The 56561-nt window shown below is 64.0% G+C and carries 54 protein-coding genes (2 of these 54 cut by a window edge); 14 read left to right on the top strand and 40 right to left on the bottom strand.

Features of this window, described 5'->3' with window-relative positions:
* Both QNI87_RS07825 and QNI87_RS07820 read left to right on the top strand, forming a co-directional pair.
* On the top strand, positions 1-110 hold the end of the coding sequence (locus QNI87_RS07825) for a demethoxyubiquinone hydroxylase family protein (protein ID WP_300595619.1). 424 nt of this gene lie to the left of the window's left edge; the window shows 110 of its 534 coding nt (coding positions 425-534); the start codon falls outside the window, past its left edge; its stop codon occupies positions 108-110.
* Positions 111-243: 133 nt separating this feature from the next.
* The gene (locus QNI87_RS07820; RefSeq protein ID WP_300595618.1) at positions 244-924 is read left to right on the top strand and encodes a hypothetical protein; all 681 of its coding nucleotides are present in this window, start codon (positions 244-246) and stop codon (positions 922-924) included.
* A gap of 24 nt (positions 925-948) precedes the next feature.
* On the opposite strand, the gene QNI87_RS07815 is transcribed toward QNI87_RS07820, so the two are convergent.
* Positions 949-1962 (bottom strand): GDP-mannose 4,6-dehydratase, encoded by a 1014-nt coding sequence (locus tag QNI87_RS07815; RefSeq protein WP_300595617.1) that lies wholly within the window; start codon positions 1960-1962, stop codon positions 949-951.
* A 95-nt stretch (positions 1963-2057) separates the two neighbouring features.
* Between QNI87_RS07815 and QNI87_RS07810 the strand changes: the two genes are divergently transcribed.
* Positions 2058-2633 (top strand): hypothetical protein, encoded by a 576-nt coding sequence (locus tag QNI87_RS07810; RefSeq protein WP_300595616.1) that lies wholly within the window; start codon positions 2058-2060, stop codon positions 2631-2633.
* 7 nt (positions 2634-2640) lie between these two features.
* Here QNI87_RS07810 and QNI87_RS07805 read toward each other — a convergent pair whose 3' ends face one another.
* From QNI87_RS07805 to pseB, 31 genes are all read right to left on the bottom strand, one after another.
* Positions 2641-3921, bottom strand: coding sequence for a hypothetical protein (locus QNI87_RS07805; RefSeq protein WP_300595615.1), 1281 nt, complete (start codon positions 3919-3921; stop codon positions 2641-2643).
* A 27-nt stretch (positions 3922-3948) separates the two neighbouring features.
* Positions 3949-6198, bottom strand: coding sequence for a polysaccharide biosynthesis tyrosine autokinase (locus tag QNI87_RS07800; RefSeq protein ID WP_300595614.1), 2250 nt, complete (start codon positions 6196-6198; stop codon positions 3949-3951).
* Positions 6199-6217: 19 nt separating this feature from the next.
* Positions 6218-6961: a polysaccharide biosynthesis/export family protein gene (locus QNI87_RS07795; protein WP_300595613.1), complete on the bottom strand. Its 744-nt coding sequence runs from the start codon at positions 6959-6961 to the stop codon at positions 6218-6220.
* Between the two features lie 58 nt (positions 6962-7019).
* The gene (locus QNI87_RS07790) at positions 7020-8504 is read right to left on the bottom strand and encodes an O-antigen ligase family protein (RefSeq protein WP_300595612.1); all 1485 of its coding nucleotides are present in this window, start codon (positions 8502-8504) and stop codon (positions 7020-7022) included.
* Positions 8501-9631 (bottom strand): NAD-dependent epimerase/dehydratase family protein, encoded by a 1131-nt coding sequence (locus QNI87_RS07785; protein ID WP_300595611.1) that lies wholly within the window; start codon positions 9629-9631, stop codon positions 8501-8503. The genes QNI87_RS07790 and QNI87_RS07785 overlap by 4 nt, the downstream gene beginning before the upstream one ends.
* The gene (locus tag QNI87_RS07780) at positions 9628-10578 is read right to left on the bottom strand and encodes a hypothetical protein (protein ID WP_300595610.1); all 951 of its coding nucleotides are present in this window, start codon (positions 10576-10578) and stop codon (positions 9628-9630) included. Before QNI87_RS07780 ends, QNI87_RS07785 begins: the two co-directional genes overlap by 4 nt.
* Positions 10575-11660, bottom strand: a complete 1086-nt coding sequence (locus tag QNI87_RS07775) for a Gfo/Idh/MocA family oxidoreductase (RefSeq protein ID WP_300595609.1) — start codon at positions 11658-11660, stop codon at positions 10575-10577. Before QNI87_RS07775 ends, QNI87_RS07780 begins: the two co-directional genes overlap by 4 nt.
* Positions 11653-12447, bottom strand: a complete 795-nt coding sequence (locus QNI87_RS07770) for a WecB/TagA/CpsF family glycosyltransferase (protein WP_300595608.1) — start codon at positions 12445-12447, stop codon at positions 11653-11655. Before QNI87_RS07770 ends, QNI87_RS07775 begins: the two co-directional genes overlap by 8 nt.
* A complete protein-coding gene (locus QNI87_RS07765) occupies positions 12440-13171 on the bottom strand; it encodes an FkbM family methyltransferase (RefSeq protein ID WP_300595607.1) in 732 nt (243 codons plus the stop codon). Before QNI87_RS07765 ends, QNI87_RS07770 begins: the two co-directional genes overlap by 8 nt.
* A gap of 139 nt (positions 13172-13310) precedes the next feature.
* Positions 13311-14294 carry an NAD-dependent epimerase/dehydratase family protein gene (locus QNI87_RS07760; RefSeq protein WP_300595606.1) on the bottom strand — a complete coding sequence of 328 codons (984 nt, stop codon included), beginning with the start codon at positions 14292-14294 and terminating at the stop codon, positions 13311-13313.
* A 152-nt stretch (positions 14295-14446) separates the two neighbouring features.
* On the bottom strand, positions 14447-14917 hold the full coding sequence (locus QNI87_RS07755; RefSeq protein WP_300595605.1) for a DapH/DapD/GlmU-related protein: 471 nt from the start codon (positions 14915-14917) through the stop codon (positions 14447-14449).
* A complete protein-coding gene (locus tag QNI87_RS07750; RefSeq protein WP_300595604.1) occupies positions 14914-15879 on the bottom strand; it encodes a hypothetical protein in 966 nt (321 codons plus the stop codon). The genes QNI87_RS07755 and QNI87_RS07750 overlap by 4 nt, the downstream gene beginning before the upstream one ends.
* A 25-nt stretch (positions 15880-15904) precedes the next feature.
* Positions 15905-17206, bottom strand: a complete 1302-nt coding sequence (locus QNI87_RS07745; RefSeq protein ID WP_300595603.1) for an O-antigen ligase family protein — start codon at positions 17204-17206, stop codon at positions 15905-15907.
* Positions 17203-17799 carry an acyltransferase gene (locus tag QNI87_RS07740; protein WP_300595602.1) on the bottom strand — a complete coding sequence of 199 codons (597 nt, stop codon included), beginning with the start codon at positions 17797-17799 and terminating at the stop codon, positions 17203-17205. The genes QNI87_RS07745 and QNI87_RS07740 overlap by 4 nt, the downstream gene beginning before the upstream one ends.
* A 53-nt stretch (positions 17800-17852) precedes the next feature.
* On the bottom strand, positions 17853-19103 hold the full coding sequence (locus QNI87_RS07735) for a hypothetical protein (RefSeq protein ID WP_300595601.1): 1251 nt from the start codon (positions 19101-19103) through the stop codon (positions 17853-17855).
* Between the two features lie 24 nt (positions 19104-19127).
* Positions 19128-20000 (bottom strand): hypothetical protein, encoded by an 873-nt coding sequence (locus tag QNI87_RS07730; RefSeq protein ID WP_300595600.1) that lies wholly within the window; start codon positions 19998-20000, stop codon positions 19128-19130.
* Positions 20001-20008: 8 nt separating this feature from the next.
* Positions 20009-20575, bottom strand: coding sequence for a hypothetical protein (locus QNI87_RS07725; RefSeq protein ID WP_300595599.1), 567 nt, complete (start codon positions 20573-20575; stop codon positions 20009-20011).
* Positions 20576-20586: 11 nt separating this feature from the next.
* Positions 20587-21978, bottom strand: a complete 1392-nt coding sequence (locus QNI87_RS07720) for a hypothetical protein (RefSeq protein ID WP_300595598.1) — start codon at positions 21976-21978, stop codon at positions 20587-20589.
* Positions 21975-23087 carry a Gfo/Idh/MocA family oxidoreductase gene (locus QNI87_RS07715; RefSeq protein WP_300595597.1) on the bottom strand — a complete coding sequence of 371 codons (1113 nt, stop codon included), beginning with the start codon at positions 23085-23087 and terminating at the stop codon, positions 21975-21977. Before QNI87_RS07715 ends, QNI87_RS07720 begins: the two co-directional genes overlap by 4 nt.
* Entirely contained in the window at positions 23084-24094 is a 1011-nt protein-coding gene (locus QNI87_RS07710; RefSeq protein WP_300595596.1) for a zinc-binding alcohol dehydrogenase, read from the bottom strand. The genes QNI87_RS07715 and QNI87_RS07710 overlap by 4 nt, the downstream gene beginning before the upstream one ends.
* 107 nt (positions 24095-24201) lie before the next feature.
* A complete protein-coding gene (locus QNI87_RS07705) occupies positions 24202-25179 on the bottom strand; it encodes a hypothetical protein (protein ID WP_300595595.1) in 978 nt (325 codons plus the stop codon).
* The gene (locus tag QNI87_RS07700; protein ID WP_300595594.1) at positions 25154-26590 is read right to left on the bottom strand and encodes an MBOAT family O-acyltransferase; all 1437 of its coding nucleotides are present in this window, start codon (positions 26588-26590) and stop codon (positions 25154-25156) included. The genes QNI87_RS07705 and QNI87_RS07700 overlap by 26 nt, the downstream gene beginning before the upstream one ends.
* A gap of 68 nt (positions 26591-26658) precedes the next feature.
* The gene (locus tag QNI87_RS07695) at positions 26659-27537 is read right to left on the bottom strand and encodes a hypothetical protein (RefSeq protein ID WP_300595593.1); all 879 of its coding nucleotides are present in this window, start codon (positions 27535-27537) and stop codon (positions 26659-26661) included.
* Positions 27530-28066 (bottom strand): GNAT family N-acetyltransferase, encoded by a 537-nt coding sequence (locus tag QNI87_RS07690; RefSeq protein ID WP_300595592.1) that lies wholly within the window; start codon positions 28064-28066, stop codon positions 27530-27532. The genes QNI87_RS07695 and QNI87_RS07690 overlap by 8 nt, the downstream gene beginning before the upstream one ends.
* Positions 28063-29340, bottom strand: a complete 1278-nt coding sequence (locus tag QNI87_RS07685) for a DegT/DnrJ/EryC1/StrS family aminotransferase (RefSeq protein ID WP_300595591.1) — start codon at positions 29338-29340, stop codon at positions 28063-28065. Before QNI87_RS07685 ends, QNI87_RS07690 begins: the two co-directional genes overlap by 4 nt.
* The gene (locus QNI87_RS07680; protein WP_300595590.1) at positions 29337-30341 is read right to left on the bottom strand and encodes a Gfo/Idh/MocA family oxidoreductase; all 1005 of its coding nucleotides are present in this window, start codon (positions 30339-30341) and stop codon (positions 29337-29339) included. Before QNI87_RS07680 ends, QNI87_RS07685 begins: the two co-directional genes overlap by 4 nt.
* A 7-nt stretch (positions 30342-30348) precedes the next feature.
* Complete coding sequence (gene pseI / locus QNI87_RS07675) at positions 30349-31407, bottom strand: pseudaminic acid synthase (protein WP_300595589.1); 1059 nt, start codon at positions 31405-31407, stop codon at positions 30349-30351.
* A 13-nt stretch (positions 31408-31420) separates the two neighbouring features.
* On the bottom strand, positions 31421-32977 hold the full coding sequence (gene pseG, locus QNI87_RS07670; RefSeq protein ID WP_300595588.1) for a UDP-2,4-diacetamido-2,4,6-trideoxy-beta-L-altropyranose hydrolase: 1557 nt from the start codon (positions 32975-32977) through the stop codon (positions 31421-31423).
* A 7-nt stretch (positions 32978-32984) separates the two neighbouring features.
* A complete protein-coding gene (gene pseF / locus QNI87_RS07665; protein ID WP_300595587.1) occupies positions 32985-33692 on the bottom strand; it encodes a pseudaminic acid cytidylyltransferase in 708 nt (235 codons plus the stop codon).
* A complete protein-coding gene (gene pseC / locus QNI87_RS07660) occupies positions 33689-34852 on the bottom strand; it encodes a UDP-4-amino-4,6-dideoxy-N-acetyl-beta-L-altrosamine transaminase (RefSeq protein WP_300595586.1) in 1164 nt (387 codons plus the stop codon). The genes pseF and pseC overlap by 4 nt, the downstream gene beginning before the upstream one ends.
* A gap of 12 nt (positions 34853-34864) precedes the next feature.
* Positions 34865-35875 (bottom strand): UDP-N-acetylglucosamine 4,6-dehydratase (inverting), encoded by a 1011-nt coding sequence (gene pseB / locus QNI87_RS07655; protein WP_300595776.1) that lies wholly within the window; start codon positions 35873-35875, stop codon positions 34865-34867.
* Between the two features lie 332 nt (positions 35876-36207).
* On the opposite strand from pseB, the gene QNI87_RS07650 reads away from it, so the two are divergent.
* Positions 36208-37503 (top strand): sugar transferase, encoded by a 1296-nt coding sequence (locus QNI87_RS07650; protein ID WP_300595585.1) that lies wholly within the window; start codon positions 36208-36210, stop codon positions 37501-37503.
* Between the two features lie 126 nt (positions 37504-37629).
* Here QNI87_RS07650 and fabI read toward each other — a convergent pair whose 3' ends face one another.
* The 3 genes from fabI to QNI87_RS07635 form a co-directional block, all read right to left on the bottom strand.
* The gene (gene fabI / locus QNI87_RS07645) at positions 37630-38439 is read right to left on the bottom strand and encodes an enoyl-ACP reductase FabI (protein ID WP_300595584.1); all 810 of its coding nucleotides are present in this window, start codon (positions 38437-38439) and stop codon (positions 37630-37632) included.
* Entirely contained in the window at positions 38436-39524 is a 1089-nt protein-coding gene (locus tag QNI87_RS07640) for a YihY/virulence factor BrkB family protein (protein ID WP_300595583.1), read from the bottom strand. Before QNI87_RS07640 ends, fabI begins: the two co-directional genes overlap by 4 nt.
* 76 nt (positions 39525-39600) lie before the next feature.
* Positions 39601-40644, bottom strand: a complete 1044-nt coding sequence (locus tag QNI87_RS07635; protein WP_300595582.1) for a J domain-containing protein — start codon at positions 40642-40644, stop codon at positions 39601-39603.
* 571 nt (positions 40645-41215) lie between these two features.
* Between QNI87_RS07635 and pdxH the strand changes: the two genes are divergently transcribed.
* Together pdxH and QNI87_RS07625 are read left to right on the top strand one after the other, a co-directional pair.
* Complete coding sequence (pdxH, locus tag QNI87_RS07630) at positions 41216-41887, top strand: pyridoxamine 5'-phosphate oxidase (RefSeq protein ID WP_300595581.1); 672 nt, start codon at positions 41216-41218, stop codon at positions 41885-41887.
* Positions 41888-41899: 12 nt separating this feature from the next.
* On the top strand, positions 41900-42697 hold the full coding sequence (locus QNI87_RS07625) for a PhzF family phenazine biosynthesis protein (protein WP_300595580.1): 798 nt from the start codon (positions 41900-41902) through the stop codon (positions 42695-42697).
* 37 nt (positions 42698-42734) lie between these two features.
* Here the strand turns inward: QNI87_RS07625 and QNI87_RS07620 are convergent, their stop codons facing one another.
* A complete protein-coding gene (locus QNI87_RS07620) occupies positions 42735-43883 on the bottom strand; it encodes a serine hydrolase (protein ID WP_300595579.1) in 1149 nt (382 codons plus the stop codon).
* A 35-nt stretch (positions 43884-43918) separates the two neighbouring features.
* Between QNI87_RS07620 and QNI87_RS07615 the strand changes: the two genes are divergently transcribed.
* A complete protein-coding gene (locus tag QNI87_RS07615) occupies positions 43919-44260 on the top strand; it encodes a hypothetical protein (RefSeq protein WP_300595578.1) in 342 nt (113 codons plus the stop codon).
* 16 nt (positions 44261-44276) lie between these two features.
* On the opposite strand, the gene mnmA is transcribed toward QNI87_RS07615, so the two are convergent.
* Positions 44277-45446 carry a tRNA 2-thiouridine(34) synthase MnmA gene (mnmA, locus tag QNI87_RS07610; protein WP_300595775.1) on the bottom strand — a complete coding sequence of 390 codons (1170 nt, stop codon included), beginning with the start codon at positions 45444-45446 and terminating at the stop codon, positions 44277-44279.
* 204 nt (positions 45447-45650) lie between these two features.
* Here mnmA and QNI87_RS07605 point away from each other — a divergent pair, with 204 nt between their 5' ends.
* The 7 genes from QNI87_RS07605 (at position 45651) to QNI87_RS07575 (ending at position 53985) form a co-directional block, all read left to right on the top strand.
* Positions 45651-46043 (top strand): hypothetical protein, encoded by a 393-nt coding sequence (locus QNI87_RS07605; protein WP_300595577.1) that lies wholly within the window; start codon positions 45651-45653, stop codon positions 46041-46043.
* Positions 46040-46339, top strand: coding sequence for a DUF1153 domain-containing protein (locus QNI87_RS07600; protein WP_300595576.1), 300 nt, complete (start codon positions 46040-46042; stop codon positions 46337-46339). The genes QNI87_RS07605 and QNI87_RS07600 overlap by 4 nt, the downstream gene beginning before the upstream one ends.
* A 186-nt stretch (positions 46340-46525) precedes the next feature.
* Positions 46526-46765 carry a GlsB/YeaQ/YmgE family stress response membrane protein gene (locus QNI87_RS07595; RefSeq protein ID WP_300595774.1) on the top strand — a complete coding sequence of 80 codons (240 nt, stop codon included), beginning with the start codon at positions 46526-46528 and terminating at the stop codon, positions 46763-46765.
* A 311-nt stretch (positions 46766-47076) separates the two neighbouring features.
* Positions 47077-48273 carry an efflux RND transporter periplasmic adaptor subunit gene (locus QNI87_RS07590; RefSeq protein WP_300595575.1) on the top strand — a complete coding sequence of 399 codons (1197 nt, stop codon included), beginning with the start codon at positions 47077-47079 and terminating at the stop codon, positions 48271-48273.
* Positions 48274-48384: 111 nt separating this feature from the next.
* Entirely contained in the window at positions 48385-52002 is a 3618-nt protein-coding gene (locus QNI87_RS07585; RefSeq protein ID WP_300595574.1) for an efflux RND transporter permease subunit, read from the top strand.
* 179 nt (positions 52003-52181) lie between these two features.
* A complete protein-coding gene (locus QNI87_RS07580; protein ID WP_300595773.1) occupies positions 52182-53411 on the top strand; it encodes a DUF445 domain-containing protein in 1230 nt (409 codons plus the stop codon).
* Between the two features lie 88 nt (positions 53412-53499).
* Positions 53500-53985, top strand: a complete 486-nt coding sequence (locus tag QNI87_RS07575) for a hypothetical protein (protein WP_300595573.1) — start codon at positions 53500-53502, stop codon at positions 53983-53985.
* Between the two features lies 1 nt (position 53986).
* Here the strand turns inward: QNI87_RS07575 and QNI87_RS07570 are convergent, their stop codons facing one another.
* The 3 genes from QNI87_RS07570 to QNI87_RS07560 form a co-directional block, all read right to left on the bottom strand.
* Positions 53987-54868 carry an energy transducer TonB gene (locus QNI87_RS07570; RefSeq protein WP_300595572.1) on the bottom strand — a complete coding sequence of 294 codons (882 nt, stop codon included), beginning with the start codon at positions 54866-54868 and terminating at the stop codon, positions 53987-53989.
* 110 nt (positions 54869-54978) lie between these two features.
* Positions 54979-55914: an electron transfer flavoprotein subunit alpha/FixB family protein gene (locus QNI87_RS07565; RefSeq protein ID WP_300595571.1), complete on the bottom strand. Its 936-nt coding sequence runs from the start codon at positions 55912-55914 to the stop codon at positions 54979-54981.
* 31 nt (positions 55915-55945) lie between these two features.
* Positions 55946-56561, bottom strand: the 3' portion of a protein-coding gene (locus QNI87_RS07560; RefSeq protein WP_300595570.1) for an electron transfer flavoprotein subunit beta/FixA family protein. It continues 131 nt past the right edge of the window; 616 of the gene's 747 nt are visible here — the last part of the coding sequence; its start codon lies beyond the right edge, outside the window — the gene reads right to left on this strand; the stop codon is at positions 55946-55948.

Raw genomic sequence — 56561 nt, 5'->3', positions numbered from 1 at the left:
GCGAAGCCGCGCTCGCCAACGATGCGGAAAAGGCGCCCGCCTATCCGCTGCTATCCGGGGCCATTCGGCTGGGGTGCAAGGTCGCGATCAAGGTCAGCGAACGCATCTGAGCGGTCGAGATCGACGCTTCGGCACATCGGCTCTTCACAGGCGGTTCAGTGAGGTTCATGTAAGGGCTCACACGCAGAAAGAGGCCGCGCGAGACCCCGTGAAGCGCGCGGAGAGGATCGGATACACGCACGCATGGCTTATTCCACAACGACAGCCGCCTTCGCCGCCGCTCTGGCCAGTGGCCTGCTCCTGGCCGCCGCGCCCGTCAGCGCGCAGGACAAGGCCGGAGACAAGGTCAACATGGTCATCGCCTACAGCGAGGACGAATGCCCTGACGCCGAGGAAGGCGAGATCGTCGTGTGCGAGATCCTCGTGGAGGCGGAGCGGTATCGCATTCCCAGCAACCTGAGGACCAGCGACAACCCGGCCAATGTCTCCCGCTCGCGTCAGGTCGAGAAGTTTCGCTATTCCGGCGCTTTCGGGACGTTGTCGTGCAGCCCGGCGGGTCTTGGCGGCGCTCTTGGATGCACGCAGCAGATGATCGATGCCGCCTACGCCGACAAGGAAGAGGGCTCGCGGGTGCAGTTCGCCCGCTTGATCGAGCAGGCCCGCCAGGAACGCCTTTCGACGATCGATGTCGAGGCGGCGGCGGAACAGGAACGCGTGGAGCAGATCGAGCGCGAATATCTTGAACGGCTGGAAGACGAACGCTCCGCCCCGCTTCCGGGGGAAGAGGAAACGGTGGATGGAGAGCCCGCTTCCGACGCGCCGCCCGCAAAGGATCAAGCCGAGGCGCCCGATGAGGCGCCCGAAGAGCCGCCCGTGGTTGGTCCGACCCTTGAAGCGGACGAAGAGGGCGGGCCGGACTTGTAGGTTTGTCCGGCCTGATCGGGCCGCCTAGATCTGGTAGTAATCCCGGTACCACGCGACAAAGCGCCGCACCCCCTCGCGCACGTCGGTTTGCGGCGCGTACCCGGTCAGCTCGCGAATAAGCGTCGCGTCCGCCCATGTCGCCGGGACATCGCCCTTTTGCATGGGCAGGAAGTTTTTCACCGCCTCGCGCCCGCATTCCTCCTCGATGGCTGTGATGAAATCCATCAGACGCACCTTGTCGGAATTGCCGATATTGACAACGCGCCAGGGGGCAACGGGGGACAGGCTGTCGTATTCGGGTATTTCCTCGCGCGTTTCGGGCCGCACGGGAGGTTTGTCGATCAGCAGGCGCAACCCGCGGACGAGATCGCTCACATAGGTGAAATCGCGATACATATCGCCGTGATTGTAAACGTCGATCGGGGTGCCTTCGAGGACGCCGCGCGTAAACTTGAACAACGCCATGTCCGGTCGTCCCCATGGTCCGTAGACGGTGAAGAAGCGGAACATCGTTGTCGGCAGGTTCCACAAATGCGCGTAGGAGTGCGCCATCGCCTCGTTCGCCTTCTTCGTCGCCGCGTAGAAAGTCAGCGGTGTGTCGCACTTCTCGCGCTCGTCGAAGGGCATGTCCTCATTCGCGCCGTACACCGAGCTGGTCGACGCCATCAGCAGGTGATCCACTTCAAGCTCGCGCGCGCACTCCATCACGTTGAACGCGCCCACCAGATTGGCGTCGAGATAGGCGCGTGGATTTTCAAGGCTGTAGCGCACGCCGGCCTGGGCCGCCAGGTGAACGATCACATCGGGTTTCTCGCCCATGACGAAGTCGCGCAGCGCGTCCTCGTCTTCGAGCATTCCTTCGCGCGCGATGAAAGCCTCGTTCTGCGCAAGCATCTGATGCCGGCGCTGTTTTAGGCGCACGTCGTAATAGTCGGTCATGCCGTCATAGCCCGCCACCGCAAACCCTTCGGCAAGCAGCAGTTGCGCAAGGTGGTAACCGATGAAACCGGCGCTTCCGGTGATGAGGACTTTGCGCATGCGGGAAACCTTCGGGTGAAAGGGGTCTGACGAATCAGGCGGACACTCAAGAATGACGCTTATGAAAGCAACCGTTGGCTAACAGGTTAAGGGGGATGGAACGCGCGCATCCGGGTCTGGACAAAGCGCGCCGCCTACCGCACAGCCGGGCCATGGGCGCTGTGCTTCCTTCTGCTGCGAAACCGGGCGCGCTGATCGTTGCTGCGATCGGCGCGGCGGCGCTCTTGTTGCTCTCCGGTTGCTCGCGCAATACGGAGGCTGACGGGATGAACGCAGCGGTTGCTGGGCAAGCGAGCGACTCGGTCGACCCGCCGGGCGCGGCTCTTCCCCTGTCGATCGGCGGGCGGGTTGAAGCGGACGCGGATGGTGGCTTTGACGCGGCAATCAATTGCGCGGCCGCGCTGAACATCACCGCGCGGCGGCTGGCCAGTGTGACCGACAATCCGTTGAGCGAGGAGATCGCCCTTATCGTCAAGGCGCAGCGCTATTTCACCGCCGAAGCCAGCGAGGCGGCCGCCGCCGATGACAGCCTGGTTGGGTCGGTCGAGGCCGTGATCGCGTCTCGCCGTGAGGCCAAAAGCGCAGAGATCACGCAGCAGGCTCAATTGGCGATCGCGTGTTTGCGGCGTTTTGGCGACAGCGTCGATCCGCTGACCGGCGAGCCGATCTAAGCCGCGACTACCGGGTCGAAGGCTGCGCTTCGAGCGTCGCTGAGGCGAGGATGACCTTTACATAGCCCGTCCCGACCAGAGTATTGGTCGAGACAAGCAGCGACTGGATCGGACAATCGTCCGGGACGGCAAAATCGGCCTCCAGCATCATGGTCTGCCGCAATTCCACATCCTCTCTCACCAGCGGCAGGTTGGTGCCCGCTCCAGCGCAGCTGAGAACCCAGCGCGCTGTGTCGCTCCGACTGAAATTCTCAGAGCGCATCGCGGAGGAGAGGCGATAGCGGCCCGGCTCAAGCGCGAGGAATTTGCGCGCTACCGGCCCCTTGTACCCGGCTTCCACGTCAGCCTCGATCTCAACCGCCCCTGCGCCCTCAGCGCTTGCAAGAATATAGGTTTCGATCCCGTCGATCTTGAAGGGCTGCCAAGCAATCGGGGCGCGTTGCCAATTGGTCGAAGCGTCGGTCAGGCGCAGGCTGGTCAGGATCGAGCGATCGACAGCTTTGATGCGACGAAAATGATCGGCGGCTTGGGTGTAGTCTTCGTTGGCGAACAGGCGGGCGAGCAATTCGGTGTCGAGCGATGAAAAGGCGTTGCCCTCCGGCCAGCCTTCGTTGAGGCGAGCGAGTTCGGCGAGCGACACCGGGGTCTCGGTCTTCGAGACCGCGAAGCGCAGAAAGCTCTCCAGCCAGGGCGGGTTGGCCTTGAGATATGGTTGGAACCGCTCGCGAATGAGCGCGCTGTCCATCGCGTCGGTGAGCACCGGATAGAGCAGCGCGCGGCTCGATTCCTCGATACGCAGCGCCGTGTCGTAGTGGCGCAGCGTGCGGCTGACGTCGTTCTGTTCGACCGCGTTTTCGATCAGCCAGAGCTGCGTCGCCACATCGCGGCGCTCCATCCGGTCCGACAAGCGCATTTGCCGGCGCATGGCTTCGAGATCCGAATTGGTCGCGCTGCTCAGGCCGTAGAGGCGGAAGGCGGGGCCGTTGATCGGCAGCCGTCGGACCGAGCGCTGCACCACGCTCAGCACTGCTTGGTTGCTGCGCGCCGCTGGATCTCCTGCCGCGCGTTTGAGCTGGGCGCTGCGAATGAGGGCGACCGGATCGTTCCGGTCGATGGCCAGCGCGAGATCGGGCGCGCGCGCGTGCAGCACGTTGACCGCCGTGTTCGCAAGCGCCACGACCGCGCCGAGGACGGCGACCAGCGCGAACACCAGCGATCGCCGCGAGGGCCGGAACGACCAGCCCGCTGCCTTGTCGCTGTGCGATCGCTTGAGGCGTTTGCGCGCCATTACATCAAACTTCCCGCCTCGCCCGGATCAGCCGGCAGCCGAGCCGGCGCGATCCTCGGAGCCATAGCCATAACCGTATCCATAGCCATAGCCATAGCCTTCAAGCCCCTGGCCCTCGAACTTGGTGAAGATTGCGCCGACCAGCGGGGCCCGGCTTGCCCGCAAGCGGTCGAGCGATGCGTTAATTCCGCGCGCCGCGACCCCGCGCGCTTCGATGACAAACACGACGCCGTCCACCGCGTTGGCGATGAGCGGCGCGTCCGCAAGCCCCAAAAGCGGTGGAGCGTCCACGACGACATGGTCGAAATGGGCCGAAAGAGCGCCCAGCACATCGCGCGGCCCATCGCCGCTCAGCAGTTCGGCGGCGCTAGGCGGGGTGCGCCCGGCGGACATCAACGAGAGGTTCGGATAGGCGGTTTCGTGCACCAGCTCGAGCGGGTTGCGATGGCCGGACAGCGCGCTTGAGAAGCCTTCGGTGTTCTCCATTTCAAGGAAAGTGTGCGCCGAAGGGCTGCGCATGTCGGCGTCCACCATAAGAACCCGTCGACCTGTGCGCGCAAGAACCGACGCGATGGCAAGGCCCGAGGTCGACTTGCCCTCGGCTGGCCGCGTGCTGGTGACCATCAGCGTGCGCGGGATACCGCTGCTCGTCGCCAGCGCGAGGTTGGAGCGAACGGTGAGATAAGCCTCGGCAATGTCCGACTTGGGATCCCGCATTTCCTCCAGCACCTCATCGTCGCTGTCGGTGATCGGGATGACACCGAGAAGCGGAAGGCCGGTGAGCTGCGAGACCTGGGCCGGGTCGCGGATCCCCTCTTCGAACTGCTCAAGCGCGAAAACCACCGCGCCAGCCAGCGCGAGCCCGCCGAACAGGGCCACGATCAGGTTGAGCGGAAGATTGGGCGAAGACGGCCCGCCAGGAACCTGCGCGGGGTCAACCAGCGAGATGTTGTTGGCGGCCACGCCCGCCACGCCGATCTCCTTATAGCGCTGCAACAGCCCGTCATAGAGTTCTCGGTTGGTGTCCACCTCGTTCTGGTAGATGTTGTACTGGATCCGGTCGCGTTCCTGGAGGTTCAGATTCGCCGTCAGCGCGGCGACCTTGTTGCGCAGATCCTGCTCTCGCGCGAGCGCAGCGCGATAGTCGGTCTCGGTGCTCACCTGCACGCGGCTTTCCTCTCGCTCGATCGCCTTGGTGAGCTCTTCGATTTGCACTTCCAGCGCGCGGGCGGCGGGGTAGCCCGGCTCGAACTGCACCATCAGCCGGGCGTATTCCGCCTGACGCGCCGAGCGTTCGCGGCGCAGCGAGTTGATGGTGGAATTGGACACAAGATCAGCGTTGATATCGGCCGCCGCGTTCGCCCGCGCCTGAAGCTCTACGCGTTCCTTCGTCGCCAGCAGCAGAGCCTCGTTCATCGCCTGGAGATCCAACTGCGCCAGCGTCTGCGCGCCCGTGGTGCGCCCATCGCTTTGCCGGCTCTCAAGGACGACAATGCCCTTTTCATTGGCGTAGTTTACCAACTGGGTCTGCGATTCTTCCACGCGCTGGCGCAGCTCGGCGAGGCGTCGCTCAAGCAGCTGGCGAGCGTCGGCGGTGGAGTCGAACCGGCGGTCGGTGCTGTCCGCCATGAACTGCTCTGCCCATTCGGTCGCGATGTTGGCCGATAGGGTCGGGTTGGCGCTGGTGTAGGTGATGTCCACCAGTGCCGAACGGGGGATGGGCGATATGCCGATATGGCCGAGCAGCAGGCCCACAGCAACCTTGCGCCGGGTCTCCAGCGTGTCGCGATCCGTGGGGGCGTTGGGGTCGCCAAGCCACGGCGTGCTGGCCGGATCGATGCCATGGGCCTCGAAGAACGCGAAATTGTTGGCAAGCCGCCGCTGGCGGGCCACGCGTTCCGCCACGCTGCGCGCGCGCAGCAGCTCGTACTGGGTATCGTAGAATTCCTGGTCGAAGGTGCGGTCGGACTTCTCCAGTCCTTCAACGTTGGTGATCTGTTGTTCCTGACGGCTGATCTCGATCCGCGCGGACGCGGTGTATTGCGGCGTCATCAACAGCGTCACCGCAAGGCCGCCAAGCACGGACAGCGCCAGGATCGCGAGAATGACCCATTTGCGCCGGTCAAGGATCCCCAGATACTCGCGCACCAGCGGGGTTTCCTGGCCTCCATACAGTCCCGACGGACGATGTCCCGGGACACTCATCGCCGGGTTGTCGCTGGCGAAGATCCTGTCGTCTTCGGGCTTGCCGGGGGGGACAGGTGGGGTGAAGTTCATGTCAGATCGAGCCTTCGCCTTATTGCGTGAGGACGAGGGTTAGCGGGGTTACGAGGATCGTTGCGACGCCAACAACGTCATCGAACAGTCGCCGCGCCTTGGAATCGCCCACCACGATGGTGTCGTTGGGATAGATCCGCGGGTCGTTATAGGCTCCGCGGCTGATGGCCTCGAGATTGTAGAGGGTCGCAAGCTTCTCTCCGCCAACGGTTCGGAAAACCACCACCTCTTTCGAGTTGCCGTATTCCGCCAGCCCGCGCGCGGTCGCCACCGCTTTCAAGAGGGTGCCTTCGCCCACGATCGGGAAGACGCCCGGCTGCCGGACCTGACCGTACACCGTGAAGGTCGAATTCTCACTCGATTCAAGATTGGTCGTGACATACGGCTCGCGCACGAACTCGCCCTTGAGCTTCTCCTGAAGCATGGCCGAGATCTGTGAGGTGGTCATTCCGGCGACCTGCATGTTGCCGACCAGAGGAAACGCGATTTCGCCGCTGGCGTCGACCCGCACCTTGCGCTGGCTGAGTTCCGCGACACCGAAGACATCGACGATGAGTATGTCGAACGGTCGCACGCCCACGAAATCGGCGGTTGCGTAAAGATCCGCCGCTGTCGGCGGGGGAAGGTCGCCCTGGCGCACTTCGAGACCCGGCGCGCCTCCGATTTGGGATGTGCTGGCGCAGGCGCTGAGCGTAAGAGCGCTTAGCGCAGCCCCGGCGAGAAAGAGCGCTTTTGGTGCGCGCGTGTGTGCTTTTGTTCTCATTTTTGCCCTTCCTGTTGTGTCTGGCCGAATCCGGCCGCGCTCTTGTGCTCGTCCTTTTTCACCGTGTCGCGCCCTCCGGCCCTCCGTCGGGTCTTGCAAAGCCCCGGTTTACCTCGCTGTCCGGCGCCTGGCCTGGCGCTTTTTCCGCAAACCGGGAAACCGCTGCGGGTGAGGCCATCCACACCGCGCACAAGGCGGCGAGGCTGGCCAGCGCCGGCGTGCGCATCGGATAATCGACAAGGCTCCATGCGCCAAGGATAAACAAGATGATAGCGCCCGCCAGCCCCAGCTGCGTCTCAACGCGTCCAAGATGGCTGTTTTGCACCAGCGCGAGCGCCCGCGCGGCCCAGGCGAAGACGGCGATGACCATCAGCGCAATCGCCGGAATACCGCCCTCCATCGCCCATTCCAGCCAATCGTTATGCGCGTGGTTCCAATAGGATTGTCCCAGCATTTCGTCGGGTTCGTGGACCTTGAAGATCTCAATGAACGACCCGATGCCCGAACCCATGGGCAGATAGTCCGGCGCAAACCGGATGATCGTGCGCCATACGATGAAGCGGTATTCTTCAACCTCGCCCGAACCAGCGCTCAATAGACGCTCAAACCCGGTTGTTTGTGTGATCAACAGGGCAAAGAGCACCAGGGTCGTCAATCCGAAAGCGCCAAAGGCGTAAGGCATCCACGCCTGGTTCTTGGTCGTGCGCCGCCGCGCAATCGTGTGGCTTGGACGCGAGCGCCAGACCAGATAGCTGGCCGCGAGCCCCAACACGGTGAGCGCCATCCCGGCGCGCGATCCTGTCGTCAGGGCGATCATCACCGCGAACGCGGCGAGCGCCACGCAACCCGTGATCCAGATCGTTGCGCGCGGTCCCTTGGCGCGCGAGGCGATCAGGGCAAACAAGGGCAGACTGGCGACCAGGAAAGCGGCCAGATGGTTGCGGTTGGCGAACAGGCCGTTGGGCACTTCCACCCTAGGCAGGCCGTAGAAAAAGGTCCACGGCGCGTACCCGCTGACGGACTGCACCGCTCCCCAAACCGCGCTGAGCAGAGCGCCGCCCAGTATGAGGAGCGCCAGCGCGCGATGCTGATCTCGTTCGAGCTGCACCGCGCAGACCAGCACCGCCGCAGGCACCAGCGTGGCGTAGAAGGCGTTCCAGCCGCGATAGGGGACCAGCGTGATGGGGCGCCATGGCTGCTCGATCCCGGCTGCCTCCCCCGCCGCGACCGCGAGTTCGCGCCCGGGAAGCGCCATCCAGAGCGCAGGAGGCAGTGGAACAAGATGCAGCGCGATCAGGCCAAGCGTCGCCGCCATGAAAGCGAGCGGAAGCTTGAAGCGCTGCCAGTCCTCGCGCGTAAAGCTGTAAAGGCCAACCGCGAGCGTGAGCACTGCCAGCGGGCGGATCACAAGCAAGCCCGGCACATAATCCTTGGAGCTTCCGCCCAGCACGAAGACCGCCAGAAGCAGCGCACCCGCCGCAGCAAACGGCGCGCGCGAGCGGGCCCACACTCCTTGCGCGACAAGGTTGCCGGCCGGTTTCACTTCAGCAGTCCCTTTTCACGCATTTCGGACAGGCTTTCCTCATAGGCGCTGTATTGGGGCCCGGTTGCCCTGGCCCAGACTACCAGTTCGGCGATCCCGCGTTCAAAGCTCCATTCGGGCTCAAAGCCAAGCCTTTGTTTGATCCGCGCCATATCGGCGTAATTGTGGCGGATATCGCCAAGGCGGAATTGGCCGGTTACCTCGATCGGAATATCGGCGTCGAACAGGCGCGCGAGGGTCCGCGCGACGTCGATCACGGAGACCGGGACGCCGCTGCCCACATTGAAGACCTGTCCGGCCGCGTCGGTATGGACAAGCGCGAGCGCGGTGGCTTCCACCACGTCGTCCACATAAACGAAATCGCGGCTCTCTTTCCCGTCTTCGAAGATGTTGAGGCCGCGGCCCTGCATGATAAGATTCGAAAAAATCGAGAGAATCCCGGTGTATGGGTTCGAAAGCGATTGCCCCGGCCCGTACACGTTCTGATAGCGCAGGGCCACGCCGTCGGCGCCGATCGAGGGGCATACCGTCATCACCAACTGCTCCTGCACCTGCTTGGTGATGCCATAGACGCTCGACGGGTGAAGCTTCGATTCCTCATCGGTCGCGACAAGCTCAAGCTCGCCGTTAACGCCCGGATGCTTTACCGCGAAGTCGCCTCGCTCCATGTCGGCAGCGGCGCGGTGCGGGGGATAGACATAGGCGCCATCCGGCGCGCGGTAGCGGCCTTCCCCATAGATCGAGCGCGACGAGGCGACCACCACCCGGCGCACCGTGTGCGAGGTGTTGGCCAGGATATCGAGCAGCAGCGCCGTCCCCCCGATATTGACCGCGTTGTAGCGCTGGATCGCGTACATGGACTGTCCGGTGCCGGTTTCCGCAGCGAGGTGGACGACCGCCTCGATCCCCTCAAGCGCGCCTTCCAGCGCCGCGCGATCGGTGACGTCGCCGCGGCGTATCCTCGCGGCCTCCGCCAGCGCGCGATAGCCTTCGCCTTCCTCTACACCGGGCCCGTGAACCTGTTCCAGAAAACTGTCGAGGACCGTCACTGCGTGCCCTGCATTGGCAAGCCGCATCGCCAGTCGCGAGCCGATAAACCCCGCTCCCCCGGTAATCAGGACGTTCACTCGGCGGCCTCCTGAGCCTTTGGCGCGGCGTTGATCAAGGAGACCGTCTGCCGGATATTGCCGGGCGAAGAGGCGCCAAAGACGATCGACTGGATGTTGAGGCGGTTGATGTAATCGTAGGCCTCGACCGGCGGCACCGCGCCGCTTGCGAGCGTGCTCATCGCCATCACCGGGTATGCCGCGCCATCGTTGGCGGCAAGGTCGGCCTCATACTCGGCCACGCCCGGGCTCATGAGATAGCCGATCTTGTTTATCGACGCGCAGATAACCACGCCCTCGACGCCCCATTCGCGCAGTTTGGCGCGCAGGAACGGCAGGTTTTGCGTGATCAGGCCCGGCCAGGCGCCGTAACGTTCGCGGATATACTCGCAATAGGCGACGAACGGGTCGGGCACGTCATAGCCGAGCATCAGATCGGTGATGATATTCTGCAGGAAGACGCAGCGCACATCGAGCCCGTCGTAAATCGCCATTTCCTCATCGATCAGCATCTTCATGAGCTTGACCGCGTCGAGCGTCGCCACCGCGCTTGCGCCGCGCACCATTTTGCCAAGCGCCGATTTGGCGCCCTTGTTGAAGAGGATCTCCTGAACGGCGCCGACCATACCCTTGTCGTTGACCATGGCGGCGTATTTGTGGGGGTAGGGGATGGAGGGATACCATCTGAGATGACCGTATCGGGCGGGATCGGCGCGGAACGCATCGCAGATCGAGCGCGCGCGATCGTTGCTGTTGAGCATGATCGCCTCGATCCCGGCCTCGATCGCGTGATCGTAAACCGCCATCACGTTATCAAGGCTCGCGAAGCGCTCGGCGCGTTCCTGCGCCTTGTCCTGGCTCATATGGTTGATGCCGAAGAACTGGTTGTCGCCAAACACGATCCGGTCGATGGGCCGGTCGATGGGCCGGTCGATGGGCCGGTCGATGGGATGGGCGTAAGCGCTCATGCGGCCACCCCCTGATCTCGGCCCTTCGTGCGCTGCGCCGCGTCATCGGCAAAAAGCTGCTCGATCACCTTCAGATTGGCCGCGGCGTCCGCAAAGGTGCAACGCACCGGCTTGGTGCGCCCCGCCTTTTGCGCGCGAACCGCGTCGATGAAGTCATAGAGCTGCGCAGTGTATTCGATCCCGCGCACATAGAAGGGTACGTTGCTCGCGACATCGGTAATGTAGAACTGGTTCCAGCCTTCCTTGAGGCCATGGCGCTCGCTGGGCTGGGCGAGATGGACCTTCATCCCGTGCTGATCGACGAGCAGCTTGCCCGCCTGCCCGAACACTTCGAACTTGTTGGTCGGTTTGCGAAAGCTCGCATCGGACCAGTTCACGTACATCGTGCCGCTCAGCCCTGCGTGAGCGCCCGTGTCGTAAAACAGGCTGGTGGAGACGATGTCTTCGACCTGCTTGGAATAGACCTTGGACAGGCTGGTGCCGCCCACGCGGCTGGGCGCTCCGAAGAAATAGGCGATGAGGTCTATCGCGTGGCTCGCCATCTCGAATACCGCGCCGCCGCCATTGGCATGGGCGGCGCGCCAGCCCGCTTCTCCGGCATCGCGGATTATCGTGGGTGAGAACATTTCGCTGCGAAAACGCAAGGGCGCGCCCAGCAAGCCGTCATCCACCAGCGCCTTGGCCTTGGTGAACATGTCGTTCCAGCGGTTCACATAGCCGACCTGGTTGACGATGCCTGCCGCGTCGAATTCTTTCGCGAACCGCGCGCCCGCCGCAGCGTCGAGCACGTATGGCTTCTCACAAAATGTAGCGATGCGCCGCTCCAGAACCGCTTGGAGTATCTCCGGATTGAAAGCAGGCGGCGTGCAGACAAGCACACCGTCAAGCGCCTCGTTCTTCAACAGGCCCTTGTAATCCTTGTACGTTGCAATCTTCGCGTATTTGCCAAGCATCGTGGTGATCAGGAGCGAGGGATCGGCGACGGCGGCGATCGCCGCGTGGCTGTGCGCGTTGGCGATCGAATAATGGGTGATACCCATCCGGCCAGCGCCGATAATCGCGAGTTTCAACGGCTCAGACACTTGTCGGATACCTCTTGATGCCCAACCTCGCGAGCGCGAGATGCCAGAAGAACAGGCCGATTTGCGGGTAACGCTTCAGAAGTTCGGGCCGGTCGATCGTGCGGATCAGCCAGGCCAAGTAGATCTTCCACCAGAACTCGGCGATTTCCGGGCGGTTGCCCGCGTACCAGTCGAACACGCCGCCGACGGCTGCGACGAGCGAAGCGTCGAGCCGGTCGCGGTGGAGATAGCCCCACTTTTCCTGCTTGGGAGCGGTCATGCCCAGGAACACGACATCGGGCCGAAACGCGTTCACCGCGGCGATCATCTCTTCGTTGTCTTCGTCGGAAAACTCCGGCTTGAACGGCGGGGAGAAGCTGCCCACGCTGACGTCCGGGTAATCGCGCTGCGTTCGCTCTTCCATCTTCTCGAGCGTCTCGCGAGAGGCTCCGAGGAAGAAGACGCGCCCCTTCTTGGCCTGCAATCGCGCCATGAAGTGGTAGAAGATGTCCGGACCCTGATTGGGCTTCATCGTCTCGCCCTTCAGCAGGAGCGAGGACAGGCCGAAATACACGCCATCAAGGCAAAGGTAATCGGCCTTCTGCATTGCTTGCGCGTAGAGCGGGTCGCGCGTCGCGTTGCCATAGCTGATCGGGCTTATGGTCTGGATTGTCGAACATGGCCTTTGCAGCGGGATGCGCGCCAGGTCTTCGTTGTAGACGCAGTAGCCCATCGCCTCGACGCATTGCTCAGGCGCGGCGTGGTCCGGGACAACCGGGCTGAGTGGAAGGGGATCGGCTTCAGCCATTGCGGAAGGCGTTGCTTTCGAAGATGGGGTCCTCGGCGCGCGCAAACATGAGGTCAACCTGCCACAGCGCTCCGTCGCTCGGCCGGTTGAGCACATCGACAAGATGACTCACGCGAAAGCCTCGTTGTTCCAGATAGGCGATCATTTCGTGAAAAAGGAGCGTTTGGGGGGTGTGGCGAAAATTGTAGGCTTCCATAACGATAAAGCGCGTCTCCTCAAGGACGCGCTCGGCGCTTTCGAGAATCGGCTTTTCAAAGCCGTGCGTGTCGAATTTCAGGAAATAAGGGCCGGTTAGCCCCTTCATCTCGGCGATGGCGTCTAGCGAATGAACCGGGACGCGGCGCACGACCCCCTCTGTACCGTTGACGCTGGAGCCATCCAGATCCTCGGTCACCGCCAGCTCCACCGTGCCGCCATCCTCGCTTCCGGCTACCGCCGAGACGAAGTCGAAGCGCGGATTTTCCGCTTTCAGCCTGGCCAGATGGGGCACGCGCTCTTCAAGCGGATCGACGCCAACCACACGCGCTTGCGGAAACAGGTCCAGCGCCATCCGGCTCCAATTGCCCTGCGCCGCCCCCAGGTCGAGAACGCTGGCTATCCCATGGTCGCGCCGCGCCAGCCAACCGAGCGCGTACTCCATGTCGGCGCCGGCGCGGTAAAGCTGCGCTCCGGTGGGCGCGATCACCTTGTTGACCGTTCGAAGGAGTTGCTTTCTCGCGCTCATCTGTCCGTTCTTTGCCTGCCTTCGGCGGGGTTGTCCTTGCTAGACGGGATCGGGCTTTTCCGGCTGCGCGCCTCTCGCAAACCGCCTACACCCCTGCGGTCCGCCTGACAACGCGGCGCGCTGTCTCCCTGCGGTCCGATCAGGCCGCGCGGCGATTGTGATCGCGCATCACCTCGCCCGCAATCCAGGCGTAGGTCTTTTCCATCCCGTCCCGCAGTGTCTCGGACGGCGCCCAGCCCAGACGCTGCCGGATCAGGCGATTGTCCGAATTGCGTCCCCGCACGCCAAGCGGGCCGGGAATGTTCTTGATCGCGACGCTCTTGCCCGAAATGTCGATCGCCATCTTGGCCAGGCCGTTGATTGCGATCATCTCGTCCGAGCCGATATTGACCGGCCCTTCGAAATCCGAACGAAGCAGGCGGATCGTTCCTTCAAGGCATTCGTCGATATAGAGGAAACTGCGGGTCTGCTTGCCGTCGCCCCACACCTCGATCGATCCCCCATCGGCGGCTTCGGCGACCTTGCGGCACATCGCTGCGGGCGCTTTTTCCTTGCCCCCTGTCCAGGTGCCCTCGGGACCGAAAATATTGTGATAGCGCGCGACCCGGCACTCCATGCCGTGATTGCGATTGTAGGCGAGGTAGAGCCGCTCGGAGAACAGCTTCTCCCATCCGTATTCGCTGTCGGGATTGGCCGGATAGGCGCTGTCCTCGGCGCAATTGGGGTTGTCCGGGTCAAGCTGGTTGTGCTCGGGATACATGCAGGCCGAGCTCGAATAGAACACCCGCTTGATGTTGCGCTTGTGGCAGGCGTCGAGCACGTTGAGGTTGATCGTCGCCGAATTGTGCATGATGTCGGCGTCGTTCTCGCCCGTGAAGATATAGCCGGCCCCGCCCATATCGGCGGCGAGCTGGTACACCTCGTCGAAACGGCGGTCGATCACCTCGCGCACGAGGCGCTGGTCGCGCAGATCGCCAATCACGAAGTCATCCGCCTGTGTTTCGGCGTGTTCGTTGAACTTGAGATCGACGCCTCGGACCCAGAACCCCTCGGCCTTCAGACGCTTGACCAGATGCCCGCCGATGAACCCACCAGCACCGCACACCAGAGCCGTCTTTTGCATTATTCCTCTACCTCTGAAAACACCGGTCGCCTCGCTCGCCGAAGAGCGGCGGCCGGATTCGTAGTTTTGCGTAAACAGTAGAGCATCGCCCTAGACCGGGCATCGTGCCGCCGCAATTCCTTGTCACCGCGCTTTCGCAAGGTCCTCGCCCACTAAAGGCGCAAACCCTCCATAGTTATCCCCTCGCGCACCACACGCGCCGGATTGCCCGCCACGATTGAGCCTGAGGGTACATCGCGCGTCACCACTGCGCCCGAACCGATGACGCATTCATCGCCGATGCGCACGCCGCCCATCACCACCGCGCCAATTCCGATCACGCACCATTCGCCGATATAGGTGTGCACCTTCTCGCCGTCATAGCGGCCCAGGCTCTTGCGCGGGATCAGCTTGTGGCTGAGGATTGTGACGCGGCTCGTCAGTATGGTGTGGGCTCCCACGTGGATGCCTTGCGGGAAGTAACGGTCGAGATTGAGGCCGCGCTCGATCTCGCATGTGGGATGAATGTCGTAGCCGCTCAGCTTGTAGCGGTACCAGCGCGCGCGCTGCACGAGCCTCGCGACGCTTTGACGAAGCCCGGTGGTGGGCTCTGATGGGAAAGGGGGCATGCTGTCCTCGTTCATCGAGCGTCCTGTCTGTCTGCGATCAGGCGGCGCGCCCAGTTATCGACGTGAAAGGCCTCCACATCCAGTTTCGAGGTGATCGGCGTCGCCAGAAATTCGGGGATGGCGCTGAAATCGTGGCCATCGACCAACAAGAAACGATCCTCCCGGTAAAACGGCTCGTCCAGAATGCGCGGGTTTTCGGTGATGATCTTGCGGCCCGCGCACATATTCTCGATCAGCCGCATGGTGTAGCCCGACTGCCTGTGATTGGCGAAGTCGAACGTCGCCCGGCTGCCTTCGAGCATCGCGACGACGCCCTCGAAGTCGAGGCTTCGCCCGGTCACGCCGGGCAGGGATTTGCCCGCCCGCCAAAGCTGGAGGCGCACCACGGGGCTGCACACAAGATGTAGCTTCGTCGTCAGCCCGGCCCCTTCGCAAAAGCCGTGCAGGCGCGCGAGGGCATCGAACCGGTTCATCGAACCGATGGCCCCGACGAAATAGAGATCCTGCTCGATAGGCCGCGCCGGATCGATGTCGAAAAAGCGCGGGATCGCAAACAGCGGGAGGTAAGCGATGCCGATCGCGCGCGCGTCGTCCGGATCGAAGGTCGCGACATGGTCGAAGTGGCGCATCCAGGGGCGAAAATCGTGCGTGGTGAGCGAATCCCAGTTGTAGAGCACGAAACGCGCATCCGGGTGCAGGGCGCGCAGGCGTTCGAGCGCGGCGTGACGCATCTGATGAACCTGGATGAACAGGACCACGTCATAGGAGCGCCCGCCGCTTTTCTCGATCAGGCGGGAATGATAGGCCGCGCGGCGTTTTTCATAGGCGCTAAAGGCGAGTTTCTTGGCGCTTTTCGAAGCGAAGCCGCGATCCTCGATGGCGTAAAAATCAACCGTGTGCCCCAACCGCTCGAACGCGGCGCTGATGCGCGCGGCGTAATCGTAGAAATCGATGCCGATGAACAGGATACGCGCCAAGGGTGCCGTCTCGCCGAGCGTCCACTCACGCGCGCGATGGGGCGCGAGCGCCGCCCGCCAGCTTCTTCACGCGCTTCGGCTGGATCAGGAGGCCGCTGAACGTGAGCATCAGGAAAATCGGCGTGAAGGAAAGCGATTCCGAGATCAGCGACAAGGCGGCGACCATCGCCATGAGCAAGCCTGGTCGGAAAAGGCGCTGGCGGAACAGGCCCAACAGGAACAGGATCGCTAGCGGGAACCCGAGGCTGTAGAACAGGACGACGATGCCGTTGGTGTTGCCGCGCTCGGTGATGTTCTCGCGGCTCAATTCCGCCTCGCGATAGCCCACCCGGCTGGCGACATCGAAATACTTCTCATAGTCGAAGCCGATGCCGGTAAAGGGCTGCTCCAGCGCGACGCTGATCCCGGTGCGCAGATCGTATTCGCGCGCCTCCGCCGAACCGCTCAAGGCCCCGTAGAACTTCTCGGTCACGTTGTAGGCCATGTAGGCTGCAAGCGGCAGCAGCATGATCGGAACGAAGACGAACACGCCCAGCTTCTTCGAGCGATCGGCGGTGCGCAGCCACACGATATAGGCAACGGCAAATTGCAGGATGAGGATAACCACGCCGGTGGTCGATTGCGTCGCGACGACCGCCGCGGTCGCAAGCGCGATATCGAACGGGTTCTGCCGCCGCACGAACAGGCAGATGAACAGGAATATGTTGAGGTAGATCTGGAAGACGCCGGGCTCGAAGAAAAAGCCGTCGGGCCGTTTGAAGACCGATCCAAAGTCCTGAAACTCGTGAAACGTGAAAATCCCGTAGAGGGTTGTGTATTCGGTGTCGAACACGCGGAAGGTGAAGAAATAGCCCGAGAACAGGATGAACATGACGGGCGTCAGCGCCGCCTGGAACGCCATCAGCTTGAGGATCGGGTAAAGGTCGTTTGCAAGCGTCGAGCGGCGCTCATCGATGTAGACCAGCAGCAGGGTCAGGCCGGCGAAAAAGTTCGCGTAGCGGATCACCATCGGAATGAGCTGGAAGCTGTCGCCTCCGATCAGAACGACGCCGGCAACGGCGAACAGGGTCAGCCAGATAAGCGCGAATTCCGAGCTGAAAAGCCGCAGCGGGTTCTTGAGCAGGAAGCACGTCGCCACCACGATCACCAGCACGGGCTCACGCGGGATGAGCAGGAGCCCGCCGGACATCAGCATTCCGGCCAGCAGCGCAATCTGCCGCAAGCGAAGGCGCGTCTTCGGATTGGTGATTTCGCCCGCGCGCCGCTTCACTACCGGCAGCGCGTCAGGCCGGGGCGCGGGGTCGAGCGGAGGATTGGCGGCGTTCATTCGCTGAAGTTTCCTTGCGCGTCCGTGCGATACCAGCCTTCGCGGCTCTCGCAATAGCGCTTGACGATGCGCGCGGGCGCTCCCGCTGCAACGCAGCCATCGGGTATGTCTCGCGTCACCACGCTGTTGGCCGCGATCACGCAATGCGCGCCGACGCTCGCGCCCGAAATGCAGACGTTCTCGCCAATCCAGCTTCCATCGCCGATGTGAACCTCGGCCAGCTGAGTGAGGCCCTGATCGCGCACCGGCGTGTGCCGGTCTTCGAAGGTGTGGCGGTTATCGGCGACGAACAGGCGATCCGCGGTCAGCACGTTGCTCCCGAATTCGACCCTCCGCGTTGCGACGATATGCGCGTGGTTGCCGATCATGGTGCGCGCCCCGACCTTGAAGACGGGTGGTTCTTCATGCTCCTTGAGCACGGCGAGATAGGCGCCGTATTGCAGCACGGCCTCGTCGTCGAAATGGCAGTAGCGCGCGCCATAGATCCTGAGCGGTCGCACAATCCTGACGCCCTTCCCCATCGATCCGAAGAACCCGGATAACAGCCGGTAAAGCAGGATCGAGAACGCGTCGCGGATGCGAAAATGGAGCATGGTTGAGGCCGCTACACCGGTGCGCGAAGACCAGCAAGCCGCAGGCGCAGGCGCTAGCTGGGGAGCAGGCGAAACTCGGGCGACCGCGCGCTCAAGCGCCACCATCCAAGCACCAGCAGCGCAGCCATCAGCGCATAGACCCCGCTGCGCAGAGCAATGACCTGGTCAAGGTTGAGGGGCGAGACCATAGCCAGCGCTGCGCCAAACGCTGCGAGTGTCACGGCCACACCGGCTCCATAGGCGATCAGATACCAGCGGTAGTCGATCACGACGTTGAAGGTCAGCGCGAAGGGGCCCGAGAGCGCAAAGGCGATGAGGCCGGGCGTAAGGATGTAGACCCATCGCAGATCAGGGACATAGTCCGGCAGGATGATCGTAAGCAGAGGTTCAGCCGCGATCCACAAGGCGAGCGCTGCGGCAAGGCAATAGGCAGCTGTGAGCCCAAGGAGCGCGCGCAGTTCGCGCGAGACCGCGCTGGCGTCCCTTGCCTTCCAGTGGCGAACCATAGCGGGCAGGAAGACCTGCTGCACCAGATTGGGGACCATCTGGAACAGCGTCAGGAAGAGAAACGACAGATAGAGCCGACCGAGCGGTTCAAGCCCCAGCTCGCCGCTCACATAGGCCCGCTCGACCAGCGTCATGAACTGGATGGCCAGACCGGTCAGGAACAGCACGAAGCCCGCTTTGAAGATGATTCGGGCCAGTCGCCTCGGCGCGCGCAGGGAGCGTGGGCGCATGGCCGCACCGGTAGCGAGCGCGAGCGCAGCGAAGAGCACCGGCTGGACGACAATCGCGCCGACCGCGATCAGCGCGGGGGCGAGCGGTGAGGCGCCAGGGAGCAGGAGCGCGAGCACGGCGAGTGAGGCGGCGATCGACACCGCGTTGATCCGGTTGGCCGCCCTCAGGCGCTGGCGCGCCACCAGCTCGTTCATGATCCATGCGCGTAGCAGCGTGGCAACTCCGCCAATCGCGGCCAGCCCGGCGACCGCTCGCAAGACCGCGTCCTCCAGCGTCAAAGCGAGGCCCAGCGCGGCCAAAGAGACGCCCGCGGCGATACCGGCAAACGCGGTGTAGGCCAGATCGATGATCCGCTGCTGCGTGCGCGCGCCCGCATGGCACAAGAGCCGGTACCCTCCGTTGAGCAAGCCGAAGTGCAGCAGCCCGGTGAAAGTGACCGCCGCCTGCACCAGCGCAACAAGCCCGAGGTCCGCGTATCCGAGCGCGAGCATCAGGATCACCCCGCGCGCCAGAACCAGCAGGTTCACCGCCAGCCCGACGGCCACAAAAGCCCCCCGCGAATTCATGGCCGCGAATTCATGGCGATTTCGTCAGACTTGCAGAACCCGGTCGATATAGTCGGGCGCAAGATCGGGCCGGACCTTCCTGGCTTCGCGCGCGGCGCGGGCGCGGTGGCGGCCCAGCGGCTCCATCATTTCGGTGTAGGGCACGTGGGTGTTGAAGGTGATGAACACCGCGGTGCGCGGCACGCGGCAGCGGCTGCCGTAGTGATAGCACGCGGCGGGATCGACCCAGATGGCATCGCCCGCGCGCCCGTAAAACGTCTCGTATTCGTCCGTCCCAACTTCGGCGGCGATTTGCTCGTCGCTGAGGCGGCGGATGATCGGTGAGCGCTTGACGCGCTGCGACAGCGGCTTGTTCAAGAAGGCAAACGGCCCGTGCTTCTCCTCCGTCACGTCATTCAAGTACATGATGAAATGCAGCGATTTTTCATCGCCGTAATCGCGGTGCCATTGCTGGCTTTCGCGCAAGGCTCCAAACGTCGGGAAGCTGCGCATCACCTGGATGCTGGCCATCGAGAAGGCCCCGCCGAAATAGGCGTTGGCCGCGTCAAGTATCTCCGGTGAGAACGCCAAACGGAACACCGGGTTGCGCGCGTCAAAATCCTCCGGCTGCACGATGTTCTCAAACGGATGGCCCTGGTCATTGGGGACCACCGCGTCAGCGCGCGGCGTGTACACCTCGATGATTTCGCGGAGCAGGGGCGCGCTTGGCGAGGACGCGTTTGTCCAGCCCATGGTTTCGATTTCAGCGAGGCGCGCCGCGCTCATGCCGACGGTCTCCTCGCGAAAACCGGGCGCGTCGTGACCGAACAGCTGGTTCTTCAGCTTGCCCAGCGCGCGTAACGGAACGAGCCGCCAGCGCAGGAAGCTGTAAGTCTCGCGTAGAACAGCGCTTGCCATTGTCAGGACTACTCCAACTCTTTCAGGCGCAAGCGTTCGGGAGCCTGCGCGCCGCCGCGTGAGACCCAGACATCCTCGGGCGCCTCGTCGCGGATCCGTTTGGCCGGGACGCCTACATAGGTGCCCGGCTCGGTAATGGAACGGTTCACGAGGCTCATCGCGCCGATCACCACGTTATCGCAGATATCGAGCGGCCCGACCAAGACCGAATTCGCGCCGATCACGACGTTGTCGCCCAGCCGGAACACATCGCCGGAGGCGTGGCGCGCGAGGTAACCGGGATCATCGGGAGCCGGGCCGACGAACTTCACTCCGGAATTGACCGCGACCCGCCCGTCCGAAACGATCCCGTTGCCCCCAAGCAAGACGCCGGAGGGGTGCGAGATTTGCAGATTGGCGACCCGCACCCGGTGACTCGTCACATCGACACCAAAGCGCCAGAGAAGCGAGCGGTCGACCAGCATGGACAGATAGCGCCCGAGCAGCGGCACGCGCGTGTGCAGCCAGGTCGATACCCGGATGCTCGCGCGGATATTGGATTCGATCATCCAGAGTTTGAGAAGAAACCGCTTCATCCGTTCCAGACTTAGCGCTCGCCAGCAGGCCGGGCAATTCCAGCGCCCTTCAGGATCGCTTCGCGCACATCGGCGATGTTATCGGGATCGTAGAGCTTTGGGTTGGGCAGCGGGCGTCCCTTATGGCTGAACTGGGCCAGCGCGGCGACGAAATGGCGCGCGCCCTCGGGCGTCACGCGCTCCATCCGATCGACCGGCGTGCGCATGGCGTCTCGCAGCTCTGGCCAGTTCGATACGCGTCGGACGCCCGGCACGCTGTCCCAATAGATTTCACCCATGACGCACACGCTCTTGCCCAGCACCGCGGCCTCCCAGCCCACGCTGCTGGTGAGCGTCACCACCCGCTCGCACCGCTCCAGAATCTCGCGCGCAGGCACTTCGGCGGGCAGGAAGGCGAGGTTCGAATACCGCTCTCTCAACGCGCGAAACTTGGGCCGCAAGAGCGCGCCCTTGTCGACCGGGTGCTCCTTCACCACCAGGCGCTGATGCGCGGTGAGGCATTTGAGGATGTTCTCGATCGTCGCGACCTGACTGGAGAAGAATTCGCTCATATAGTTGAGCGTGGCTTCGGGCTCCTGATGCAGGGGGTAGAGCACGATTTCATGGGTTTCGGGAATGTCGCCCAGCGCGTCGTAGCTCTGCCGAAAACTCGCCGCAAACACCTGGCCGCGCTTGCCATATTCCTCAGAATAGGTCTCGTAGCGAAAGGCGCCGGGCTTTGTCGCGTCGCGTGACCGCTGATCGCGCCAGCGCCACAGTGCCGATTTGGCAAGCCCCGTGGCGAGCGGCTTGAGCGCGCGCCGGCTGGCAAGGTTGCGCACGTAATAGGGCTTGTAATCGCTCTTGCGCACCTCGGCGAGATAGGCGTCGGCGAGCGCGAGCGAGGCCTCGGAGGGCTCGGGCAGATCGAGCGATTGGCCCGACAAAGTCAGCGGATCGGGAAGCCAGTAGAATAACCCCTCGATCAAGCAATACATCGGCGCGAGATAGGCGATCGAGCGCGCCCGGGCTTCGATCAGGAGAACCTCGGAAATCTCGATCGCGATCAATTCGTTGCACACCGCGACGGGCTGATGCTTATCGAGGAGCGCACGCCAGAAGGCGATTTCCTTGCCAAGGATCACCAGCCGCTCTTCATGGGAGTAGCGGCCAAGGAAACGCTCGGACATCAGCGAAGTCAGCAGATAGTTGTCCGGCACTTCGGCGGGGGGAATCGCGTCGAAATCCGCTTCGAAACAGGCGGCGACCTCACAACCCTTGGCGCGCACCTGCGCCGCCTCCTCGCGGGTCAGCGTGACATAGACCGGCTCGAAGCGATCGTCCCCCGGCTCCGGGCGAAGCTCTGGGTAGAAGCCCGCCTGAAATCCGCGCGCGAAAAACAGGATCTTGGGCGGGCCGCTCACGCGGGCGCTCCGCCGGTTCGGCCTTCGATCGCGAGCGCGCGGTCCACATCGTCCAGCGCGACCGGGCGGCCGCCTTCGAGATGCGACTGAACCATCGCAAACAGAACGCGCTGCCCCGTCACGATGTCGCGCTTGACGGCGGCGTTGGCGGCGATGGCCTGCGCGTCGCCGCGAAGGCAGGCAATCAGCTGCCGGATCGGCGCCAGCGCGCCCTCGGGCTTTGCGGGGGGAGCAAAATCAAGGCGTTCCGGCTCGTGATAGGGATTGGCGCCCGCTGGATTCGTCGATGAGCGATCGTCGGCGATTTTGGGGCGACCGGATCGCCAGATCGACGAGCCATTGGCCACCACGGCGAGCTGGGAGGTCTCGCACGCCAGCCGCCAGTCCGTTCCCGGCATGCGCGTGATATGGCCTGAGAAACCGGTGTCGAACCAGACGCTGGCCTCGAGCACGAGCGGGTCGTTGGTGATCGTCGAGCCTTCGCGTTCGACGGAACCGAGCCGCGCCTGCACCGCCTCGACGCGCGCGCCGCCTCCGGCAAAGAGCAGCAGATCGACCGAGTGCGGGTGCGACCAATAGAGCGTGCGCGCGCCGAATTCCGCGTGGGCGAAGAGCAGGCGACCATACTGGCCAGACTGCGCTTGTGCGAGGGCGTGTTGGTAGACCGCAAAGTGCCGGCGCACCGCGCCCAAGGTGACGAACACATCCTCTCGCTCCAGCACCGGCCCAAGCCGCTCAAGCTCCGCCATCGAATTGCACAGCGGTTTCTCGACATGCAATGCGCGTGTGCCGGAGGCGATGGCGTCGAGGATGATATCCGCGCGCCCAAGGGTTCGGGTCGCAACGCCCAGAACGTCGGGCGCGCCAGCTTCGAGAAGGGCGCGAGCGTCTTTATACCGGCGCTGGGCCCCATAGTGTTCGCCCGCGCGCGCCAGTCGCTCGGCGTCGGGGTCGCAGAGCGCCACCAGGTCAACCCCATCGGCCATTTGCATGGCTTCGGCGTGCGCGCTCGGCAGGAAGCAGGCGGGCCCGTATTCGCGCACGCTGGGCGAGGGGAAGGCGCCCATCCGCCCGCAGCCGATCACGCCTGCGGCAAACGTCGCTGTCATGGCGTCCAGTCCAGCAGAAAGGTGACCGCGTTGTCCTTGCGCGCGTCGAGATCGCGATAGGCGCGTTCAAGGTGAGCGGCGGGGTAGACGCCCGAGATGATGGGCTGCGCGTTCGGCAATCCGCGCTCCATCCCCCTTGCGATGTAATTGAGATTGTCGCGCAGGTTGAACGGGGTGAAGCCGCGGTTGTCATTCTCGAGCGGCGACATCCCGACCGCCTCGATCCGCAATTGCTTGGTGTAGAACGGTTCGGCGGAGAGCGGGTTGAAGTCTCCCGGAGGCGCTTCCCGGCCCGGAAAACCCAAACAGGCGATCACCGCGTTGGGGGCTGCGATGTCGAGAGCGAGGCGGTAATTGGCCCAGCTGTTGGTGGTCAGCAGAACCGCGTGCGCGCCGGCTTCCATCTCGCCGCGCAAAGTTTCCAGTTCCGCGCGGGCAAAGGCGCCGCGCGCGCCATATTCCTCTTCAGCGAGGTAGCGCGGATGGTCATGGTCCGAAACCGCATAAACCTCTGCCCCCGCTTGCTTCGCCATCGCCACCGAAGTCAGACCCAGCGCGCCCAGCCCGATCACGCACACCCGGCTGCCCGCGCGCACATCACTGCGCAGCACGGCGTTGTAGCCAAGGTGGAAGAGATAGGCCGTCGCGATGTCCTTGGCCCCCATCGCGTAAGTGAGCTTCACATAGACATCGGAGGCCGGACACACGAAATGGCTGCGATGCGATTGGAGGGTTAGAACCCGGTCGCCGGGCGCAAGGCCTTCCACACCGCTGCCCACTTCGAGCACCTTGGCGACATTGCAGTAGCCCTGAACGCGGGGGAAAGGATTGCCGGGGCGCAGGGGCGGCGCTCCGCGCCAGGCGGCGAGCTCGGTGCCCGGAGAGATGGCGGTGATGAGAGTTTCGCACAGCACGTCGCCCGGCCCTGGAGCCGCCAGTGGCTCATCGCGCCAGACCAGGTCTCCCGGACCCTCAAGCCATGCCGTTCGCGATGCAATCGACGTCAAACGCGCCTCTCCTTACCGTGACCGACGACACCTTGCGTGAGCCATGGCCCAGCGCCCTGTCACCTCGCCTGCAAAAGCGCAAGCCGTCGGGAGGCAACGGTACGGTTTCAGCGCTCGGTCTCCAGATAACGGGCGATCGCGCGCGCGACATTGTCGGTCTGGATCGCCCGCCCGCGCGCGTTGAGATGCCCCGCCCCATCGAAGAAGAGCGGTGGGGGAAGGCAGAATGGCGCGGTATCGGGCACCGGCGCATCGGCGTTTGTGAGCCTTGCCAATTCGCGCGCCATCGCCGCGATGCGTTCGGGCGATCTCTCGCACCCCGCTGCGGGCATGGCGGCGGGCACGTATAACAGCTCAAGCCCCTGACCGGACAGCGCGCCGCGGACGTGGTCTGTGATCACGCGCAAATCCTCAGGGTCAATATCGGGGTGATCGTAAGCGCTGAAATCGGGCGCCGGGCGCTCCACGCCGAGATGCGAGGTGAGATCGCCGCGCGCGTTAAAGCCCAAGCGACGATAGACCGGATCAATCGTCGCTTCGCCGGTCATGTGATGCTGGCCCTCCTGCCAGGTGCGCCACAATATGTTGGGCACGCAGCGCGGCCTTGCGAGGAGCGCGGACAAGGCCTTTCTCAGGAAGATCACATCGCACCACGTCTGCGAGTAGCGCGCATCGCTCGCCAGCATTTCGGGCTCGGGCAGCAGCACGATGAGGTCGTTCTCAGGGTCGAGATGGGGCGCGTAGAGGTCGACGAGGTTGCGCAGGCCCACGCCCGCTTGCAGCCCGCCATTATAGACCGGGCGGCCAAGTTGGTGCGTGAGGGTCTCAGCCGAGATCGAAAACGCCGCGCCCGACCCGCCGATCAGGACCACGCGATCCTTCTCCCCCTTGGACGCCTTGAGCATGGCAACCTTGTCCTGGGCGGCGGCCAGATAGCGCCCGTCGCTGACCGGGCTGAGCGGCATGGCCAGCCAAACGGCCAGACCCAGCACGACCAAACCCACGAACGCCGCGATCAGCGCGATCAGACGCGCGCGCGATCTGGCGTTGTGCGACGCTTCAGAACTGGAAATAGATGAAGGCATTGGCCTCCTGCCGGGTTGTCGCGTTGATCAGCACCAGAATGAGCGCGATGGCAAACAGGAAAAGCTCGGCCAGCTCCTTGCCGCGCGCGCCGAGCCATGACAGGCGAAGGCCCTGCTCAAGGCGCGTCTGTCTGTACCACAGCGCGTCCACAGCAAAGCTCAAGGCGACGAAGATCAGCCCCCCGCGCTGGCTGGCCGGTATCCCGATATCGCTTATCATCTGGCCAAGGTAGCGGACTGCGCTGGCGATATCGGGGCTGCGAAACAGGACCGACAGGGCGACGAACAGCCCGAAGGTGTAGGCCCACCCCGCCACCTTGAGCCACGCCGCGCTGCTGAGCGAGACGAGCGCGCGCCAGCGACGCTCGGCGACCAGCAGAACGCCGTGCGCGGTGCCCCAGAGGATGAAGGTCCAGTTGGCCCCGTGCCACAGCCCGCTTACAAAGAAGGTGGCGATGTTGGCGAGCGCGATCCGGCTCTCGCTGCGTCTGCCCTTGCGCAATTCGGCGTAGACGTAATCGCGGAAGAACAGCGTCAGCGTGATGTTCCAGCCGCGCCACAGCGCGCTGATCGAGCTGGCCAGAAAGGGTGTCGCGAAGTTGGTCGAGAGGCGCACACCCATCATCGCGGCGAGCCCTATGGCAATGGAGGAATAGCCCGCAAAATCGGCGTAGATCTGGATCGAGAAATAGAGCGCGCCCAACGCCAAAGCGCCGCCATCCAGCCCTTCGTAATTGGTGAAGACTGCATCGACATAAGGAGCCAGGTTGTCCGCAATCACGATTTTCAGGAACAGCCCGGCAATGATCAGACGCACGCCCTGGTAAGTGGTTGTCCAGCTCGGCCGAGCGAGGACCGCAAATTGCGGGATCAGCTTGCGCGCGCGCTCGATCGGTCCGGCCACCAATTGCGGAAAGAAGGCGACATAGGTCGCGTATCGCAGCAGGTTTGTCTCCGCCCTCGCCCGGCCGTAATAGACGTCGATCGAATAGCTCAGCGTTTGCAGCGTGTAGAACGAGATTCCGACGGGCAGAACAATGTCGAGCGTGCTCCAATCGGCGCCGAGATCCATGGCGTTCAGCCCGGCTTTAAGTTCGCCGGCAAAGAAATTGAAATACTTGAAAAAGCCCAGAATTGTCAGGTTAGCAGCGACGGACAGATGGAGCCAGCGGCGGCGCGCGCGCGCGCCTTTTTCATGCCGCTCCATGCGCAAGGCGGCGATGTAGTCGATAAGCGTGCTGGCGATGATCAGGCCAAGAAAGCGCCAGTCCCACCAGCCGTAAAAAACGTAGCTCGCGCCAAGCAGGATCGCGTTCTGGAGCGTGACCGAGCGCGCGCTCGCCCGGTTTGCGGCCAGCAAGGCCAGCGCAAGCGGGAAGAAAAGCCAGAAGGTGCCGGTGGAAAAAAGCATCGCGTCAGTGGATCATGAGGATTGGCGCGCTTTGGCAGGCGCGCAAGGGCTTGGCCAGAGGGCGCGCGCTACACGTCGGCGAGCCTGAGGATATCCGTCTGCGGCAGGACGCAGGCGGGCGCGTGCGCAGGAAGCGCGCTGATGACGCGGCGACCGGCGGCCAGCGCGATCACCAGCCCCATGGAGTTGAGCCCGGCAACCCATCGCGCCTCGCGCAGAGCGCTGGCCATATCCGGTGAGGTGTCGAGCCGCGCCCCCTCATGCGCCGCAATCCAGTCGGCGTACTTGCCCGGTGGGTCGGAAGGGTGCGGGCGCAGGCGAACAGGGGCGTCAAGGGGTATCCCCGCCGCCTCGCGCCGCGCCAAAAGGAAGTCGAGCGCCTGAAACTCTCCGGGCGCGCCGCGACCCCAATCGCTGCGGGCGGGTTCGAGAAGAAACAGGATGTCGCCATCCTTCGGCTTCGGACCCGCCCCGCGCGCCTGCTCGGCTGGGTAGAGGTTGGGGTGCGTCTTAACGGGGAGAGCGGGAAAGGTCGCCTCGGCGATCCGGCGGGCCTCGTCGTCGCCGACCCAGATTGCATCGGGCAGTTGGTCGTGGCCGTCCCTTCGAAAGCGCGCCGCGTAGTTCACCCAGTGATCGAGCACGGCGATGGAGCGAACATTCGCTCTTGCGGCGGCGATCCGGGCGCGGTGCTCCAGGTCGCTTGCCCAGCCCGTCCCGCTGATGAGGCAGGCCATATCGTCGAGCGCTGCGGGATCGCTGGCCGGATCGGTGTCCTCGCCAAAGCGCTGTTGCCAGATGGATAGCGCGGGGCCCTTGGCGATCACGCGCTCTGGCGGTGTTTCGGCTGCGGCTGCCCAGGCGGCGATCATGTTCGCCGCGCCTGCGTCGTGGACCGCCACCGCGAGCGGGCGGGGCAGGTCATCGAAGGGGGAGCGGTCAGCCATCGGCAAAGCGCGCGTAATGCACGATATCGCAAGGGGCGCCGTCGAGCAGCTCCTGGCCAACCCGGACCGCTTCGCACGTCATGCCCGAGCGCTCCATCAGCCGGATCATGGCGGCGTTGACGGCCAGACAGCCGGCGGTGAGCTTGCGCACGTCGCCATCGGACACGAGCCAGTCGGTCAGAAGGTTCCACGCCTCGCTTCCATAGCCACCGCCCCAGACCTCTCGCGCTCCGATCATGATGCCAACGTCGCAGGTGCCGTGATGGGGATTGGCGTAGGCTGTCATTGTACCGATGGCGACGCCCGAGGCTGCGTCACGCACGCTCAGGAACAGGTTGTGCGATCCCGCAAAGCTCGCGAGATAGGCCTCGCAACTCGCGCGGGTGTGGGTGCGAAAGCGCTGGTTCGAATAGCGCGTCACTTCGGGATCGTTGAGCCAGGCGATATAGGCCTCGGTGATGTCTTCACGCTCAAACCGGCGCAGCGTGACCTTGCCACCCGCAAGCTGAGTAAACGCGGCAAGGTTCATGCGCGCAGAGCGTCCAGATTGGCCCAGACCTTCTCAAACGCGGCGACGATCTGCGCAACGTCCGCGCTCGGCAGCTGGTTGAGGCAGATCGAGAGCCCGAGAAAGCTCGCATCGTGGAGTTCTTCGGCAACGGGGCAGGTTCCCGCGCCGTAGGCGAAGCTGCGGTCCTCGCGCAGGCTCCAGGGAAAGCCGCCCGTCCCGTAGGCGCACCGCTGGGTGAAGATCGGCAGGCGGTGAATGGTCTGATAGCCGGGCATGAGCCCGGGCACGCCCTCGGCCTTGAGCGCTTCGACCAAAGCGGCGCGCGTTACGCCCAGCGCCTCAAGATCGAGCCGGCAGCCATAGACGTAATAGACGTGGGTTGCGCCGGGTGCGACATGGGGCGTCGTCAGCTCCTCCAGCGCGCCAAGCCCTGCGTTCAACTCCGCCGCGACCCGTTGGCGATCGGCCACACGTTCGGCAAGCTTGTCGAGCTGGACGCTGGCGATCGCCGCCTCGATCTCGCCCATGCGAAAGTTGTAGCCGATCATGTTGGCAAGGTCCGCGCGGCTGCTGGGCTGGATCACGCTTTCGGCGTGGTTGCGGATGAGCGCCATGCGCCTTGCGTAACCCTCGTCATTGGTGACCAGAATACCGCCTTCGCCGCAATGGATGTGCTTGTGGTAATTGAGGCTGAAGCCGCCGATGTCGTAGCCGGTCCCGGCCTTGCCTCCATCCATCAGAGCGCCGGGGGCCTGCGCCGTGTCCCCCAGAAGCTTCAGCCCGTGTTCGTCGGCGATTTGGCGCAGGGCGGGGACGTTGGCCGTCTGCCCGAAGATATCGACCGCCAGGATCGCTTTGGTGCGCTCGGTGACGAGCGCCGCAACGCTGGCGGGATCGATGTTGAAGCTCGCGCGGTCGATATCGGCGAAAACGGGGATCGCGTTCCAGTGCAGGATCGCCATCGCGGTCGCGCTCATCGTCCAGGGCGTGGTGATGATTTCGTCGCCCGGTTCGATGTCGAGAGCGCCCACTTCCGCGATCAGCCCGCTCGTCCAGCTGTTGACGCCCAGCGCGTGCTTGACACCGAAATAGTCCGCCGCCTTTTCCTCGAACGCGCGCACTTCCTTGCCGCCCATGAAAAGCTCGCCCGGCGCGCCGATATAGGCCGAGAGCACGCCCGAACGCACCACGCGCGCCGCCGCCGCTTCTTCCTCCGGCCCCATCGCGCGGAAGGGCGCAAGCGGGCGGTCGATCACCGCAGGGCCGCCGTGAAGGGCGAGTGTTTTGGTCATCCGAGAGGGTCTTTCTTCAGATTTTCGAGGGCTTTGGAGCGCATGGCTTCGCAAATGGCTTGCGCCTCCAGACCGTTTGCGCCCGACCATTGCGGATCGACTTCTCCCGCCATCACTTTGGCCAGGTCATCGTAAGCAGCCGACATGGCCTCTGCATAGCGCCCGGGCGCGCTGGTTGGCGCGCCGAGTTGCCGGTATCCGGAGAAGGTAGGACTGTCCTCGACCCGCCGGGTCTCGATCCGCATCCCCCCATCGCGAACGGCTATCTCGCCGCGCTCAAAGTTCAGCACCAGTTCGAATTGCGTAACGGCCCGACTGTCCCCCCCCACCAGATGAAGCGGCGCGCCCGTTTTTTTCGCGGTCAGGATCGCGTTGACGGTGGGGTCATCGTCCCAATGATCGACAAGCGCGGGTCCGAGTGTTGCCAGATCGACGGGGCCTGCAAACATCATCAGCAGATCGACCAGATGCGTGCCGTTGTGAACGACCCCCTTTGAATACGTGCCCACCGCGCTCAGCAAACGGCCCCAGCGATCGCCCTGCCGAACCTCTTCGACGAGAGCGTTGAGATCGGGCTGCCAGCGGCGCGTGTAATTGATGGCGAGCGGGATCGCGCTCTGATCGTATCCGTAAAAGAGGCTTTGAGCCCATCCGAAACTGTGCGCGAGCGGCTTTTCGCAGAAGACGGCCTTGGGGCCAAGGCCATGCGTCCATTCAAGATGCTCGGCGTGAAACGGGGTGGGCGAGGCGATGACGATAAGATCGTAGTCGCCCGCTTGCGCGTTCAGGCTCTCCAGATCGGGCGCGGCAAGCGGCACCTTCCACCGCTCGGCAAACGCATTTCGGGCGTTCTCATCGGGATCGACACAAGCCGCCAGCGCAAACCGTTCGTCGCGCGCGATCGCGCCCGCGTGGGTCAGCGGCCAGCCCTCGGGCGAACGCTGCGCGTCATAACCGCCCGCAATGGCTCCGCAGCCGATGATGAGAACCGAATAGGCCATCGCGCGCTCAGGCGATTACGTCCCAGCTTACCGGCGTGCCCTTGGAGAGCGCGCGGTTCACGCGCTTGCCCAGCAGCACGTCGTAATGCTTGGGCGCAAGGCCAAAGCCGGGGCGGACCGAGCGCAGGTTTTGGGGTGTGAACGCCTCGCCCTGTTTCATGTCCTCGGCCACGTAAAGCGAGCGGCGAAACTGCTTGGAGCCTTCCTCGGCCTTGGTGCCGCCATAGGTCACACGGCCAAGCGATTGCCACGCGCGCTCCGTTTCCTCGCGCAAGGCGCGAAATTCGGCAGGTTCGAGGCTGAAGGCGCTGTCCACGCCGCCATCCGCGCGGGCCAGCGTGAAGTGCTTCTCGATCAACACCGCGCCAAGCGCCACCGCGCCCACGGCAACGCCGGTGCCCATCGTGTGGTCGCTAAGGCCCACCTCGCAGCCAAAGGTCGCGCGCATGTTCGGGATCGTTGCGATGTTCGTGCTTTCGGGCGTCGCGGGATAGGTGCTGGTGCATTTGAGGATGCAGACCCGCTCATTGCCCGCTTCGCGGCAGACGCTTAGGGCCTCTCCGATCTCGACGACGCTCGCCATGCCGGTGGAGAGGATCATCGGCTTGCCGGTCTCGGCGACGCGGCGGATCAGCGGCAGGTCGATCACCTCGAAGCTTGCGATCTTGTAGGCCGGTACGTCCAGGCCCTCGAGAAAGTCGACCGCGCTGGCGTCGAACGGCGAGGAAAAACAGTCGAGGCCCAGCGCTCTGGCGTGCTCCATGATCGGCGCGTGCCAGTCCCACGGCGTGTGCGCTTCATGGTAAAGCTCGTAGAGCCGCCGCCCCGCCCATAGGGAGGTTTCATCCTCGATCACGAAGCCGGGCGCGTCGCAATCGAGCGTGATCGTGTCGGCGGTGTAGGTTTGCAGCTTGATCGCGTCCGCGCCGCTCTGGGCGGCCGCGGTTACGATCTCCAGCGCGCGCTCGAGCGAATGATTGTGGTTCCCGCTCATCTCCGCGATCAGATAGGGGCGAGCGCCAAGGCCCACTTCGCGTCCATTTATGGCAAAAGCGCTGTTCTGCATTGTCTGGTGAGCCTTAGTCGCGATGGCGCGCGGCGGGCAAGGGTTGGGCTGAGGCCATGGATTTTTGAAACCGGGTCGCGCCGATCCTTTCGTATCCTGAGGCGCTGAAAAGGCGTTGCGAGGCGGCGTTGTCTTCGCGCACGGTGGCGGTGATTGTGCCTTCGCTCAGACGCGCCGCAAGCGCGCTCTCACCTGCCGCAAGAAGCCTTGAGCCCAGGCCAAGCCCGAGAAGGTCGGGATCGCAATAAAGCGAGACCTCGGCGCTGGGATGCGCGCGCGGGGCGGGCTCGATGTCAAAGCGGATTACGCCCACCGCCCGGCCGCCGATTTCGGCGACGAAAAGCAGCCTTTGCGGATCGGCGAGCGTCCGGTCGAGCCAGTTCCGGTGCGCCTCCCATTCGAGCGGGACCTGCGTGCGCGAGGCGGCGCGCGTTGCCGGATGGTCGCGCCAGTCGAACATCGCCCGCGCGTCTTCGGGCCGCGCTTTGCGCAAGGTCAGCGACTGCGCGAGCAGGGCCAGCGCGACGCGTTCGGCGCCGCGCCCATCGACAAGCGCGCGTGACTTGTCCGCTAACCCCCGCCGGAGATGCGAGTTGGCGAGAAGCGGTCCGAGCGCCTCGGCGATCGCTTGCACGCTCGGGTCAGCGGCCAGCGCGACAACGCCGTCTTCCGCTAGCCTTGGTGCCACCGCTTCCTGATTGGCGGCCAGCACCACCAGAAGCGTCGGCGCGCCGATACAGCAACGCTCCCAGCTCGCGCCTCCGCCAGCGCCGATCTGAAGGTCATGCCGGGCAAAGAACGCAGTAAGATCGGGCAGGTCGACGCTGAGCGTGGTCAGGGGACGCGCGTGGACCCGTTCGCGCAGGTCCGACAGCCTGGGATTGGCGCTGGTGGAGACGACTTCGACAGGACCGGCAAATCCGGCGCGCTCGATCGCGTCGAGCGCTGCGAGGGAATGCCCACCCGCGTCGACGCCGCCCATGAACACCCCGACCGCCGCGACCTCCTCGCTGAAGGCGTAGCGCGGCGCGCTGGCAAAGGCCGGGCCGAGCAGCGCGAAACGCGGCCCGCCCAGAACGCGGATATCGGGGGCGACATCGGCGTATTTCGCCCTGTGACTGCGCGCGGGGTTATGGTCGATGACAAGATCGCAGGCCATGGCGCGGTCGGCCAGATCGTCGATCGCGGCGACAGCGCAGCCAAGCCCTTCGCGAACGGCACGGTGCCAATCCGCGCCAAAGGCGTAACTGTCGATGACAACCCAATCGGGCGTGTCCGGAGCGAGCGCGGTCACTGTCTCGTCAGCGTCGATCCTTTGCGAAACCGCGCCCCAGGCCGAATGCGCGATTGCGGGATCGGCACTGAAGGTCGCGGCGTCGGGCGCGGGCAGTTCCTCGACCTTTTCAAAGCCGGCCTCGGCGATCATTGCGCGCGGATCGAGACCGAGATCGCGGGTGACAAACACCACGTCGCCGCCATGGGCTCGCAGCGCCGCCGCCAGAGCGAGCGAACGGCGAAGATGGCCGGTGCCCATCGCGCTTGAGGCGTCGACCCGGATGGCGATCTTCATCGCCCGCTCAGCGCGCTTTCGCCATCAGGGCTGTGTGCATTTTCTCGGCGCGGTCCCAATCCTCGGGCGTGTCGATATCGACCACGCGCCAGGAGGGAAGGGTGATCGCGCACCCGTTGCGGTGGATGTTCACGCCCGAAAGCCAGGTCGCGGCGCTGCCCCAGTAGAATTGTCCGGCGTCGTAGAAGGCGGGTTCCAGATCCTGCGTGCGCGTTTCGGCGTGCTCGGGATAGAAGGGCGCAACGCCCCCTTCGCTGTCACGTCTCAGCGCGCGCTGGATGGCGCTGGGAAACTCGGCAACGGGGAAGGTGTAGCCCTGTTCCTGATGCGCGAGGAGCAGTTCAAGCGCGCGCGCCAGATCATCGACCTCGATAAAGGGTACGCCCGGATAGACGCAGACGGCGCGGCGCACATCCCAGCCTGCGTCGCGCGCTGCGGTGATGGCGTGCTGGATCACCGGCACGGTCGGCGTGTGATCGTCCGCCAAATCGCGCGGGCGGGTAAAGGGCACCTCGGCGCCCAGATCGCGGGCAATATCGGCAATCGCGGTGTCGTCGGTCGTCACAAGCACGCGCTCGATCACCGGGCTGCAGAGCGCCGCTTCGATCGCATAGCCGATCATCGGCTTGCCCGCGAAGGGGCGGATGTTCTTGCGCGGGATGCGTTTCGATCCGCCGCGCGCGGGGATGATCGCGATGTTTCCGGTCGCGCTCATGCCGCAAGCTTCAGCAGGGTGTCCACGACACGGTCCTGCTGGCCGGTCGTCATCGCCGGAAAGAGCGGGATCGAGAGCGCGCGATCGTAATAGGCAACCGCGTTCGGGAAATCGCCGCGCTTGAAACCGAGCTTCTCGTAATAGGGTTGGGTGTGGATCGGGATGTAGTGAACGTTCACGCCAATTCCGGCCTCGCGCAGCCCGGCGAAGATCGCGGCCCGGCTGGCGCGGGCGTGGTCCATCACCTCGAGAGCGTAGAGGTGCCAGGAGGAGACCCGATCGTTAAAGCGCGCGGGCCGTTTGAACGGGCCATCGGCGAGCAGCGCGTCGTAGCGATCTGCGTGAGCCTCGCGCCGCTCGCGCCATTCGTCCATTCGCTCAAGCTGCGACAGCCCCAGCGCGGATTGCAGATCGGTCAGGCGATAATTCCAGCCGAGATCGACCATCTCGTAGTACCACGCGCCTTCGGAAACGCGCTGCATCAGCGCCCCGTCGCGGGTCACGCCGTGGGATCGCAGCAACCGGATTTTCTCCGCGAGCGCGTCGTTCTGTGTCACCACCATGCCCCCTTCGGCTGTCGTGACAATCTTGACCGCGTGAAAGCTGAAGACGGTGAGGTCGGCGTGCGCCGAACCGATCGGGCGTCCGTGATACGAGGCGCCGGTGGCGTGGCTTGCGTCCTCAAGGATCGCGAAGCCATAGCGGTCCGCCAGCGCGCGGATTTCGGCAAGGTCGCACGGCAATCCGGCAAAATCGACCGGGATGACGACTTGCGGAAGCCGCCCTTGCCGGTCCGCCGCTTCCAGTTTGGCGGTGAACGCCTCCACGCTGATATTGCGGGTTGCGGGATCGATATCGACGAAATCGACCTCGGCCCCGCAGAACAGCGCGCAATTGGCGCTGGAGACGAAGCTGTTGGGGCAGGTCCACACCACGCTTCCGGGGCCGACGCCCAGAGCAAGGCATCCAAGGTGAAGCCCGGCGGTGGCGCTGGCAACACCGATGGCGTGCGCCACCTGATGGCGCTTGGCGAAGGCGGCCTCGAATGCGGGGCCGGTGGGGCCTTGCGTAAGAAAATCGGAGCGTAGCAGATCGGTGACGGCGGCGATGTCCGCTTCGCTGATCTCCTGCCGGGAATAGGGGATGAAGTCGTCCGCCATACCTTCGCGACTCTAGTCGATCACCTGGCCTGTGACATGCGTGTCGATGAGATCGCGCAATTGCTCGACCGAGAGGAAATCGGGATTGGTGCCCGAATTGTAGGCAAATCCGGGCTCGACCGGCTGCCCGCCGTGCCTGGCGCAATAGTCCTCCACCGTATATTCGGCGCTAACGGGAAGGATCGCGTAATAGTCGCCCATATCGACCGTGTTGAAGCTGTCCGAGGCGGTGATCATTTCCTCGTGGATCTTCTCGCCCGGTCTGATGCCGATGATTCTCTGTTCGGCCTCGGGCGCGATCGCGGTTGCGACATCGCCGATCCGGTAGGACGGGATCTTGGGCACCAGCACCTCGCCCCCGCTCGCGTTCTCGATCGACCACAACACCATTTCGACGCCGTCCTGCAGCGAGATGTTGAAGCGCGTCATGCGCGGATCGGTGATCGGCAGGACGCCTTCCTCCCGCTTGCCCATGAAGAACGGGATGACCGACCCGCGTGAGCCCATCACATTGCCGTAGCGCACCACCGAAAAGCGCACATCGCGCGCGCCCTTGACGTTGTTGGCGGCCACGAAAAGCTTGTCCGAACACAGCTTGGTCGCGCCGTACAAATTGATCGGGGCAGCGGCCTTGTCGGTGGAGAGCGCCACGACGCGCGAAGCGCCGCTGTCGAGGCAGGCCTCTATCAGGTTCTGCGCGCCCAGCACGTTGGTCTTGATGCATTCGAACGGGTTGTATTCAGCCGCCGGCACCTGTTTGAGCGCGGCGGCGTGGACGACGATGTCGATCCCTTCGAGCGCCCGGCGCAAGCGCGCTTCATCGCGCACATCGCCAAGAAAGTATCGCAGCGCGGGATAGGTCGAGCGCGGAAAGGTCTGCTGCATTTCGAACTGCTTGAGCTCGTCGCGCGAATAGACCACCAGCCGCCGCACATCGGGAAAGCGATCCAGCACGGTGCGCACGAACGCCTTGCCAAAGGATCCGGTGCCCCCGGTCACAAGTACGGATTTACCATTCAGCATCGTCAAGAAACTCGCTCACTTCGCGAAACCAAGGCCTATGCCCGCGAAATCCGAATCGGAAAAGCTCATAAAAAGAACGGCGCACAGGATTGGCGTGGGCCCGCTGGCGAACCCGCGCGCGGCGTTGTGTAAGAGCCGACCGTTCTTGTAGGCGAAGGCCGTCGCTGCCCCCCCGTTCTGGCCTTGCGGCTGCCCAGCCTCTGCAAGCCGTCTCTGCACGCCGTCTTTGCATACCGGCCTTGCCCCCGGTCGAGCCCCGCGACTAAGGAGATGATCGTAGGCGGCGCGGCTTTCGCGTTCGTTCCAGGCTCCGGTCGAAAGCGACGAGACGAATGCTGATCGAACCCATCACCAACGGGACCCAGGTGCGCCGGTCTACCGGGCCGGTAACATCGGTGATCCGATATGGCGTTGCCTGGACGGTTGTGGTCTTCGCGCCGCTCGTCGCGTTTCTGGTGAGCGGATACGAAGAGCCGTTTGCCGACCCCACCTTGCGCGCGACCGCGATTGCCGGAACCGCGGCCTTGTTTACCGGGCTTTATCTTGCGGGCCGCGTGCTTGACCTGCCGGGTACGCGCGGGACGGTGCACGGCGTGCCGATCATGGTGATGTGCTTCGTGATCGCCGCGCTGGTCCTGTTCACCTTCCGCATCGAATACAGCCGTGTTGTCCTGTTCTATTCGGCGGCGAGCGCGACCCTGATCGCAACGCAGCTGCGCTGGAGCAACCGCACCTTGCGCCTTCAGCCCTTTTACATCGTCCCCTTCGGCAACGCGCGCGCAATGGAGGAGATGGAGGGCTTTCCGATCCGCGTTCTCAAACGCCCGGATATCCCGGCCGACCGCGCGGCGAACATTGTCGCCGATTTTCGCGCCGATCTGCCCGAAGAGTGGGAGCGCCTGCTCGCCCGCGCCAGCTTGGCCGGCGTGCCGGTTTATCATTACAAGCAGCTGACCGAGAGCATCACCGGCCAGGTGAAGATCGAGCATCTGTCGGAGAATTCGCTCGGCTCGCTGATGCCCAACCGCTCCTACACCCCGGTCAAGCGGCTGATCGACCTGATCGGCAGCGCGGTGCTGATCGTGATTTTCGCGCCGGTGATGCTCGCGCTGACGTTGCTCATCTGGTCCGAGGATCGCCACGCGCCGCTCTTCATCCAGAACCGCACCGGGATGGGCGGGCGTGCGTTCCGGATGTACAAGTTTCGCTCGATGACCAATGGCGACGCGCCCAGCCGTGAGCGAACGCGCGAAGAGGCGATCACGCAGGACGATGACGATCGGATTACGCGCATTGGCCGCTTCATCCGCACCTATCGCCTCGATGAACTGCCGCAGCTGTTCAACGTGCTGAAGGGCGAGATGAGCCTGATCGGCCCGCGCCCCGAAGCGAACGCCTTGGCCAACTGGTACGAGGAAAACCTCGCCTTCTATTCCTATCGCAACATCCTCAAACCCGGCCTCACCGGCTGGGCCCAGGTCAATCAGGGCCACGTCGCGACGCTGGAAGACATCGATGTGAAGCTCCAGTACGACTTTTACTACATCAAGTATTTTTCATTCTGGCTCGACGTGTTGATCGTGATGCGCACGATCCACACGATCATGACCGGCTTTGGCTCCAAGTGAGGGGTTGGATGAATGGCGCTGGCAGCCCGAGCCCCGCGGGCTCGCAAGCGCGACTGCGCGCCGGCCGGTCAGGCCGCCCCTCGGAGGCATTCGCGAAGCGAATTACCGTGAGAGAAACCAAACCTGCTATTTCACCAGACCGATGTCGGGCGCGTCGACCTGCTTCATGCCGACCACGTGATATCCAGCGTCAACGTGATGCACTTCGCCTGTGACGCCGGAGGAGAGATCGGAGAGGAGATAGAGCCCCGAGCCGCCCACATCGTCGATCGTGATCGTCCGGCGCAGCGGCGTGTTCAGCTCGTTCCATTTGAGGATGTACCGGAAATCGCCGATCCCGCTGGCCGCGAGCGTTTTGACCGGCCCTGCGCTGATCGCGTTGACGCGGATGTTCTGCGGGCCAAGATCGTTGGCAAGATAGCGCACCGAAGTTTCCAACGCGGCCTTGGCAACGCCCATCACGTTGTAATGCGGCATGACCTTTTCTGCGCCGTAATAGGTCAGCGTCAGGATCGAACCGCCGGTTTCGGGCATCATCTCGGACGCGCGCTTGGCCACTGCGACCAGCGAATAGGCCGAGATATTCATCGTCATCAGAAAGTTATCGAGGCTGGTGTCGACATATTTGCCGCGCAGCTCCGACTTGTCGGAAAAGCCGATCGCGTGGACCACGAAATCGAGCGTGTCCCAGCGCTTCTTGAGGGTCTCGAACGCCGCGTCGAGCGCCTCCATGTCCGACACATCGCATTCGAAGGTGAAATCGCTGCCAAGCTGCTGGGCGAGTGGTTTCACGCGCTTGGCAAGAGCGTCACCCTGATAGGAAAAGGCAAGCTCAGCGCCCTGCTCGGCCAATTGCCTGGCAATGCCCCAAGCCAGGGACTTGTCGTTGGCGAGACCCATAATGAGCCCGCGCTTGCCTTGCATCAAACCGCTCATGCGGCGTCCTCCTTTGTTGTCTCTTCGTCCGCCGGATCGCCCCCCTCCGGTTCCGCCAATGCGGCGTTCAATTCCGCTCCGATAACGATGCCAAGCCCGACGAGCCAGAAAAAGAACAGCGCGATCATGATCCCGGCCAGACTGCCATAGGTGAGGTTGTAGGCAAGGAAGCTTTGCAGGATGCGCGGCATGGCGGCCGCCGCCGCAAGCCACCACACGGTGGTAAAGGCGGCGCCGGGCCATTTGGGGAAACGCCGCGCGCTGTACTGAACGGGCGTGAGCGACCAGAAAAGCAGATACATCGAACCAAGCAGCCCCAGCGCCGGCACGATCCGCGAAAAGCCGATCGTCGCGCCCCATTCCGCCAGCCCCGGTGCCAGCCCCGGGACACGCTCAAAGACGATCTGCTGCGCCGTGCTCAAAGCCACCGACGCAAACAGCGACAGGAGCAGCAGCACGACCGCGCCAATGATCAGCGCCGCCGAAGCAAGGCGAGAGCGCCAGAAGGCGTGGACCCGCTCGGTCCCGTAAGCGCGCCGCAGGACATCGCGGATCGTCTCGATCAGACTGGAAACCGACCACAGGCCCGCCGCCGCACCCAGCCACAACAGCCAGCCGCTGCGCGCGTCGATGACGTTCTCGGCCACCGGCGCGATGGTGTTTTGCACGGTCGGCGGCATCGCCAGAACCACTGTTTCGATGATGACGCGGCGTTCCTCCATCCCTCCCACGAGGCGAAACAGCGCGCCGGCCAGGATGAAGAAGGGGAAGATCGACAGCATCGCGAGATAGGCAAGATTGCCCGCGTGCATGAAGCCGTCATTATAGGTGCCCGACAGGGTGCGACGGACGACTTCATAAGCGCGCGAGCCTGGCCCCAACGCCCCGATGAGGCGCTGACGCCACGTGATCCTTTGTGCGAAGGGTTCGGGGGTTTCGCGAAGCGCGCGGGCGCGGCGACGCGCTTCGGGCGACAGCGAGACGAATTCCCCCTCCGCCAACCCCGCCGCGCGGGCCCTATCCCTCTCGCGCGGGGAGGGCGGTTGTGAACCGGATGCAGCGCCGGATTTGCGCGGATCGTCCACCACGTCCTCTAGGCGGCGCGTGCGCCCGGCTGGCGCCGCAGATCGCGTCGGGAGGTGTCAAGGGCGTCCGGGCCGCTCACAGCCCGAATTTCTTGCGCGGTCGGGCCTTGTCGATCCAGCCGTCGAGCCGCTTTTCCAGCTCGCCAATGTCCTCGGGCAGCTGGATTTCGAGCGTAACCAGCTGGTCTCCGCGCGCCGGCGCGGCGCCGCTCGCCGCCTTGCCGTGGCTCGGCTTTGTCCACCCCTTGCCCGCCAGACGAAGGACGGTGCCGCCATGCGTGCCCGGCTTGATCGTCAGCATGACGGGGCCATCGACCGTCGGGCACTTGACTTGCCCACCGCGCAAGGCCTCGTCCAGCGTGATCGGCAGGTCCATGCGTACATTGTCGCCATCGCGGCGGAAGAAGGGATGCTGGCCGATTTCGATGAGAACGATGCCGTCCCCATTGCCACCCGGCCCGGGATGGCCCTTTTCCTTGAGGCGCATCTGCGTGCCGTCATCGACCCCGCCGGGAAGTTTGAGGCTGATCGCCTTGCCATCGGCGAGCGTGATGCGCTGGTCGCGCCCGGCGGCCGCATCGACGAACGGCACCGCCAGCCGGTACTGAATGTCCGCGCCGCGCTTGGGCGGAGGTGCGCCGCGCCCGCCAAAGCCGCGCCTCGCGCCCGGCTGAGGCCCACCTTGTTGGCTGCCACGCGGCTTGCCGCCGCCAAACAGACCTTCGAACAGGTCGCCCAGATCCATCTCGTCATTGCCAAAGCCGCCGAATTCGGGATCGCGAAAACCACCGCCAGCACCGCGGCCCGCGCGTCCGCCGCCACCAAAACCGCCCGGTCCCGCTCCGCGCCCAAAGCCGCGCGCGCCGCCGGCGCCCATGCCGGCAAACGGGTTCAAGGGATTGCCCTCATGATCGATCTCGCCCCGGTCGAACTGCGCGCGCTTGCCCTTGTCCGAGAGCAGATCGTAGGCCTTGGTCACATCGGAAAAGCGCTCCGCGGCCTTGGGATTGTCCTTGTTGCGATCGGGGTGGAGTTCCTTGGCGAGCTTGCGATAGGCGCTCTTGATGTCCTTTTCGGACGCGGTGCGCGCAACGCCAAGGGTGCGATAGGGGTCGGACATGGCGTGTTAGCTAAGGCTCAGGTCTGGGATTGGCAATGGTCTCGATCCTGCGTGCTGGCCTTCTGTGTAGGATCGCAGCGCAGTCGCGTAGCCAAAGCTACGCGCAAGCAAGGGACGACCACAGAAGGCCAGCACGCAGGACCGCAATGCGGCGGGCGCCTTTAGCCGCGCTGCGGCGTCGCGCCTCGTTGACGATGCGAGGCATCGCCGCCTCGTTGCTTCTACCAACGCGGCTAAATCCGCTCCGTCGTGGCCGTTGCCAATCCCAGACCTGAGCCTGATGTGAGACAGTGACACTGCGCAAGGCGTGAGTGGGCAACCATGTGTGACAGCGCATCGCTTTGTCGCAGCCGCTTCGCTGCGCCTCGGGGGCTGCACGCGCGCGCGCCCCACCGGTCGCTTTCCTACGCGCAATCATACTTCTAGATCGGAATTGATGATTGCAATGAGGCGTCCCAGACTCCATGTCCGCAACGCTTTTCAGCGGTGTTTGAGCGCCCGCGCCCGGGCAACGGTTTTTGAAGCCAGGACAGTGTTCCATGTGTTCCAGGCGTGCTTCAGGTGAGACGAAATGAGTGAAATCGAGACCCTAAACCAAAGCCAGCTGGCCGACAGCCGGATCCCCTCGGGCATCGATCCCTACGCGCTGTTCGACGCGTGGATGGCCGAAGCCGAGGCCAGCGAGCCCAACGATCCGAACGCCATGGCTCTGGCAACGGCGAACGCGGCGGGCGCTCCGTCGGTGCGCATGGTTCTGCTAAAGGGGCATGGCGCGGGCGAGGGCGCACAGTACGGCGTTACCGGCGGAGGGTTCACCTTCTTCACCAATATGGGCAGCCGCAAAGGGACCGATCTGGCGGAGAACCAGCAGGCCTCGATCCTGTTTCACTGGAAGAGCCTGCGCCGCCAGATCCGCGTCGAAGGCGCGTTGACGCAGGTCTCGCCCGAACGCGCCGACGCCTACTTCCACTCGCGGCCCTACAAGAGCCAGGTGGGCTCGGCCGCCAGCGATCAGTCGCGCCCGCTCCCCGACCGCCAGATCTACATCGACCGGGTAAAGGAGCTGTGGCACGCACACGAAGAGGCGGGCCGGGTTCCGCGCCCCGACCATTGGACGGGCTTCACGCTCTCGCCGCGCCGCATCGAGTTCTGGATGGACCGCGACAACCGGTTGCACGATCGGCGCGTGTTCAGCCGCGCCTCGGGCCGCGAGCCGTGGTCGGACACTCTGCTCTATCCGTAAGGACGACCCGATATGACAAAGCGCATCCCCTACTGGCACGTCGACGCGTTCAGCGCGGCACCGTTTGGCGGCAATCAGGCGGCGGTGATGGTGCTCGACGAATGGCTTCCGGATGATGTTCTGCAAGCCATTGGCGAGGAGAACAACTTTGCCGAAACCGCGTTTGTGGTGCGCGATGCGAGCGGAGCGGCGGACTGGGAGCTGCGCTGGTTCACGCCGACCGATGAAGTTGCGCTGTGCGGCCACGCGACGCTGGCGAGTGGGCATGTCCTGCTCACGCGCGACGGTCTGGACCGCGTTACGTTCCGGACCCGCAAGGCGGGCGTGCTGGAGGTGGTACGCGATAACGCTTCCTACGAGCTGGCGCTGCCGCTGACGCTGGTCGAGCCCAAGCCGCTGCCCGAGGTCATCTCGGCGCTGGGGTGCAAGGGAGAGACCTTCCTGTCATACGCCGGTGCAGAGCAAACCGCGATCATCCTCTTGGAGACGGAGGACCAGGTGCGCGCGCTCACACCGGACATGGAAGCGTTACGCGGGATCGATCTGATGGCGATATGCACTGCGCCGGGCAGGGACACCGATATCGTCAGTCGTGTGTTCGTTCCCGCCTGGGGAGTGGATGAGGATAGCGTCACGGGCTCTGCCCATGCGGCCCTGGCGCCCTTTTGGGCCGAGAAGCTGGGACGCGACGCCTTCACCGCGCATCAGGCAAGCCAGCGTGGCGGCGACCTTGCGCTGCGTCTGGAAGGCGACCGCGCCTGGCTGGGCGGGCCCTGCGTGACGGTGGTGGAGGGCGTCTTCCACCTGTGATCGCGCCTTGCGCCGCAAGGGCGCTGCGAGCGGTTTCCTACTCCCCGCGCACCGGGTAGAGCTCGACCACATCGAACAGTTGATCGAGCATGGCCCGTCGTTCGACGTTGTCCGAATGGCCCAGCCTGACGACGGTCAGACGCTGGTCGGGGCTGACAAGGATATACTGCCCCATGTGCCCGATCGCAGCGAACATGGTGTCGGGCCCGCGATCAGCCTTGGCTTCATCGCGATCGATGCCGCTTTCGCGGTTCAGCCAGGTCTGAAAGCCGTAAAAGCCGCTCGTGGGGCTCGGTTCGCGCATCTGGGCGATCCACCGGCGCGGGACCAGTTGCACCCCGTCGGGCGCGGCGCCGCCAGCGCGCAGGAATTCGCCAAAGGCCGCGAAGTCGCGCGCGGTCGCGTGGATCAGGCTGCCGCCGATCAGTGTCCCGCTGGCGTCGAACTCGGGCACGACCGAACTCATGCCGAGCGGGCCGAAGAGACGCTGCCGCATGAACGCGCTGACCGCTTCCCGGCGCTCGTCGGCGTCCTCGCTCGGCGTCAGCGCTCGGGCGACGATGTCGGCAAGGATGACGGTCGTGTTGGACGAATACTCGAACCGCTCGCCGGGCTCGGCCTCGAGCGGTTGCTCCTTCGCCCAGCCCGCCATGTCGTCGCGCCCGTCGAGAAACAGCATGCGAACTTCGGAGCTGTCGTAAGGCGGATCGCCTGCCTCGGTGTGATCGAGCCCGGAGCGCATCTGCAGGAGGTGGCGCAAGGTGATCTCCGCGCGCGGATCGCCCGGACGCTGCCATTCGGAAACCGGCGCGGGCTGATCGAGGCTGAGGCGTCCGTCGGCCACGAGCATCCCGACGAGGACCGCGGTCACGGTCTTGGCCATCGACCAGCTGACAAGGCGGGTATCGGCGCTGTAGCCCTTGCCATACCGCTCGGCGGCGAGCTTGCCATCGACGAGCACCAGCACCGCGCGCGTTTCGCCGAGGCCCTCCTTGGCAAACAGATCATCGACTTCGCGCGCGAGCTCTTCGCGTGGGGCGCCCGGCTTGTCGGTGACGGCGGCGAGAGCCGCGCTTGTCAGAGGTGGCGGCTGAGCGGGCATAGCCTCGCCGCACGCGGCAAGAACGCCAAGGGCTGGCAAGGGGAGCCAAGCGGCGATAGAGCGGGGGTGAAGGCGCGTGGGCATCGCGCTCTCAATTCCTCAACTGGTCACGGGTTGCAATGGCAAAAACAAAGCGTTTGGGTTTCGGGCGGATGTTGGTGTGGCTGCTGCTGGTGGCCGCCATCGCGGTCGCGATCACCGGCTATCTCTACCGCGCGCCGATCGATGGCTACGCGAATGTCGGCAGCGCCTACGCCGCAAGAGTGGTCTGCTCGTGCCGCTTTGTGGCCGGACGCAGTCTGGAGGATTGCGAGAAGGACAAGCTTGCCGGGATGGAACTCGTCACGCTGGTCGACGACGCCGAGGCCAAGAGCGTCACCGCGCGCTTTCCGCTGGTGGCCTCGCACACCGCCACCTATCGCGATGGGTATGGCTGCGTGCTTGAGGCGTGGGAGGAGTGAGGCTGGTGCGGATCGATCAGGACGCGACCGAAGTCGTCGTATCGATCCAGCCGCCGCCCACGACCCGCTCGCCCGCGTAGATCACCGCCGCCTGTCCGGGCGCGACGCCGAATTCGGGGGTTTCGAAACGGATGCGCGTCGAGGCGCCGTCACCAAGAGGGCCTTCGAGCGTCACCGGCACCGGCTTCGCCAGACTGCGCACTTTGGCGGTAAGCGGCGCGTCGGGAAGCGTGCCGATCGCGTTGGTCTCGATCAGCTCAGCGCTCTCGACCGCGAGCATTCGCTTGGGTCCGACGCGCACGGCGCGGTTCTCAGCGTCGAGGCCGATCACGTAAAGAGGCTCGGGCTGCCCGCCGATTTCAAGTCCCTTACGCTGGCCCACGGTGAAGTGGATGATGCCCCTATGCTCGCCCAGCACCTCGCCCGTCGCGGCGTGCACGATCGGACCGGGCACGGCGCCTTCGGGGCGCAGCTTGGTGACGATCTTCGCGTAATTGCCGTCGGGCACGAAACAGATGTCCTGGCTGTCGGGCTTGGCCGCGTTGCGCAGGCCCGCCGCTTGCGCCAGTTCGCGGACCTTGCTCTTGGGCAGGCCGCCGAGCGGAAAGCGGATGTAGTCGAGCTGTTCGCGCGTGGTGGCGTAAAGGAAATAGGACTGATCGCGCGCGGGATCGTTGGCGCGGTGAAGGTGCGGGCCATCGGGCGCCGGGATGCGCTGCACATAATGGCCGGTCGCAAGGCAATCCGCGCCCAGCTCGCGCGCCATGCGAAAGAGGTCGGTGAATTTGGGGCCCATATTGCACCGGATGCAGGGCACCGGCGTGCGGCCAGCGAGATACTCGTCGGCAAACTGATCGACCACATCTTCACGAAAGGCGCTCTCATGGTCGAAGACGTAATGGGCAATCCCGAGCCGGTCGCACACGGCGCGCGCATCGGCGATATCGTCGCCTGCGCAGCACGCGCCCTTGCGTCCGGTCGCGGCGCCGTAATCGTACAGCTGAAGCGTGATGCCGAAGACTTGCGCGCCGGTATCGGCTGCAAGGGCTGCGACAACCGAGGAATCGACACCGCCGCTCATCGCCACGACAATCCGGCACTCTGCGGCCGGACGCGGCAGATCGAACAGGCTCGCGGTGTCGAGCCCGAAGCGGGAATCGGAGGAAAGAGTGGGCGCAATGTCCATGATCGGCGCGCGATATAGGGGCAAAAGGATGACTTCGCCAGTGGCGCCAAGCGTCCTTCAAAGGCGATCCGCGGTCGGCGCCTTGTGCGCGTCGCGGCGCCGACGCACGGGGCGTGCGCCAAGCGTGTTAGCGCCGCGGTAATCCTAAGGGCTGGTAAATTCCGATTTTACCACATCTTGACAACCGCGCTCTAGACAACCGGCATGTTCGAAAAGAGCAAGCCTGTTTCTGACGCCTTCTACAGGGAGCCAACCGATGTTGACTGGTCGCCGAAAGCGACCGAGTCGGCTTCAGAAGACGCCTCGGGGAATAGGAGCGGAAGTGGCGACGCGTTGCGCGCGATAGAGTGGAGCGAGCTCACCGCCCGGCTCAACGCGGCGCGCGAATTGCGTCGTGAGCTGCGCGAGGAAGCGATCCTGTGCGCGGGGGCGTCGGGCGCCACCTTCGGCGATGCAGCGGCGAGCCTTTTCAACACACTGGGGGATGGCCAACGCCATGTTAACCCTGATGGTTTAGAGGCCTGCAAAGCCTCGCGCGGCATATCTGTGGATCACACAGGCGTTGCGGCGAAAGGCGATGCGAGAGACGAGATATGATTGAGAACCAGGACATACGCCCTGCACAAGTGATCGGCCCGCTTGGCGAGCCGCTCACGCTGGATGATTTGCCGTCCCCCAACACGAAACGTTGGGTCATGCGTCGCAAGGCGGAAGTCGTGGCCGCGGTCAATGGCGGGCTCCTGACGATCGATGAAGTGCTGGAGCGCTACAATCTTACACTCGAGGAGTTCGCCTCTTGGCAGCGCGCGATGGACCGGTCGGGCATGAAAGGCCTGCGTGTCACCCGTATTCAGAAGTACCGCGAAGAGTATGAGCGCAAGCTGCGCTACTAAACCGATCGCGCCCTTCAGGAGCGCAATCGCCAACCCTCCAGATCCGAATTCACGGTCACCGGTTCTCTCCGCGGGCCTTTTGCGCTAATCCCGCATTCACCCGGACGATTGAGATTCGCGCCAAGTCTCGCGCGGATGCGGGAGATTGGGAGTGGCATCGTGTTCGATCTGATCGGACTTTTGGTGATGGGCGGTGTGATCGGCTGGCTTGCCAGCATGGTCATGAATCGCGACGCGCAGATGGGCCTATTCTGGAATATCGTGGTCGGCATTGTCGGTTCGTTTATTGGCAACCGTTTGTTCTCGTTCTTCGGTGGCAGCTCGATTGCGACCCTCACCGATTGGCGCTCGCTTCTGGCTGGCTTTCTGGGGGCGGTGATTCTGCTTGGTGCCGTGAATCTCGTCCAGCGCGGCAAATTGCGATAGGGGCCAACGCGCCGTATCCCCACGACGCAAAGCCCTGATTCAAGACCTGATTCAAGAGGCCTTGCGCGACGAGCGATTGTCATCGCGTCTGGAACCAAATCCCCATGCCCTTCGTCTAACGGAGGGTGACGTCAGTCGAACCGAGCGTTGAAAGGCACTGCACGATCAATCTAAGGCGCTTGCGCCGGGTGCCTTACGAGGATAATACACTTGGCCATAACTACCCAATTTCACAGTGCATGGCGCCAACACTGAACGCATTCGAGCAAGAGAGATCCTAAATCCGGCCGCTTTGGCCCAGAGAAACCGCAATGAATTACGAAACGACCATCACAGCCGAAGCCGCCGAGCCGCTTGAAGCGGAAGCTCGCGGCGCTGCCAGGGGCGCGATGGAAACGAGCTCGACCGTCAAGAAGCTGCTGATCGTCGGCGCCATCATCTTTGCGTTGCTGATAGCGGCGGCGTTGTACTTCGCGGTCGCTGGCGGCGAACCCGTAGGCGCCGCCGACGACGCCTCGCAGGCGCCGGTGGTGACTGTCGTCGTCCCGGGCCAGACGACGGTTTCCGGGACGATCGAAGTGCCCGGGCAGATCGCCGCTCGGCGCGCCATGCCTGTTGGCGTGGAGGGTGAAGGCGGGCGCGTGATCTCCGTACCGGTGGACGCGGGTCAATGGGTGCGCAAGGGCCAGGTGCTGGCGGTCATCGATCGCTCGGTTCAGGTTCAGCAAGCCGCGGCGCAGGCGGCGCAGATCGAAGTGTCCAAGGCGGACGCGGCGCTCGCGCAGGCTAACCTCGACCGCGCGCTCCAGCTGGTCGAAAAGGGCTTTGTTTCGGGCGCCGATGTGGACCGTCTGACCGCCGAGCGCGATTCGGCCAGGGCTCGGGTCAAGGTGGCCGAGGCGCAGCTGGCAGAGCTTAGGGCCCGAAACGCCCGGCTGAACGTAGTGGCGCCGGCGACCGGATATGTCCTCTCGCGCAATGTCGAGCCCGGCCAGAGCGTGAGCGCGGGCAGTCCGGCGCTCTTCACGATTGCGCGCGGCGGCGAGATGGAAATGCTCGCGCAAGTGAGCGAAGAGCAGATGGTACAGCTGGCTCAAGGCGTGAAGGCCGAAGTCCGGTTGACGGGGTCCGACAAGGTCTATTCGGGACAAGTGTGGCAGCTCTCCCCGACGGTGGATCAGAACACGCGCCAGGGCACCGCGCGCGTTGCCTTGGCGTTCTCGCCCGAGCTGCGCCCCGGTGGATTTGCAACCGCGCGGATCGATGGCGGCGATATCACCGCGACGCTGCTTCCTGAAAGCGCCGTTCTGGCCGATGATGAGGGCGCTTTTGTCTATGTCGTGGACGAGGACAACAAGGCAACGCGCCGGGCCGTGACTATCGGCCGCGCGACCGAGCAGGGCATCGCCATTAGCGAAGGCCTGTCCGGCCGCGAGATGGTCGTCGCCAGCGCCGGCGGCTTCCTCAATCCGGGTGAGACGGTCAATCCACGCCGCGCGGAGACGTAGGCGCGTGCCAGGATCAGCTCATCCCTGCACCGGGCGAAACCGTAACTCTGCAGCGCGCGCGACCGCGCGCCGCGCCTTGAGACAAGATCAGCCTTAGGACAAGAACAGCTCATGGGTCTTCGCAACATTTCCGCCTGGTCGATCCGCAATCCGGTGATCCCGCTGGTGCTGTTTGTCGCGCTCCTGCTGGCGGGGCTCGTCAGCTTCATGCGCATGGACGTGACCGAAAACCCAGATGTCGAATTTCCCGGCGTGAACGTCACCATCGCTCAGCCGGGCGCCGCGCCGACGGAAATCGAGAACCAGATCACGCAGCGGGTTGAGGCCGCTGTGCGGTCCATCAACGGTGTGAATTCCATCCAAAGCTCGGCCAGCGAAGGCTCATCGAACACCTTCGTCGAGTTTCAGGTCGGCACCGATATCACCGAAGCGCTGAGCGAAGTCACCACCGCGATCGACGGGGTGCGCGGTAACCTTCCCGACGGTATCCTAGAACCGCAGGTGACCAAGGTGAACGCGATCGGTGAGCCTATCGGCTACGTCGCGGTCGAGGCCGACGACATGACGATCGAGGAACTTAGCTGGTTCATCGACGACACGGTTTCCAAGCGCCTTCTCAACGTCGAAGGCATGGCCGAAGTTGGCCGGTTTGGCGGGGTGGACCGCGAAATCGAAGTCATTCTCGATCCCGCCAAGATGCAGGCTCTGGGGGTCACCGCGACGCAGATCAACGCGGTCCTTCGCCAGCAGAATGTGAACGCGGCTGGTGGGCTTGCGGAGGTCGGGGGTACGCGGCAGTCGCTGCGCGTCCTCGGCAACGCCAAGAGCGCCTACGATCTCTCCCAGGTTCAGCTTCAGCTGGGCGGCGGTCGCACGGTCAAGCTCGCGGATGTGGCCACGGTTCGCGATGGCTATGGCGAGCGAACATCGCGCAGCGAAGTCGGCGATCAGGAAGTCGTGAATTTCTACATGAACCGCGCTCGCGGCGCGTCGGACCTCGCGGTTTACGAAGACGCCATGGCGGTTCTGGAGAAAATCGAGAGCGAGACCGAGGGCGTGCGGTTCGTGAGGCTCGGCACAAGCACGGATCGGACGCGTGGTCAGTACACCAGTTCCATGTCGGCCCTGATCGAAGGCGCGGTCCTGGCCGTGGTCGTCGTGTTCTTCTTTTTGCGCGACTGGCGCGCCACGGCGATCAGCGCGGTCGCCATTCCGCTTTCGGCGATCCCGACCTTCTTCTTCATGGATCTGATGGGCTTCAACCTCAATTTCCTGTCGCTGCTGGCGCTTGGCCTTGTCGCGGGAGTGCTGGTCGACGATGCTATCGTCGAGATCGAGAACATCGTGCGCCACATGCGCATGGGAAAGACCGCCTATCAGGCCAGTATCGACGCTGCCGACGAGATCGGATTGCCGGTTGTGGCCACCAGCTTCTGTATCGTCGCGGTGTTCCTGCCGGTCGGGCTGATGCCGGGCATTTCGGGTGAGTTCTTCAAGAACTTTGCCTTCACCGTCGTTGTCGCGGTGCTGATGTCGCTGGCCGTGGCGCGGATGGTCACGCCCTTGATGGCGGCCTACTTCCTTGAGACCAAGGGGCACGCGGTCCACGGCGAGGGTCCGGTGATGGACCGTTATCTGCGCGTTCTTTCCTGGACGCTCGACACAAGCCGGATGGACAGACGCCGCGAGACGCTTGAGGCCCCTGCTTCACGGGCTCGCTATACGGTCACCTTGCTGCTGGTCTCGGCTTTGCTGCTTGCCGTGACCTTTGTAACGATGTTCGAATTGTTCAACGGGAGCCTTTCGGCCTCGTTCCTTGAGGATGCGGGCCTTCAGCCGATCTGGTCCGGGCTCGAAGGTCTCGGGATTGCGCAGAATGCGGCCTTTGCGGTTTCGCCGGATGGCACCGGCTCCCTCGCCTTGGCGGTATCAAAGACATTCGAGCTGGTCGTCGTTGTCGTGGTCTCGCTCCTGTCGTTTGGAGCGGGCTATCTCGCCTTCAGAGCGCTCACGCCGATGGTCGCAGCTCTCGCCTACATGTCGGTCTGGGCGGCCGAGTGGCTTGTCCATCTGTCCTTGGGCTGGCTCTTGAACACGGCGGAGCCGCGCCCGTTCAGTTTCAGCCAGGTCGATCGCGGGGCAAACTGGGCGCGCACCCGATTCTACGATCACCGTGTCTGGATGCTGGGTATTGGCTGGTTTTCGCTGCTCGTCACCATGCTTCTCTTCGCGCAGATTCCCGGTCAGTTCCAGCCGACGATCGATTCGGATCGATCCACGGTGCAGATCGAAATGGTGCCCGGCACCACGCTCGAGCAGACAAGCGATGTGGTCAATCAGGCGGTCGCCATTCTTGAAGAACAACCCGAGTTCGATTTCGCTCTGGAACGCCACCGTATCGGCAACGGCACAATTTTCCTCAACCTCAAGCCGGAACGCGAACGCACGCAGCAGGAGTTCGAAAAGCAGGTTGCGCCGCTTCTCAATCAGATATCGGACGCGCGCGTGCGCTTTCAGTCGCAAGGCGGCGGGTTCGGCACGGGCCGTGACATCACGATCATGCTCGCTGGCTCCAATCCCGATCTGCTGCAGGAAGCGGCCACCAAGCTCGTCGAGCAGATGAAGGGTCTCGACACCATCGTCGCCCCGCGCATTTCCGGCGATGTCAATCGCCCCGAGCTGATCATAACCCCCAATACGACTCTCGCGGCCGAGCTTGGTGTGAGCACGATCGCGCTAAGCCAGACCATCCGCATCGCGACCCTGGGCGAGATCGATCAGAACGCAGCGCAGTTTTCGCTCGCCGATCGCCAGATCCCGATCCGCGTGAAGCTGGGCAAGGACGACCGCAACAGTCTCGATACAATCCGAAACCTTCCGGTTCAGACCGTGACGGGCGGCTCTGTCCCGCTCTCGCGAGTCGCCGATATCACCTTTGGCGCGGGTCCGACCATCATTCAGCGCTACAACCAGAACCGGCGGATCCTGATCGGGGCGGATCTGGCGCCCAACATTCTCAAAGGCACGGCGCAGCAGCAGATCGAAGCCCTGCCGATCCTGCAGAATTTGCCCACGGGCGTCATCCGGGACGCGGTTGGAGACGAGCAGTGGCAACAGGAGCTTCAGGACAGTCTCGTGATCGCGATCATTGCCGGGATCCTGCTCGTGTTCGCGTGTCTGGTGCTGCTCTACAAGCGTTTGATGAGCCCGCTCGTCAATATGACCAGTCTGGCGCTGGCACCGCTTGGCGGGGTCTTCCTGATCTGGATATTCGGCCTTCCCAACTCGATGCCCGTTTACATCGGTATTCTGCTGCTTCTGGGCATCGTGTCGAAGAACTCGATCCTGCTTATCGACTTCGCAATCGAGGAGATGGATCGCGGCACCGAGAAGCTGGAAGCGATCATGGAGGCCGGCCACAAGCGCGCTCAGCCGATCGTCATGACAACCGTGGCGATGACGGCGGGCATGGTACCGACCGCGCTCTCCCTGTTCGGCGATGGCGCGTGGCGTCAGCCGATGGGCATTGTCGTGATCGGCGGTCTGGTTATGTCGACGCTGCTCACCCTGCTGATTGTGCCCGCCGGTTTCAGCCTGGCTGACGGGTTCGAGAAGCGGGCCGGGCCCTGGCTGCGCCAACGCTTGCTGACCTATAAGCCCGGCGATGCCGACGCCCCGCTCCGCCCACGCGCAGAGGGGGCAATGGGCGGGGTGCAGCCGGCTGAATAGCGGCGCGGCGCGCCTTGCCCAAACCGCGCGTGCGAGATGCGGCGCGTGACGTTGGGCCGGTTTTGCGGCACATAGAGAACGTCATGCATGCGCCTCAGTCGCCCTTCGAAACCGCATCGGATACGAGCGGGCCCTCGCCGTTCGGCGGCGAGCCGTTGAGCGAAGACAAGGCGCGTCGCATGCGCTGGACCGCGACCGGGTTGCTCGCGGCGATGGCGCTCCTGTTCTTCACCACGCATGGCCCTGCGGTCGCGCCCGGCGCGCATCCGGTCTGGGGGTACGCGAACGCCTTTGCCGAAGCGGCGATGGTGGGCGGTCTGGCGGACTGGTTTGCGGTAACCGCCCTGTTTCGCCACCCGCTCGGCCTTCCAATCCCGCACACCGCGATCATCCCGGAAAACAAGGACAGGATCGCCGAGACCATGGCCGGCTTCCTGCGTCGCAACTTCCTGGTTCCCTCCGTCGTCGCGCGGCGTATGACGGGCATGAATATCGCGCGCGCGATCGGGGATTTCCTCGCCGACAGCCCCGATGAAGACGCCAACGACACGCGCTCGCGCATCACGGCGGGTGCGGCGGAGATGTTGGCCGAGGTGCTCGAATCGCTCGATCCCGAAAGGCTCGGCAACCAGGTGCGCTCCGGGCTTGCCGGGCAGATTCACAAGCTCGAGATATCGCCGCTGGCCGGGCGAATGCTCGAAAGCATGATGACCGACCAGCAGCATCTGCCGCTCATCAACGGGTTTATCCGCTGGGCCGGGCTCACGCTGGAAGACAACGAAGACACGGTCAAAGACGTGATCCACAAGCGCGCCAATGCGGTGCTGCGCTGGACCGGTCTTGACGAACGCATTTCGGCCAACGTGCTTGACGGCCTTTACAAGTTGCTGGCCGAAGTGCTGGTCGATCCCGAACACCCCATTCGCCACAAGATCGAAGAGGGTCTGCAAAAGCTCGCTCAGGATTTGCAGCACGATCCTGAAACGCGTGACCGCGTGGAAGCGATGAAGCGCGATCTGGTCGAAAATCCGGCGGTGGGCGAATGGTGGATGGGCGTTTGGGAGCGTATCCGGCGCTCATTGATCCGTCGCGCTCGCTCGGCAGACACACAGCTGGGCGGCGATATGCGCAAGGCTCTGATCGATCTGGGAGAGGCCTTGAAGCAGGATTTGCGCCTGCAGGAACAGATCAATCGCTTTGCTCGCCGCACCGCCGCCGGGGTGGCCACGCGCTACGGCGATCAGATCGTCACGCTCGTGTCCGAAACGGTCAAGCGCTGGGACGCGACCACCATCACCGGCCGGATCGAGAACGCCGTGGGACGCGACCTCCAGTTCATTCGCATCAACGGCACGCTTGTCGGCGGTCTTGTCGGAATGACGCTGCATTTCATCGTCAGTTTCTTGTGATTCCAGGGGGTGTGATCACCCGCTAAGCGGGCGGCTAGGTATCCTTGCGAGTTCTTTCGCGATCACTGCGGTCGTTCTGGGAAGCGACATGTCGCACGAGCCCCCGCCTTCTGATAGCGCCCCGCCATACGTCCAGACGGTGCACCTTGCTCCGGGCGGGCAAGCGGTCATCAACGGCGCGCTCGTCTGCGCGCGTGAGGCTTGCACGCTCGAGGTCGGATCGGGGGCGTTCGTCCTCACCGGCCCGGCCCTGGGTCCGGCGCGCGATTCTCTGTGCAATCCGCGCGATGAGCTCTACTTCTCGTTGCTGGATTGCGGAGCCGACGAGGACCGTTTTGCCGCCGAGCGTTTTCGGCTGTTCGAACTTATTGGCGGGGTGCTGGGGCAGGATCGCGGTCACGAAACCCAGCGCGAGTGCGGACAATGCGCCGCCGCCTTGATGGCCGGTGACGTCAAAGCGGCTGTCGAAAGCGCGGCGCGCATGGCTTCCGCCACGCTGGACTACGACCGTCCGCGCACCCGTGTTTCGAACGCCGCAAGGCGGGCTCCGGCGAAGCGTGAGGGCACCCGCTGATCTAATCCATCCGATACGTGATCGACGTCGTAAAGAACGAGGGGAAGGGCTCCCCCTGAGCGTCGAGCGCGGGGGTGTAGGTGCCCTGCATCAAGGGCCGACAAGCCGGCGAATCAAGGCGTTCGGTAAACGTCACATCGTTGATGATGCAATCGGTCGCCTTGCCTTGTGCGTTGACCGCTACCCTCACTCGCAGGATCGCCTGCTCTCCTCGGAGGAGCGCGTCACGCGGATAGTTTGACGCCACACGGCGCGCGATCGCATCGAAATTGCTCATAGATACTCGCCGTGTCGCTGTCAGGTGCTTCTCTAGGTCCAGGCACCAGTCTTTGACTAGGTCCTGTGTGCACGCGTTCATCACCTCGAAGGCACCGCGCAGTGCATCCACTTCGAGTCGAACCACGCGACCGAACTGCCTTAGCTCTATGAACTCAACCGCGCTGGCATCCTCCAGATCAAGTTGCGGGAGCCCGGTCTCGAGTGCCCCGTCGGCGCTGAGATTGGCTGGGTCTTCAGCTTCAACCGCAGACGGATCGATCGCGAAATTCGTGTCGATCAACGCTTTGCCGAAGCTCTCGGAGTTTCCGACAAAAGGGGTTGTCTCATGCTCTTCCTTCCCTTCGCGAAAGCGCACGAAGGTTGCGCGGCGCGATTTGAACCGCTTGAAGCTGGGCCCCGCGACCGTGAAACTGAACGCTCCCGACGGGTCCCATTGCTGGATGAACAGGCCGTGGCGGTTTTCGCCGGTTCCGTATACGCGTGCCAGGCGACAGCGCGCCTCGCCAAAGTCCACCGACCATTTGCCCGCGGGCTTGAGAACCACGGTTTCACGCGCGGCGCTGGCAGGGGACGCCGTCACCGCTGAAAGGGTCAGAGCGGCCATGAAATAGCGAGGCAAGCGAAGCAAAAAAAAAGATCTCCGCCGCGCACCTTAGCGCAGCGGAGGTCTTTGACAATTATCGGTTTCCTAAGGGCTGGCCTGTAGTGAAGGCTTTAGTCCAGCGCGCCCGTCAGTTCGGGAACCGCGGCGTAAAGATCCGCCACGAGGCCGATATCCGCGACCTGGAAGATCGGTGCGTCCTCGTCCTTGTTGATGGCGATGATGACCTTGGAATCCTTCATTCCGGCAAGGTGCTGGATCGCGCCCGAAATGCCGATGGCGATGTAGACTTCCGGAGCCACGATCTTGCCGGTCTGGCCGACCTGATAGTCGTTGGGCACATAGCCTGCATCGACCGCGGCGCGGCTGGCACCGATCGCAGCGCCAAGCTTGTCGGCGAGCGGGTTGATGATCTGCTCGAAGGTTTCGGAATCCTTCAGCGCGCGACCGCCGGACACGATGATCTTCGCGCTGGCGAGTTCGGGGCGATCGCCGCCATCGGCGATCTCGCTGCTGACGAAGCTGGACAGGCCCGCATCGCCCGGACCGGCCACGTCTTCGATCGAAGCGGAGCCGCCGTCCGCCGCCGCCTTGTCAAAGGACGTGCCGCGCACGGTGATGACCAGCTTGGGGTCCGAACTCTCAACCGTGGCAATCGCGTTGCCGGCGTAGATCGGACGGGTGAAGGTATTGGGGCCTTCGACCGAAAGAATGTCCGAAATCTGCATGACATCGAGCTGCGCGGCAACGCGCGGTGCGATGTTCTTGCCGGTGGTCGTGGCGGGCGCGAGGAACGCGTCGTAACCTTCCATCAGCCCGGCGATCAGCGGCGCGACGTTTTCAGCCAGAGCGTGCTCGTAGGCGGCGTCATCGGCCTTGAGCACTTTGGAAACGCCCGCGATCTTGGCCGCGGCCTCAGCGACCGAACCGCAATCCTTGCCCGCGACCAGCGCGGTGACATCGCCCAGCTTTCCGGCGGCGGTTACGACAGCCAGCGTCGCGTCGTTGACCGTGGAATTGTCGTGTTCGACCAGAATGAGAGTGTTCATCTGTCTAAATCCCTTTGTTCAAATGGGCCGCTTAAGCGATCCCCATTTCCTTGATCTTGGCGACCAGCGCGGCGACGTCCTCGACCTTCTCACCGGCCTGACGCACCGGCGGTTCGGCGACGTTTGTGGTGGTGAGACGCGGCGCGATGTCGACGCCAAAATCGGCGGGAGCCTTGGTATCGAGCGGCTTCTTCTTCGCCTTCATGATATTGGGCAGCGAAGCGTAGCGCGGCTCGTTCAAGCGCAGGTCCGTGGTGACGATGGCGGGCATGGTCAGCTTGACCGTCTCAAGGCCGCCATCGATCTCGCGCTTCACTTCGACGCTGTCGCCGTCGATGGACACGGTGTTGGCGAAGGTGCCCTGCGGGCGGCCCATGAGCGCGGCAAGCATCTGGCCGGTCTGGTTCGAATCGTCGCTGATCGACTGCTTGCCGAGCAGGATGAGGCCGGGCTGTTCTTCGTCGGCGATCGCCTTGAGAATCTTGGCAACGCCCAGCGGTTCAACGTCTTCGTCGGTCTCGACAAGAATCGCGCGATCGGCGCCCATGGCGAGCGCGGTGCGCAGCGTTTCCTGCGCCTTGGCCGGACCGATCGAGACGGCGATGATTTCCTCGGCCTTGCCCGCTTCCTTGATGCGGATGGCTTCT

The sequence above is a fragment of the Erythrobacter sp. genome (assembly GCF_030066995.1).
Lineage (GTDB): Bacteria > Pseudomonadota > Alphaproteobacteria > Sphingomonadales > Sphingomonadaceae > Erythrobacter.
Note: the sequence above shows the minus strand (reverse complement) of the source record. Positions and strands in the feature narration are given on the sequence as shown.

Coding starts and splice junctions, on each gene's coding strand:
- QNI87_RS07820 (WP_300595618.1), top strand. CDS start 244: ATGGCTTATTCCACAACGACAGCCGCCTTCGCCGCCGCTCTGGCCAGT.
- QNI87_RS07815 (WP_300595617.1), bottom strand. CDS start 1,962: ATGCGCAAAGTCCTCATCACCGGAAGCGCCGGTTTCATCGGTTACCAC.
- QNI87_RS07810 (WP_300595616.1), top strand. CDS start 2,058: ATGGAACGCGCGCATCCGGGTCTGGACAAAGCGCGCCGCCTACCGCAC.
- QNI87_RS07805 (WP_300595615.1), bottom strand. CDS start 3,921: ATGGCGCGCAAACGCCTCAAGCGATCGCACAGCGACAAGGCAGCGGGC.
- QNI87_RS07800 (WP_300595614.1), bottom strand. CDS start 6,198: ATGAACTTCACCCCACCTGTCCCCCCCGGCAAGCCCGAAGACGACAGG.
- QNI87_RS07795 (WP_300595613.1), bottom strand. CDS start 6,961: ATGAGAACAAAAGCACACACGCGCGCACCAAAAGCGCTCTTTCTCGCC.
- QNI87_RS07780 (WP_300595610.1), bottom strand. CDS start 10,578: ATGAGCGCTTACGCCCATCCCATCGACCGGCCCATCGACCGGCCCATC.
- QNI87_RS07770 (WP_300595608.1), bottom strand. CDS start 12,447: ATGGCTGAAGCCGATCCCCTTCCACTCAGCCCGGTTGTCCCGGACCAC.
- QNI87_RS07765 (WP_300595607.1), bottom strand. CDS start 13,171: ATGAGCGCGAGAAAGCAACTCCTTCGAACGGTCAACAAGGTGATCGCG.
- QNI87_RS07760 (WP_300595606.1), bottom strand. CDS start 14,294: ATGCAAAAGACGGCTCTGGTGTGCGGTGCTGGTGGGTTCATCGGCGGG.
- QNI87_RS07755 (WP_300595605.1), bottom strand. CDS start 14,917: ATGAACGAGGACAGCATGCCCCCTTTCCCATCAGAGCCCACCACCGGG.
- QNI87_RS07745 (WP_300595603.1), bottom strand. CDS start 17,206: ATGAACGCCGCCAATCCTCCGCTCGACCCCGCGCCCCGGCCTGACGCG.
- QNI87_RS07740 (WP_300595602.1), bottom strand. CDS start 17,799: ATGCTCCATTTTCGCATCCGCGACGCGTTCTCGATCCTGCTTTACCGG.
- QNI87_RS07735 (WP_300595601.1), bottom strand. CDS start 19,103: ATGAATTCGCGGGGGGCTTTTGTGGCCGTCGGGCTGGCGGTGAACCTG.
- QNI87_RS07730 (WP_300595600.1), bottom strand. CDS start 20,000: ATGGCAAGCGCTGTTCTACGCGAGACTTACAGCTTCCTGCGCTGGCGG.
- QNI87_RS07725 (WP_300595599.1), bottom strand. CDS start 20,575: ATGAAGCGGTTTCTTCTCAAACTCTGGATGATCGAATCCAATATCCGC.
- QNI87_RS07715 (WP_300595597.1), bottom strand. CDS start 23,087: ATGACAGCGACGTTTGCCGCAGGCGTGATCGGCTGCGGGCGGATGGGC.
- QNI87_RS07705 (WP_300595595.1), bottom strand. CDS start 25,179: ATGCCTTCATCTATTTCCAGTTCTGAAGCGTCGCACAACGCCAGATCG.
- QNI87_RS07700 (WP_300595594.1), bottom strand. CDS start 26,590: ATGCTTTTTTCCACCGGCACCTTCTGGCTTTTCTTCCCGCTTGCGCTG.
- QNI87_RS07695 (WP_300595593.1), bottom strand. CDS start 27,537: ATGGCTGACCGCTCCCCCTTCGATGACCTGCCCCGCCCGCTCGCGGTG.
- QNI87_RS07690 (WP_300595592.1), bottom strand. CDS start 28,066: ATGAACCTTGCCGCGTTTACTCAGCTTGCGGGTGGCAAGGTCACGCTG.
- QNI87_RS07685 (WP_300595591.1), bottom strand. CDS start 29,340: ATGACCAAAACACTCGCCCTTCACGGCGGCCCTGCGGTGATCGACCGC.
- QNI87_RS07680 (WP_300595590.1), bottom strand. CDS start 30,341: ATGGCCTATTCGGTTCTCATCATCGGCTGCGGAGCCATTGCGGGCGGT.
- pseI (WP_300595589.1), bottom strand. CDS start 31,407: ATGCAGAACAGCGCTTTTGCCATAAATGGACGCGAAGTGGGCCTTGGC.
- pseG (WP_300595588.1), bottom strand. CDS start 32,977: ATGAAGATCGCCATCCGGGTCGACGCCTCAAGCGCGATGGGCACCGGC.
- pseF (WP_300595587.1), bottom strand. CDS start 33,692: ATGAGCGCGACCGGAAACATCGCGATCATCCCCGCGCGCGGCGGATCG.
- pseC (WP_300595586.1), bottom strand. CDS start 34,852: ATGGCGGACGACTTCATCCCCTATTCCCGGCAGGAGATCAGCGAAGCG.
- pseB (WP_300595776.1), bottom strand. CDS start 35,875: ATGCTGAATGGTAAATCCGTACTTGTGACCGGGGGCACCGGATCCTTT.
- QNI87_RS07650 (WP_300595585.1), top strand. CDS start 36,208: ATGCTGATCGAACCCATCACCAACGGGACCCAGGTGCGCCGGTCTACC.
- fabI (WP_300595584.1), bottom strand. CDS start 38,439: ATGAGCGGTTTGATGCAAGGCAAGCGCGGGCTCATTATGGGTCTCGCC.
- QNI87_RS07635 (WP_300595582.1), bottom strand. CDS start 40,644: ATGTCCGACCCCTATCGCACCCTTGGCGTTGCGCGCACCGCGTCCGAA.
- pdxH (WP_300595581.1), top strand. CDS start 41,216: ATGAGTGAAATCGAGACCCTAAACCAAAGCCAGCTGGCCGACAGCCGG.
- QNI87_RS07625 (WP_300595580.1), top strand. CDS start 41,900: ATGACAAAGCGCATCCCCTACTGGCACGTCGACGCGTTCAGCGCGGCA.
- QNI87_RS07620 (WP_300595579.1), bottom strand. CDS start 43,883: ATGCCCACGCGCCTTCACCCCCGCTCTATCGCCGCTTGGCTCCCCTTG.
- QNI87_RS07615 (WP_300595578.1), top strand. CDS start 43,919: ATGGCAAAAACAAAGCGTTTGGGTTTCGGGCGGATGTTGGTGTGGCTG.
- mnmA (WP_300595775.1), bottom strand. CDS start 45,446: ATGGACATTGCGCCCACTCTTTCCTCCGATTCCCGCTTCGGGCTCGAC.
- QNI87_RS07605 (WP_300595577.1), top strand. CDS start 45,651: ATGTTCGAAAAGAGCAAGCCTGTTTCTGACGCCTTCTACAGGGAGCCA.
- QNI87_RS07600 (WP_300595576.1), top strand. CDS start 46,040: ATGATTGAGAACCAGGACATACGCCCTGCACAAGTGATCGGCCCGCTT.
- QNI87_RS07595 (WP_300595774.1), top strand. CDS start 46,526: ATGGGCGGTGTGATCGGCTGGCTTGCCAGCATGGTCATGAATCGCGAC.
- QNI87_RS07590 (WP_300595575.1), top strand. CDS start 47,077: ATGAATTACGAAACGACCATCACAGCCGAAGCCGCCGAGCCGCTTGAA.
- QNI87_RS07585 (WP_300595574.1), top strand. CDS start 48,385: ATGGGTCTTCGCAACATTTCCGCCTGGTCGATCCGCAATCCGGTGATC.
- QNI87_RS07580 (WP_300595773.1), top strand. CDS start 52,182: ATGCGCTGGACCGCGACCGGGTTGCTCGCGGCGATGGCGCTCCTGTTC.
- QNI87_RS07575 (WP_300595573.1), top strand. CDS start 53,500: ATGTCGCACGAGCCCCCGCCTTCTGATAGCGCCCCGCCATACGTCCAG.
- QNI87_RS07570 (WP_300595572.1), bottom strand. CDS start 54,868: ATGGCCGCTCTGACCCTTTCAGCGGTGACGGCGTCCCCTGCCAGCGCC.
- QNI87_RS07565 (WP_300595571.1), bottom strand. CDS start 55,914: ATGAACACTCTCATTCTGGTCGAACACGACAATTCCACGGTCAACGAC.